The 53,112-nt window shown below is 61.8% G+C and carries 74 protein-coding genes and 1 tRNA gene; 68 read left to right on the top strand and 7 right to left on the bottom strand.

Annotation, left to right across the window (positions count from 1 at the left end; genetic code table 11):
* The 7 genes from WC683_06100 to WC683_06070 form a co-directional block, all read left to right on the top strand.
* On the top strand, positions 1-1,592 hold a 1,592-nt coding region (locus WC683_06100), incomplete at its 5' end, for a hypothetical protein (protein MFA4972165.1).
* Entirely contained in the window at positions 1,589-1,804 is a 216-nt protein-coding gene (locus tag WC683_06095; protein ID MFA4972164.1) for a hypothetical protein, read from the top strand. The genes WC683_06100 and WC683_06095, both read left to right, overlap by 4 nt.
* 66 nt (positions 1,805-1,870) lie before the next feature.
* On the top strand, positions 1,871-2,728 hold the full coding sequence (locus WC683_06090; protein MFA4972163.1) for a hypothetical protein: 858 nt from the start codon (positions 1,871-1,873) through the stop codon (positions 2,726-2,728).
* 36 nt (positions 2,729-2,764) lie between these two features.
* A complete protein-coding gene (locus WC683_06085; GenBank protein ID MFA4972162.1) occupies positions 2,765-3,106 on the top strand; it encodes a hypothetical protein in 342 nt (113 codons plus the stop codon).
* 69 nt (positions 3,107-3,175) lie between these two features.
* Entirely contained in the window at positions 3,176-3,958 is a 783-nt protein-coding gene (locus tag WC683_06080) for a metallophosphoesterase (GenBank protein MFA4972161.1), read from the top strand.
* Positions 3,959-3,967: 9 nt separating this feature from the next.
* Positions 3,968-4,345, top strand: a complete 378-nt coding sequence (locus tag WC683_06075; GenBank protein MFA4972160.1) for a hypothetical protein — start codon at positions 3,968-3,970, stop codon at positions 4,343-4,345.
* 83 nt (positions 4,346-4,428) lie between these two features.
* Positions 4,429-4,701 (top strand): hypothetical protein, encoded by a 273-nt coding sequence (locus WC683_06070; protein MFA4972159.1) that lies wholly within the window; start codon positions 4,429-4,431, stop codon positions 4,699-4,701.
* Between the two features lie 190 nt (positions 4,702-4,891).
* Here the strand turns inward: WC683_06070 and WC683_06065 are convergent, their stop codons facing one another.
* The 3 genes from WC683_06065 to WC683_06055 form a co-directional block, all read right to left on the bottom strand.
* Positions 4,892-5,941, bottom strand: coding sequence for a tyrosine-type recombinase/integrase (locus WC683_06065; GenBank protein ID MFA4972158.1), 1,050 nt, complete (start codon positions 5,939-5,941; stop codon positions 4,892-4,894).
* 279 nt (positions 5,942-6,220) lie between these two features.
* Positions 6,221-6,940 carry a S24 family peptidase gene (locus WC683_06060; protein ID MFA4972157.1) on the bottom strand — a complete coding sequence of 240 codons (720 nt, stop codon included), beginning with the start codon at positions 6,938-6,940 and terminating at the stop codon, positions 6,221-6,223.
* A complete protein-coding gene (locus tag WC683_06055; GenBank protein MFA4972156.1) occupies positions 6,927-7,145 on the bottom strand; it encodes a helix-turn-helix domain-containing protein in 219 nt (72 codons plus the stop codon). Before WC683_06055 ends, WC683_06060 begins: the two co-directional genes overlap by 14 nt.
* Before the next feature lie 161 nt (positions 7,146-7,306).
* On the opposite strand from WC683_06055, the gene WC683_06050 reads away from it, so the two are divergent.
* From WC683_06050 to WC683_05935, 24 genes are all read left to right on the top strand, one after another.
* On the top strand, positions 7,307-8,095 hold the full coding sequence (locus tag WC683_06050) for a hypothetical protein (GenBank protein MFA4972155.1): 789 nt from the start codon (positions 7,307-7,309) through the stop codon (positions 8,093-8,095).
* On the top strand, positions 8,092-8,505 hold the full coding sequence (locus WC683_06045; GenBank protein MFA4972154.1) for a septal ring lytic transglycosylase RlpA family protein: 414 nt from the start codon (positions 8,092-8,094) through the stop codon (positions 8,503-8,505). The genes WC683_06050 and WC683_06045 overlap by 4 nt, the downstream gene beginning before the upstream one ends.
* Complete coding sequence (locus WC683_06040) at positions 8,502-9,035, top strand: hypothetical protein (protein MFA4972153.1); 534 nt, start codon at positions 8,502-8,504, stop codon at positions 9,033-9,035. The genes WC683_06045 and WC683_06040 overlap by 4 nt, the downstream gene beginning before the upstream one ends.
* Positions 9,032-9,220, top strand: coding sequence for a hypothetical protein (locus WC683_06035; protein MFA4972152.1), 189 nt, complete (start codon positions 9,032-9,034; stop codon positions 9,218-9,220). The genes WC683_06040 and WC683_06035 overlap by 4 nt, the downstream gene beginning before the upstream one ends.
* A gap of 187 nt (positions 9,221-9,407) precedes the next feature.
* Positions 9,408-9,611, top strand: a complete 204-nt coding sequence (locus WC683_06030) for a hypothetical protein (protein MFA4972151.1) — start codon at positions 9,408-9,410, stop codon at positions 9,609-9,611.
* Positions 9,612-9,613: 2 nt separating this feature from the next.
* The gene (locus WC683_06025) at positions 9,614-9,886 is read left to right on the top strand and encodes a hypothetical protein (GenBank protein MFA4972150.1); all 273 of its coding nucleotides are present in this window, start codon (positions 9,614-9,616) and stop codon (positions 9,884-9,886) included.
* A gap of 535 nt (positions 9,887-10,421) precedes the next feature.
* Positions 10,422-11,363, top strand: coding sequence for a hypothetical protein (locus WC683_06020; protein ID MFA4972149.1), 942 nt, complete (start codon positions 10,422-10,424; stop codon positions 11,361-11,363).
* The gene (locus WC683_06015; protein MFA4972148.1) at positions 11,356-12,303 is read left to right on the top strand and encodes a hypothetical protein; all 948 of its coding nucleotides are present in this window, start codon (positions 11,356-11,358) and stop codon (positions 12,301-12,303) included. The genes WC683_06020 and WC683_06015 overlap by 8 nt, the downstream gene beginning before the upstream one ends.
* Positions 12,304-12,445: 142 nt before the next feature.
* Positions 12,446-12,643, top strand: a complete 198-nt coding sequence (locus WC683_06010; protein MFA4972147.1) for a hypothetical protein — start codon at positions 12,446-12,448, stop codon at positions 12,641-12,643.
* A 4-nt stretch (positions 12,644-12,647) separates the two neighbouring features.
* Positions 12,648-12,842: a hypothetical protein gene (locus WC683_06005; GenBank protein ID MFA4972146.1), complete on the top strand. Its 195-nt coding sequence runs from the start codon at positions 12,648-12,650 to the stop codon at positions 12,840-12,842.
* A gap of 10 nt (positions 12,843-12,852) precedes the next feature.
* Entirely contained in the window at positions 12,853-13,035 is a 183-nt protein-coding gene (locus WC683_06000; GenBank protein ID MFA4972145.1) for a hypothetical protein, read from the top strand.
* Positions 13,028-13,342 carry a hypothetical protein gene (locus WC683_05995; protein ID MFA4972144.1) on the top strand — a complete coding sequence of 105 codons (315 nt, stop codon included), beginning with the start codon at positions 13,028-13,030 and terminating at the stop codon, positions 13,340-13,342. The genes WC683_06000 and WC683_05995 overlap by 8 nt, the downstream gene beginning before the upstream one ends.
* Positions 13,339-13,800, top strand: a complete 462-nt coding sequence (locus WC683_05990) for a RusA family crossover junction endodeoxyribonuclease (GenBank protein ID MFA4972143.1) — start codon at positions 13,339-13,341, stop codon at positions 13,798-13,800. The genes WC683_05995 and WC683_05990 overlap by 4 nt, the downstream gene beginning before the upstream one ends.
* Positions 13,801-13,978: 178 nt before the next feature.
* On the top strand, positions 13,979-14,224 hold the full coding sequence (locus WC683_05985) for a hypothetical protein (GenBank protein MFA4972142.1): 246 nt from the start codon (positions 13,979-13,981) through the stop codon (positions 14,222-14,224).
* Positions 14,211-14,435: a hypothetical protein gene (locus WC683_05980; GenBank protein ID MFA4972141.1), complete on the top strand. Its 225-nt coding sequence runs from the start codon at positions 14,211-14,213 to the stop codon at positions 14,433-14,435. Before WC683_05985 ends, WC683_05980 begins: the two co-directional genes overlap by 14 nt.
* Positions 14,432-14,704, top strand: coding sequence for a hypothetical protein (locus WC683_05975; protein ID MFA4972140.1), 273 nt, complete (start codon positions 14,432-14,434; stop codon positions 14,702-14,704). The genes WC683_05980 and WC683_05975 overlap by 4 nt, the downstream gene beginning before the upstream one ends.
* Positions 14,701-15,216: a hypothetical protein gene (locus WC683_05970; protein ID MFA4972139.1), complete on the top strand. Its 516-nt coding sequence runs from the start codon at positions 14,701-14,703 to the stop codon at positions 15,214-15,216. The genes WC683_05975 and WC683_05970 overlap by 4 nt, the downstream gene beginning before the upstream one ends.
* Positions 15,217-15,316: 100 nt before the next feature.
* Positions 15,317-16,027: a DUF5131 family protein gene (locus tag WC683_05965; GenBank protein ID MFA4972138.1), complete on the top strand. Its 711-nt coding sequence runs from the start codon at positions 15,317-15,319 to the stop codon at positions 16,025-16,027.
* Positions 16,024-17,067 (top strand): DNA cytosine methyltransferase, encoded by a 1,044-nt coding sequence (locus tag WC683_05960; GenBank protein MFA4972137.1) that lies wholly within the window; start codon positions 16,024-16,026, stop codon positions 17,065-17,067. The genes WC683_05965 and WC683_05960 overlap by 4 nt, the downstream gene beginning before the upstream one ends.
* Positions 17,068-17,114: 47 nt before the next feature.
* Complete coding sequence (locus WC683_05955) at positions 17,115-17,519, top strand: hypothetical protein (GenBank protein ID MFA4972136.1); 405 nt, start codon at positions 17,115-17,117, stop codon at positions 17,517-17,519.
* Positions 17,512-17,757: a hypothetical protein gene (locus WC683_05950; GenBank protein ID MFA4972135.1), complete on the top strand. Its 246-nt coding sequence runs from the start codon at positions 17,512-17,514 to the stop codon at positions 17,755-17,757. Before WC683_05955 ends, WC683_05950 begins: the two co-directional genes overlap by 8 nt.
* The gene (locus WC683_05945) at positions 17,754-17,951 is read left to right on the top strand and encodes a hypothetical protein (protein ID MFA4972134.1); all 198 of its coding nucleotides are present in this window, start codon (positions 17,754-17,756) and stop codon (positions 17,949-17,951) included. Before WC683_05950 ends, WC683_05945 begins: the two co-directional genes overlap by 4 nt.
* A gap of 281 nt (positions 17,952-18,232) precedes the next feature.
* The gene (locus tag WC683_05940) at positions 18,233-18,721 is read left to right on the top strand and encodes a hypothetical protein (protein MFA4972133.1); all 489 of its coding nucleotides are present in this window, start codon (positions 18,233-18,235) and stop codon (positions 18,719-18,721) included.
* Positions 18,718-20,028, top strand: a complete 1,311-nt coding sequence (locus WC683_05935) for a DnaB-like helicase C-terminal domain-containing protein (protein MFA4972132.1) — start codon at positions 18,718-18,720, stop codon at positions 20,026-20,028. The genes WC683_05940 and WC683_05935 overlap by 4 nt, the downstream gene beginning before the upstream one ends.
* Before the next feature lie 332 nt (positions 20,029-20,360).
* Here the strand turns inward: WC683_05935 and WC683_05930 are convergent, their stop codons facing one another.
* Positions 20,361-20,576, bottom strand: a complete 216-nt coding sequence (locus tag WC683_05930) for a hypothetical protein (protein MFA4972131.1) — start codon at positions 20,574-20,576, stop codon at positions 20,361-20,363.
* A 15-nt stretch (positions 20,577-20,591) separates the two neighbouring features.
* Here WC683_05930 and WC683_05925 point away from each other — a divergent pair, with 15 nt between their 5' ends.
* Complete coding sequence (locus WC683_05925) at positions 20,592-21,089, top strand: HNH endonuclease (GenBank protein MFA4972130.1); 498 nt, start codon at positions 20,592-20,594, stop codon at positions 21,087-21,089.
* Here WC683_05925 and WC683_05920 read toward each other — a convergent pair.
* From WC683_05920 to WC683_05910, 3 genes are all read right to left on the bottom strand, one after another.
* Entirely contained in the window at positions 21,086-21,424 is a 339-nt protein-coding gene (locus tag WC683_05920) for a hypothetical protein (GenBank protein MFA4972129.1), read from the bottom strand. The two genes, WC683_05925 and WC683_05920, sit on opposite strands and share 4 nt — an antisense overlap.
* Before the next feature lie 26 nt (positions 21,425-21,450).
* On the bottom strand, positions 21,451-21,621 hold the full coding sequence (locus WC683_05915; GenBank protein MFA4972128.1) for a hypothetical protein: 171 nt from the start codon (positions 21,619-21,621) through the stop codon (positions 21,451-21,453).
* Between the two features lie 504 nt (positions 21,622-22,125).
* The gene (locus WC683_05910; protein MFA4972127.1) at positions 22,126-22,323 is read right to left on the bottom strand and encodes a hypothetical protein; all 198 of its coding nucleotides are present in this window, start codon (positions 22,321-22,323) and stop codon (positions 22,126-22,128) included.
* A gap of 955 nt (positions 22,324-23,278) precedes the next feature.
* Here WC683_05910 and WC683_05905 point away from each other — a divergent pair.
* The 36 genes from WC683_05905 to WC683_05730 form a co-directional block, all read left to right on the top strand.
* The gene (locus tag WC683_05905; GenBank protein ID MFA4972126.1) at positions 23,279-23,587 is read left to right on the top strand and encodes a hypothetical protein; all 309 of its coding nucleotides are present in this window, start codon (positions 23,279-23,281) and stop codon (positions 23,585-23,587) included.
* Positions 23,588-23,642: 55 nt separating this feature from the next.
* Positions 23,643-23,861: a hypothetical protein gene (locus WC683_05900; GenBank protein ID MFA4972125.1), complete on the top strand. Its 219-nt coding sequence runs from the start codon at positions 23,643-23,645 to the stop codon at positions 23,859-23,861.
* A 36-nt stretch (positions 23,862-23,897) separates the two neighbouring features.
* The gene (locus tag WC683_05895) at positions 23,898-24,611 is read left to right on the top strand and encodes a hypothetical protein (GenBank protein MFA4972124.1); all 714 of its coding nucleotides are present in this window, start codon (positions 23,898-23,900) and stop codon (positions 24,609-24,611) included.
* The gene (locus WC683_05890; protein MFA4972123.1) at positions 24,608-24,883 is read left to right on the top strand and encodes a hypothetical protein; all 276 of its coding nucleotides are present in this window, start codon (positions 24,608-24,610) and stop codon (positions 24,881-24,883) included. Before WC683_05895 ends, WC683_05890 begins: the two co-directional genes overlap by 4 nt.
* Entirely contained in the window at positions 24,870-25,175 is a 306-nt protein-coding gene (locus tag WC683_05885; GenBank protein ID MFA4972122.1) for a hypothetical protein, read from the top strand. The genes WC683_05890 and WC683_05885 overlap by 14 nt, the downstream gene beginning before the upstream one ends.
* Positions 25,172-25,636, top strand: a complete 465-nt coding sequence (locus WC683_05880; GenBank protein ID MFA4972121.1) for a hypothetical protein — start codon at positions 25,172-25,174, stop codon at positions 25,634-25,636. The genes WC683_05885 and WC683_05880 overlap by 4 nt, the downstream gene beginning before the upstream one ends.
* Positions 25,637-25,723: 87 nt before the next feature.
* A tRNA-Met gene (locus WC683_05875) sits at positions 25,724-25,795 on the top strand.
* 25 nt (positions 25,796-25,820) lie between these two features.
* Positions 25,821-26,099, top strand: a complete 279-nt coding sequence (locus WC683_05870; GenBank protein MFA4972120.1) for a hypothetical protein — start codon at positions 25,821-25,823, stop codon at positions 26,097-26,099.
* An 18-nt stretch (positions 26,100-26,117) separates the two neighbouring features.
* A complete protein-coding gene (locus WC683_05865) occupies positions 26,118-26,405 on the top strand; it encodes a hypothetical protein (protein MFA4972119.1) in 288 nt (95 codons plus the stop codon).
* A complete protein-coding gene (locus WC683_05860; GenBank protein MFA4972118.1) occupies positions 26,398-26,862 on the top strand; it encodes a hypothetical protein in 465 nt (154 codons plus the stop codon). The genes WC683_05865 and WC683_05860 overlap by 8 nt, the downstream gene beginning before the upstream one ends.
* Positions 26,855-28,510, top strand: a complete 1,656-nt coding sequence (locus tag WC683_05855) for a hypothetical protein (GenBank protein ID MFA4972117.1) — start codon at positions 26,855-26,857, stop codon at positions 28,508-28,510. Before WC683_05860 ends, WC683_05855 begins: the two co-directional genes overlap by 8 nt.
* On the top strand, positions 28,510-28,731 hold the full coding sequence (locus WC683_05850; protein ID MFA4972116.1) for a hypothetical protein: 222 nt from the start codon (positions 28,510-28,512) through the stop codon (positions 28,729-28,731). Before WC683_05855 ends, WC683_05850 begins: the two co-directional genes overlap by 1 nt.
* A complete protein-coding gene (locus WC683_05845) occupies positions 28,731-28,901 on the top strand; it encodes a hypothetical protein (protein MFA4972115.1) in 171 nt (56 codons plus the stop codon). The genes WC683_05850 and WC683_05845 overlap by 1 nt, the downstream gene beginning before the upstream one ends.
* On the top strand, positions 28,901-29,284 hold the full coding sequence (locus tag WC683_05840) for a hypothetical protein (protein MFA4972114.1): 384 nt from the start codon (positions 28,901-28,903) through the stop codon (positions 29,282-29,284). The genes WC683_05845 and WC683_05840 overlap by 1 nt, the downstream gene beginning before the upstream one ends.
* 9 nt (positions 29,285-29,293) lie before the next feature.
* A complete protein-coding gene (locus WC683_05835) occupies positions 29,294-29,584 on the top strand; it encodes a hypothetical protein (GenBank protein ID MFA4972113.1) in 291 nt (96 codons plus the stop codon).
* A 119-nt stretch (positions 29,585-29,703) separates the two neighbouring features.
* Entirely contained in the window at positions 29,704-31,602 is a 1,899-nt protein-coding gene (locus WC683_05830) for a hypothetical protein (protein ID MFA4972112.1), read from the top strand.
* A 2-nt stretch (positions 31,603-31,604) separates the two neighbouring features.
* Positions 31,605-31,802 carry a hypothetical protein gene (locus WC683_05825; protein ID MFA4972111.1) on the top strand — a complete coding sequence of 66 codons (198 nt, stop codon included), beginning with the start codon at positions 31,605-31,607 and terminating at the stop codon, positions 31,800-31,802.
* 156 nt (positions 31,803-31,958) lie between these two features.
* Positions 31,959-32,219 carry a hypothetical protein gene (locus tag WC683_05820; GenBank protein MFA4972110.1) on the top strand — a complete coding sequence of 87 codons (261 nt, stop codon included), beginning with the start codon at positions 31,959-31,961 and terminating at the stop codon, positions 32,217-32,219.
* A 166-nt stretch (positions 32,220-32,385) separates the two neighbouring features.
* A complete protein-coding gene (locus tag WC683_05815; GenBank protein MFA4972109.1) occupies positions 32,386-33,204 on the top strand; it encodes a hypothetical protein in 819 nt (272 codons plus the stop codon).
* A gap of 19 nt (positions 33,205-33,223) precedes the next feature.
* Positions 33,224-34,564 carry a hypothetical protein gene (locus WC683_05810; protein ID MFA4972108.1) on the top strand — a complete coding sequence of 447 codons (1,341 nt, stop codon included), beginning with the start codon at positions 33,224-33,226 and terminating at the stop codon, positions 34,562-34,564.
* A gap of 133 nt (positions 34,565-34,697) precedes the next feature.
* Entirely contained in the window at positions 34,698-37,844 is a 3,147-nt protein-coding gene (locus WC683_05805) for a hypothetical protein (GenBank protein ID MFA4972107.1), read from the top strand.
* 74 nt (positions 37,845-37,918) lie between these two features.
* The gene (locus WC683_05800; protein ID MFA4972106.1) at positions 37,919-38,140 is read left to right on the top strand and encodes a hypothetical protein; all 222 of its coding nucleotides are present in this window, start codon (positions 37,919-37,921) and stop codon (positions 38,138-38,140) included.
* Between the two features lie 96 nt (positions 38,141-38,236).
* The gene (locus WC683_05795) at positions 38,237-38,635 is read left to right on the top strand and encodes a hypothetical protein (GenBank protein MFA4972105.1); all 399 of its coding nucleotides are present in this window, start codon (positions 38,237-38,239) and stop codon (positions 38,633-38,635) included.
* Between the two features lie 2 nt (positions 38,636-38,637).
* A complete protein-coding gene (locus WC683_05790) occupies positions 38,638-39,510 on the top strand; it encodes a hypothetical protein (protein MFA4972104.1) in 873 nt (290 codons plus the stop codon).
* 10 nt (positions 39,511-39,520) lie between these two features.
* Positions 39,521-39,943, top strand: a complete 423-nt coding sequence (locus tag WC683_05785) for a hypothetical protein (protein MFA4972103.1) — start codon at positions 39,521-39,523, stop codon at positions 39,941-39,943.
* 55 nt (positions 39,944-39,998) lie between these two features.
* Positions 39,999-40,595, top strand: coding sequence for a C39 family peptidase (locus WC683_05780; GenBank protein ID MFA4972102.1), 597 nt, complete (start codon positions 39,999-40,001; stop codon positions 40,593-40,595).
* A complete protein-coding gene (locus tag WC683_05775; GenBank protein ID MFA4972101.1) occupies positions 40,592-41,026 on the top strand; it encodes a hypothetical protein in 435 nt (144 codons plus the stop codon). The genes WC683_05780 and WC683_05775 overlap by 4 nt, the downstream gene beginning before the upstream one ends.
* Positions 41,027-41,134: 108 nt before the next feature.
* Complete coding sequence (locus WC683_05770) at positions 41,135-41,776, top strand: hypothetical protein (protein ID MFA4972100.1); 642 nt, start codon at positions 41,135-41,137, stop codon at positions 41,774-41,776.
* Entirely contained in the window at positions 41,773-42,474 is a 702-nt protein-coding gene (locus tag WC683_05765) for a hypothetical protein (protein MFA4972099.1), read from the top strand. Before WC683_05770 ends, WC683_05765 begins: the two co-directional genes overlap by 4 nt.
* Positions 42,474-43,790, top strand: coding sequence for a TIGR03790 family protein (locus WC683_05760; GenBank protein MFA4972098.1), 1,317 nt, complete (start codon positions 42,474-42,476; stop codon positions 43,788-43,790). The genes WC683_05765 and WC683_05760 overlap by 1 nt, the downstream gene beginning before the upstream one ends.
* A gap of 1 nt (position 43,791) precedes the next feature.
* The gene (locus WC683_05755; GenBank protein ID MFA4972097.1) at positions 43,792-43,947 is read left to right on the top strand and encodes a hypothetical protein; all 156 of its coding nucleotides are present in this window, start codon (positions 43,792-43,794) and stop codon (positions 43,945-43,947) included.
* 1 nt (position 43,948) lies between these two features.
* Positions 43,949-44,947, top strand: a complete 999-nt coding sequence (locus tag WC683_05750) for a hypothetical protein (GenBank protein MFA4972096.1) — start codon at positions 43,949-43,951, stop codon at positions 44,945-44,947.
* Positions 44,948-44,949: 2 nt separating this feature from the next.
* Positions 44,950-47,196 (top strand): hypothetical protein, encoded by a 2,247-nt coding sequence (locus tag WC683_05745; protein ID MFA4972095.1) that lies wholly within the window; start codon positions 44,950-44,952, stop codon positions 47,194-47,196.
* 1 nt (position 47,197) lies between these two features.
* Positions 47,198-48,034: a hypothetical protein gene (locus WC683_05740; GenBank protein MFA4972094.1), complete on the top strand. Its 837-nt coding sequence runs from the start codon at positions 47,198-47,200 to the stop codon at positions 48,032-48,034.
* A gap of 3 nt (positions 48,035-48,037) precedes the next feature.
* Positions 48,038-49,081: a hypothetical protein gene (locus WC683_05735; protein ID MFA4972093.1), complete on the top strand. Its 1,044-nt coding sequence runs from the start codon at positions 48,038-48,040 to the stop codon at positions 49,079-49,081.
* A partial coding sequence (locus WC683_05730) for a hypothetical protein (protein MFA4972092.1) occupies positions 49,078-53,112 on the top strand: 4,035 nt, incomplete at its 3' end. The genes WC683_05735 and WC683_05730, both read left to right, overlap by 4 nt.

Genomic DNA, 53,112 nt, shown 5'->3' with positions numbered 1-53,112 from the left:
AGGAGCCTATGGCCCTGTTGCGGGGATGGGCGGAGCACGACCTGAGCGATCAGGGCATCTTCAAGCAACGCAAGGGCGGCAAGACGCCGTTGACGCTCTCGACGGGATGGATGGAGAACCACGTCGAACAAATCGTCCGCATGTCGAGCTACATCGGACAGTACGCCCCCAGTCTGGACGCGGTACGGCTGCTGGACAATGTAGGGTTTCAGGAAGCCATGCGCTCCGCGTTCGGGCGCAGGCGCGGGCGTCAACTGCTGCACGCCCTCAACCGCTACGTCCGGGACTATGCGGGCCTCGACATCACGGCCCCAAGCGACAACCTGAACCGCATCACCAATACCCTCACCCGGCTCGGTACGCGCGGGATCATGGGCCTGAACCCACCCAGCATAGCCATTCAGATATTCGGCACATTAAACCTTCTGCAAGAATCGTCCATAGGTGAAGTGGCGAACGGTTTCAGCCAGTTGGCCCAGGATGACATGAGTTTTAGAGAGTTTGTGGACCAGCATTCCCCGCTGCTCTGGTTGCGTTACCACGGCAGTCCTGCGGGATTGGTGACGCCGGGAACGGGCGGACTGGAAGAAGCGGTAACGGCGGTCTTCGGCTCGTCGGGATGGGACAAGACGCTGGCCCCGATATCCTGGGGCGACCGCGCCGTCGCGAAGGTCGCCTGGGGCACGGCACAGGCCCGCGTGACGGCTGAAGGACAACTGCAACCCGGCTCACCGGAGTACTGGCAGGAGGTCGCGCGGATCACTGAGCAACTGGTCAACGACACGCAGACGCCGCTGCCCGGCGCGGAACACGCATCGGAACTGGAACGCAGCGGCAGCCGCAATCCGATTCTCCGGGGCATGTTCAGCCTGTTTCGGGGCCAGTTGAACACGATGTACAACCACTTCGTACGCGTCGCCGACGACATCAAGCACGATCCCCGCAACATCCGCAACCACGGGCGGATGCTGAAGGCGGTCATCATCTTCGCATTGCAGGGATTGGGCGTGGCGGCGGTGCAAGAGGAGTGGAAACGGCTGAGACGCAAGCTCCCGGCCCTTGTCGGCAAGGAAACGTCTGAGGATCCCGAGGGACGGCTGAAGGCATATACCCTCGGCACGGTTCAGAACCTGGCCCAAATCTTCATCGGCTACGGCCAACTCATCGACAGCTACATCGCGTCCAAGCGTTACAAGACACAAGGCATCGATGTATTTGAACACCCGATTGCCCGCGTTCTGATGGAATCGGGCGGCGGATTGAAACAACTGTTTGGGGGACTGTTTGGGCTTGCCAAAGATGACCGGGTGAAGTCGGGCCGATGGAAGGGCTACCAACGCAGCACGAAGGACTTGGTCGAGGGAAGCTACGGACTCGTCAGGGGAATCGGTACGCTGCTCGGACTGCCCGCCAATGCCGCCATGGGGATCGTCCGCGAGTTCATCATGCCCGCCAAAGGCAAGAAGAAACAGAGCAACACCCTCTCCTATCAGGACATCCAAAAGGCCCTCTACGCCCCCAAAGACACGGGGGGCGGGCAGAAGCTCTCATATGAGGAAATCCAGAAGGCACTCAACGGAGCCACGCCATGAACGATAGCGAACGCGACCAGATTCTTACCAGTATTCAAATCGACGTGGCTCTGATTAAACAGACCGTGAACAATGGAAAGTTCATGACGAAGGAAGACTGCTTGAAGCGGCATGCCGCGCCCTGGGCGAAGCTCTGGTGGCTATTCGTCGGGGCCGCCGTCTCAGGGGGCGTCGGGGCGGGCATCGCCCTGACGATACAGGCAATTCACTAAAAATTCTGCTTGACAAGTCGCCAAAGTAGGTTAATCTTCCCACAGATTGTGCCAAAGGAGGGTCATATGCGCTACGTATGGGTGATGCTGATGCTCGTGCTGTGCCTGGTGGTGGCCGGGTGTGCGAACCGCATCGAGAACAAGGGCGGGGAAGTGGCCGCTCAGTTCAACAAGCAGACGGATACCGCGGAAGAGAAGGTCGGTAAGCGGACGACCCTTACGTTGGTTCCCAAGCCCGCTCCCGTTCTTGCGCCGGTGCCCCCAACGTCGCCCAGCGAGCCGGAAAAGGAGCCGCTCCCGACCAAGATGTGGTTTGGCGGGGGGGAATTCGTCCTCCCGCCCGGGTACGTGCCGCAGGTTGTTGTCGAGGAAGGTCTGGAGTCCAAGTCCGACAAGTCGAAATACGCGGGCGACTATGAGGGTAAGGGACCGACGCAACACGACAACTCCGGTAAGTCGGAGGGGTTCGAGCCGGGCGTGCCCGATGTGAACATCGACGAGAACGGCATCAACAGCGACACGAACAAGAGCAAGCTCCGCGTCAAGTTGCCCGACGGACAGGAAGCGTGGCTGATCGCGGGGGCGGGCATCTTGTGTCTCGTTGCGGCCGGGCTGCTCTACTGGTGGAAGCGCGACATCCTCTTGTCTGCCGTCGTCGGCGGCTCAGGCGTCATTTTGATTGCGTTCGCCTTCTACAACTGGCTTGCGCTCCTGGGCTTCATCGCGATCCTGGCCCTGCTCATCTACTGGGCCAAGAAGACCGGCAAGCTCGAATACATCAACAGCCTGTTTGTCAAGAGCACCGAACAGGTCAAGGTCCAAGACCCGACGGCGGGCACTGCTATCACCAGCACGATAGCTGAGAAGGCCAAGGCGGACGGGACCGAAACGCTCGTCCGGGACTTCGTAGACTCGAAGGTGTGAGCGCACTCATGGGGACCGTGACGCGGGAATACTCCCGTGACCCTGGACGATGCTACGGCGTTCCTGGAACGCCTCTCCGCGACGCGCGGCTACGGACCCATCATCCGCGCCGTGATACCGTGGTTGCCGGTCCTGATCCGCATGCCGGAGCAGAAGTTCTGCCTCTGGCTCGGACAGTTTGAGGAGGGCAACACCGACTATTGCGTCGCGCTGGCAGAGCACTGCGGCAACATGACCGAACGCGAGAAGCGGGATATCTCCCGCAAGGCGCAACACCTGATGAACGCGGCCGTAATGGCGATGGACGACGTAAGGTGGGAGGCCGTTGCGTGGATCCTCCGCGTCGTCAAAACCGTGGTCGATTGTGTGAAGGGGTGAAGGCTAGTCCCTCCCCGTCCGAGTGGGGGAACACCGGGAGGCGGGGAGGGACGATTTCGAGGCCCTATCGTGGCAGACCGCACCATCGCACAGATTCACGCCGTAGAACTGCCTACCGGCCTCACGGCCTGCTACCTCTACCCGATGGCCGACCTCCACGACGGCGACCGTGCCCTGCAACGCGCCAAGCTCAAAGCCTACCTTGACTTCATCGAGAAGACCCCCGACACCTACATCCTCTTGCTGGGCGACCTCTGCAACACCGCGATCATCGATTCCGTGTCCGACACGTACGACGAAGAGTACATCGTCGATAAGCAGAAGGACACCATCGTCGAAACCTTCTGGCCCGTACGTAGCCGCATCCTGGCCATGACCGGGGGGAACCACGAGCATCGGATATCGCGCTCCGTGGGCGTGGATATCACGAAGGAGATCGCCGGGCGACTGGGGGTCTATTACGCTCCGGACGAAATCTACCTGAAGGTGAGTCTGGGTAAATCATCCCGACACGCCAAGCGCGTAGCCTACGGCATCTACGCGACGCACGGGACGGGCGGCGGGCGACTCATGGGGGGCAAGGCCAACAACCTGGCGCGACTCGCGGAGGTGTGCGACGCCGACATCTACATCGCGGCGCACACACACCAGATCGTCGCGTTTCCCTCACTCCTGTACCGCATGGACCTGCAGAACAACATCGTGGTCGAGACCAAGAAGCTGTTTGTCGGCACCGGGGGCTATCTGGGTCGCAGTCGGTATGCCGTGCGGAAGACGTACCCGCCTCAGAAAGTCGGCAGCCCGCGCATCCGTCTGGACGGCAAGAGAAAAGACGCACACGTCAGCGTGTAGGGGAATGACATGAAGAAATCCGCAGCACTTGAGCTCTGGCGCAACGCGGTCATCGAGGCGAAGAACTCGCAACTCCTGAACGCCGAATGGATAGAGGTCGCCGTCCTGCCCAACGCACGGATGAAGAACATATGGGCGAGGGCCGTGCGTTCGCTCAACTGGTCTACTTACATTCTGCAACTGAATCAGAGCGCACCGGACAAGGGGCCGAGCGTCCAGATGCTCGCAGACCACGAGGTCTGCCACTGTGTGCTGTTCAAGCTGGCCGACCAGTGCGACTGCAAGCTCGACGACCTTGAGGCAAAGCACCCGGAGTTCGGGCGGTTTATCGAATCTCTGTGCGACCATATCGCCGCGGTCTGCCGCAACATGCGGGAACGACCGTAACGTCTCCACTCGACTGGTAAAGGCGACATTCCTATCCACAGGCCGTAGTAAAGTCCGCTACGTTTACAGTGAGGGATACTACGATGCCCGGCACGCACGATTGCGACTGGCAGACGTTTGTCGACAAGGGGATTTACGCCGCCGACGCGGACGTTGGCAAGGTGCTGATCGACGTGTGCGTGATCTGCGGGCGCTTGCGGCTCAGAATGTGCGAGGGCAGGCGCGACCCGGACGAGAAGATGAAACTCAAATGGGGCGAAGACCGCGAGTGGTTCTTCGAGCCGCTGCGCGACCTGAAGAGCATCCAGGTCTACTCTGAGCGCGGGGAACCGTCGGAAAACGATGACCACACATGACCCGTACCGAAAAACGATACAACCGCACCCAAAACGGTTACGCCTGCACCCTGAGACGGAAAAACGATGATGCGTGACTGCCGAACCTGTGGCAAGCCTCACATTTTGCACGACGAGTTCGGGCGCAAGACGGTTTCCTGCCCGCACATGAACCACGACGAGCTGCCTCCGGCCTGCCCCTTTTACCGTGCTAACCAGAGTCCCGCGCCGCCTGAGCAGCCCGACCCCGGTCAGCCTCAGCGTATAGTTCTGTCACCGCAGATGACCGCTGACCCAGCACCACCCGCGCCGTCTCAATCCCGTATTCTTTCCTGAGCCGCGTCGCCGCCTTGTGCCTCAACTGGTGGGGCGTCCACGTCTTGACCCCGGCACGCCGACATGCCCGCGCTATCGCAGTCCTGATGACCCCCACGGTGTAATGTGCGGCCGTGCCCCCTTCAGGGACGAAGCAGAACGCCTCTGCGTCCCGAAGCAGATACCGCACTACTATCTGTTGAGCCTGTGGCCCCAGGTAGATGAGCCTGTCGTGCCCGTGGTGTTCCGTCTTGTGATGGGCGGGGCGGTAGGTCCAGGGCGTCTCGGACCTGTCGAGATCCCGCGGGCGCATGATGACGATCTCGCCCGTTCGCGCACCCGTCAGGTCTACGAGCCGGACGATATCCGCGACAACAGGGGAGAGTTCGGGGAGCGTTTTCTGCATGTCTTCTTCAGACACGGGCCGGACAGGTTCACCTTCGGGCGCGTCGCCTTTGCGCATCCCGGTCAGCGCAGCCAGGGTCTGGCAGACGGCCGGCGGAACGAGTTCGTTGCTGGCCCCCCACTTGAAGATGTGCCGGACCCTTGACACCATGCCGTTGATGGTCTTCCGCGTCCACCCCTTGGCGTAGAAACGTTCCCGAACCGCCTTGAGGTCGCTCAGACCGAACGCCCCGACCGCTTTCTTGCCGGCCACGTCCAGGAGCGGGCGGATCGCCGACTGCACCACCTGATACTCGCTGCCGCTGTAGTGTGCCTCAGCCCACTTGTCGAATCGCTCGACCAGTTCTGTCACTGTCACTACCACGACTTTCCCGCCGCGCAGGTCGCCTTGCAGTCTGCGCTTCAGGATTTCGGACTCGTACTTGGAGCGGAGAAGTTCCGCATCGGACCGTGACCTGACCCGGAGCGCATGGCGGAACCGCACCCCCTCAAGCACGTAATCCACATGCCACCATCCCCGCCTCTGATAGAGCCTGACCATGTTCGGACCCTCCAAAACTTTGGCACAATTCCGGCACAGGCCACTTATCTATCCCCTTTATCGTCGTCGCAAGTCCTTGCGGCTTAAGGCTTTAAGAATGGGCGATGAAGGACTTGAACCTTCGGCCTCATGGGTGTGATGCAGACATCGCCGATTCCTGCGAATTACGATTTCAGGGGAAAAATGCCTATAGCCCTTATGTACCCGCCAAGTAGGGCGATTTGAATGAATGGACGGTTCACATATATTGCGGGTGTTTGGCACAAAAAAGGCACAAGGCTACCAGTTCAGAGTGCCCAGTTGCGCCTCGACAATCAGCCCGGCCAGCCGGTACTGTTTGCCGATCTCCAGCACGTCCCCGGTCCCTTCGGGGACTCCCACCCACGTACCATGCGCATCGTGGCGCAGGCGACGCAGGTAGTGTTTGTCCCCGTTGGCGATGACGATGATGTGTCCGTCGCACCTCTCAGGCGTCGCCGTCGGATCGACGAACAAGAGTGCGCCTGACGGAATGAGCCGGGACATGCCGTCGTCTTCACAACGCAACGCAACAACATACTGCGGGCTTGCCGAGCATTTGGTATCGACCACGTCCCACCCCTCGATTTGGCTAACGTCCATGACGCCCATAGGCCCAATGGCCCGTACAGACCGCACGCGCGGTACCCGCGCGGTCCCCTCCGGCAGTTTCCCCAGGTCGCCGCCAGGCGCGTCCAACATATCCCCCTCACCCCTTGCAAGCCATTCCAGGCGCACCCGCATGCGCCCGGCTAGTTTTTGGAGCATCGGCAACGTCGGTTGCGACGGACCGTAGAGCCAATTTCGCAGAGTAGACTCGCCCACTTCCAGTTGCCGCGCGGTTTCGCTGACAGCCCCGTGCCCGATGTGATGGTTTTTGTCCATCCACATCCTGAGCCGTAACCCAAAGTCTGTCAAACCCTTGCGTTCCATGTCCCTGCCCGCCTCGGAAAAAAATCCGTTTTTTTTAGTGGTTTCCATTTGACAAACCGCCGACGATAGTGAATATTGTTGTCATTCCCACCAAAAGTATTTGGGTGCCTCGCCCGCCGATGGAAAACGCGCCGGGCAGTTTCCCCTCGTGAAACAGGCGGATCACCGTGCTTCGAGTCACCCGCCATCGCGCCGCCACCTCGCGGGGCGTGTAAAAATTTGTGCCTTTTCCATTTGACGCGTTCTTTTCCATCGGTTACATTCCTTACGGCTAGTTTAGGGGAAACTGCCCGGCGCGTTTTCCATCGGCGGGCGAGGCACCCAAATCCGCGTTCCCGTCGAGACGGTCGAGCGCATCGAGCAGAACCGGCCCGACCTGAAGCCCGTAGAACCCATACGAATCTAGGGGAGAACATGGACACCATAACTCTGGCGCAACTCAAGGACTGGAATGCGTGCGAAGAGTTCCTGATCTGGCTCGCGGAGAACGTCCCGCACGCGCACGAGGAGTACTGTTATGGGCATAAGGGCTTCGAGCGTGACTTTGGCTTTCTACTGAACGCAAAGGACTGGCTCCGAGTAAACACCCACGCCTACTGGCGCGTGGCCGACGTGCGGGATGCGCTGTGGAAGGCGGACCGTGAGACTGGCGCGGACAGCACGGGCAAGCGGCTGTATGCGGGGTGGGCCCACTGGCTCGCAATGCACATCGGATGCGAGAAACCCAAGGAGAAGAAGATGGACACGTTCAACCCGAAGGACTTGCAGGCGGGGGACCAGTACTGCTTTGATGACGACCTAGGCTTCCGAACCGTCCTCTATGGAGACGACTGTGGCGTCCTATACGAATACGCCGATGGTTTACGCAAGTACTCATCCTTCCACCTTGACTGGCAGCCCATCACCCGCGTCGTCCGCGACGGCAAGCAGATCTTCCCGCCCCCGGAGCCGAAGTGGGAACCGCGGGTGGGGGAAGTGGCGTTGTGGCAAGGCATTCCCGTCACGGTTGGGAATGTTGGACCAGGCTACGTCACCATACGCTTGCCGGATGGCTCGGAATGGAACGTTATCACCAACAGCCTCTCCCCCTACGTCGAGCCGAAGCTCAAACCCGACTGCATCATCGACGGCTGCCGGGACACGCTCTCGGAGCAGAAGATTCACGACCGCTACTACCTCATCCCGAAGGGGGCCGGGAAATGAGGAACGATGAGCGATTCTTTTGGTGGTCGATAGGAGTGCTCACTGGGGCCATCATCATGATCGGCTGCATCCTTTTGGCGGATAAGGCCGCCGACGGCGCAGAAGCTCAGTATGCCTCGTGGTACAGCGTGGCGTCTTGCGAGAAGGAATCGGGTCAGCACATCATGGCGAACGGGCAGCCGCTCGACGATACGAAGTTCACCTGCGCCAGTTGGGATTACCCATTTGGGACCGTCGTGCGGGTCCGGCACGGGGAACGCTCCGTGAATTGTGTCGTCACGGATCGCGGACCGGCACGACGGCTGTACCGGAAGGGCGTCATCATCGACCTGACGCGGGCGGCATTTCTGAGCCTCGCCCCGCTTGAGAAGGGGCGCATAGCGGTGAGCATACAGGAGGTGGAGCAATGACGCTACGGCATAAGGACGTGTGGACAGAGCGGTACAGGGGGATCAGCATCGAGATTGTGCGGTGGACGTTGGAGGGATATCTGGATGTCCCTGACAAGCCCGCGTGGAATTACTACCTGTATCTCAGAGAACAGCAGATTCCCATTGATTTGCTGCCCGCGGTGTTCTGCGGCATCACCGAGCATACCTGGGGCGGCAAGGTCCATCGTTTCTGGGATTACACCAATAGCATCCTGAACAGGGTCTTCTGGCACGGCGGGATTACGCTGTATGAGGTTGATGGAGGTATCGAAGGCGTCCCGCGCGTCATTCGAGTCGGATGCGATTATATGCACCTGCACGACGAAGAACTAGCCCATTGTTACAACGAGGAACGGATAGCCAACGATGCGCGGCGTACGGTGGACGAACTGTGGGACCTTATCCCCAACCTCAAGGTCTGGTGCTCAGATGATGGGGAATACCGGGAGTTGAAGGACACGGAACCGCGCAAGGACGGCTATGTGGCAAAAAACGAGGCCCTGCCATGACCTTCCTCGAACGTGTCAACGCAGCGAAGCCCGACGAGTTGCTGGACCTCGCCCGGAAACTGGCGGCGGCTTGTGACCACCACTTCCACGACGGCGGAATCGCGCCGCTGGATGAGGTCGAGACGGTAGATTGCCGTATCTGCTTGCTGGGTTACGCCCTTGCCGAAGCGCAGGAGACGCCATGAGCAACGTCATGCGGTGTGTGGCCCGAAGCATCGATGACATTCGTCGCGATGCCACACGAATTCAAGACGCCCTCGACTCACTACGCATGGACTTGAGGCGTCTGGAAGTCAAGGTCTATGGCAGTTGCACTCCTGCCGAGGAAGAACCCCGTCAAGGCGCTGCCCCCGTGGAAGGGAAGGACAACTCATGAGCAACATCCTTCAATGCATCCAGCAGACCACGCAGGAGATCATCGACGAGCTGGACCGGATCGACGCCGCGCTGCGGGATGCGCGCCAGCAGTTGCGGAAGCTGAACAGTTCCACGGCTGTTCCGGATAAGCCGCATTGGGACGAAGCGGTGCAGCACTGGGCCACAGACCTGTCACGCTTCGCCGACTGGGGGGACTGAACATGCCCATGCCCGGAGCATACGGGGCCGGAGCGCCCCCGGAAGACGAACGATACGAGTCGCTGGCGGCAGACGTGAGCGACGACGAGATCCTGCACCAGATCCTGTTCGGGCGGTCCGGGGCGTTCATCGCCCAGAAAATTCTCCAGCGCCTGAGCGACGACAGCGGGCCGGGTCCGGTGCTGGTTTCAGAGACGGCAATCCTGAACGCGCTCAAGCAGATCGAGCGCGACACCATCGTGGATGGAATTGTAACTGCGCTGATGGAAAGGTGACGCGGGGGACAAGCGGGACCGTTTCCGCGTGCGCATAGTTGGGCCGGTTCGCCAGTCGGCATAAGTGTCCGCAGTGCCACCGAGCCGCATGTGCCTGACCCCGCGTCACTGCTCTTTGAAAACATGGGATGGTGCGAGCGTGTCCCTTAAACCCCGTTCGGGCAGTGGAAGGCTCGGTCCCCGACGCACCATCCCAACCATTTGCGTCCGTGCGGCGTGGCGACGCTGGGTAAGGCCGGGGATAAGCTCCGCGACGGCGGGACAGGCCCCGGAGGTTGTGGGGAACCGACTCCACGTAAAAAGTCCTGGCGATTGTGCAAGGCGAACCGCGAGCATCGTAGCTACTCGCCAATAGGCTGGCTTGCGGCGTCTACTGTGGCGGCACCAATGGAGCCGGGTGGGGAATCCGGCCACGGACGCATTCAAACTAGCACCCCGTCACCCGGCGACGTAGCCGCGTAACGCCGAATGGCAGATAGCCGTGAGCGGCCTGCTCGTCAGCCGGGGACGGGGAACGATAACCAAAGGAGAAGCGATGACCGAACGCGAACAGTTCCCGATGGTAGACGTTGCACACGAGGTCGCCAAGACGATGAGCGAGGGCGACCCGGACCTGATGCTGCAAGTTCTGGAGAAGAAGGCCGCGAATGCCATGCGCATGCGGCAGTGGGTCGAAACCCTGATGGTCGGCCAGACGTATCCGGGCGACTGGACCATTCAGGGCGACAAGGCGTGCCTGTCTTCTGCCGGCGCCGAACGCATCGGCAGGCACTTCCCCATCCGGTATCACGACGTGCAGCAAACCCGCGAGGACTTCACCGACACGGAGGGCAAGGGATACCGATACGTCTTCAGGGGCTACGCGACCTTCAACGACAGGACCGTCTATGCCGAAGGGAACTATTCCACGCGAGACGAGTTTCTGGGGAAGAAGTCCGGAGCATGGCGTCCGCTTGAGGACATCAACGAGGGCGACATCCGTAGCGCGGCCATGCACATCTTCCAGGGCAACGCGATCAAGCAGCTTCTGGGTCTCCGGGGCATCCCGGCCTCTGAGTACCAGCGCATCATGCAGGGGACCGGACAGCAGGCAACCCGCACAACGACCGTGGAGCGTGGCAAGGGGACGCAGGGAGGGACCGCCCCCGACGACCGCAAGCACCAGACGGAGCTACAGGAAACGTGCCTGGCTATCGTCCACGCCGGGTTCACGGCAGAGAACGACGGGAAGAACTGCAAGCTCGTCCCGCTCGCCGAATCGTCCGACAAGACGGACGTGCAACTGGCCGATGACCTCTGCGTCATCATGAGCGGATTCGTCGGCGACAAGGGGCCGGTGAACGGCCGGACGCCCAACAACCTCAAGGGTAAGTGGCTTGAGAGCACGCGCAAGCGCGCCCTGGGTCTCAAGGGTCAACTCCCCGCATCCCCCACGATGGACTCGTGGGTAGGCGACGGAGACCCGACCCATGCTTGACATCCAGAGCGGAATCCAAGCCGTCCTCGAATCCAGGAAACGGCGATTCCCCCAACACGTTAACCGCATCAGCAGTCTGGACGACCCGTGCGTGCGCCGCCTCTACTACATGCGGGCGGCATGGGACAAGGCGGCAAGCACTCCCACGTCGCTTCAGGGCGTCTTCGAGACGGGCAACATCCTTGAACCCGTCATCGAGCGCATCGTCCTGGAAGTCGGCATGGCCAACACCCCGCCGTGGCGAATCGTCGGGGCGCAGATGCCGACGAACGACCGACTGCTCCGGGCGTACAACATCGCCGGGACGATTGACGGACTGCTACAGGAACAGGTGATGATGGAACACACGCACTTCCCCCAGTGGGATACCTTGGGCGTCGTCGATATCAAGACCATGAGTCCCAACGTCTATGCCCGAATCGAAGAAGCCGACGACCTGAGACGCTACCAGTGGACCGCACGCTATCTCGGTCAGGTGATGCTCTACTCGCTCGCCCACAACCTCGACACCGGCTATCTGCTCCTGGTCAACAAGCAGAACCTTTGGGACATGAAACTGATAGCCGTCCCCGTGGAGATGGAGCACTGCGAACGGCTGCTTCAGAAGGCGCAGGAGGTCAACGAGGCCATCGGTTCGCAGTGTCCGCCCGAAGGCTGCAACAACGTCGATATCTGCCCGACGTGCGCATGGTACTCCTACTGTGTCCCTGACCTGATGGGCAAGGGCAATCTCCAGATCGTGGACTCTGAAGAACTCGCGGTTGTCCTGGACCGACTGGACGAGCTGAAGGGACAGGCCGCAGAGATTTCAGAACTCGAAAGCGACCGGGACCGGCTGTTGGTGAAGGGGCAGGACGTCGTCTGCGGACAGTGGCTCGTGACGTGGAAGCAGACCTCAAACGGCCAGTGGCGCAAGAAGATCGTGAAGATGGTGAAGTGAATCCTCTGCACCCCCGCCGTCTTCGCGCCCCAGGCGGCGGGGAAACTGATACCCCCGTGGAGAGGGCGTGCGTACACCGCTCCCTTAAGGACGGTCGCACCACCCAACCCTCTCCACGGCGGGATTTATGAAAGGAGAAGCCATGAGGCGGCGGACCTGCGAGAGATGTGTGCGGCAGTATGAGTGCCCCTGCGTGGCCGGTTTTACCGCCTTAATTGAGGGGTTTCGCACCTACTGGCGCGACTGTGAGGGCGGCAATATCTGGGCCGCGTGCGCCCGCACAGACAGCGAACTTTCGCGTATCATAGCCCGCGAGTGCAAGCGGTATGAGAAGGAGTAGGGCCATGACCGACGACGAACTGACGGCAATCGAGAAGCGCGGGGACGCATTCAGTATGCCGGGGCGCGTGACGCTCTCCGTCGCCGAGCGCGACGACCTGTGCGCGGAAGTGCGGCGGCTGAAGGCTGAGAACGAGGACCTGCGCGGGCAGGTGGAATCCCTGAACTATCTTACGGAAAAGGACGCGGGCAATGAGTGACTGTTCCGGCATGACAAACGCTGAGCGCATCAGGAAGATCAGAGATGATCTGGCCAACAATGCGACGCGCATCGAAAACATCGGGCTGAAACGGGCGGACACGCGCACGGGCGAATACACAACGCTGGAGGGCATCCTCAACATCGAGCGTGCGCTGTGGTGGCTGTTGAAGGAGGTCAATCCAGATGCCTAACGAGACATGCACGTGCGGGGGCGCGCTGGGGCCGCTGGGCAACACGGGGCGTTTGCAGTGCGTCCGCGACAAGTGTCTCACCGTTTTTGAACAACCCGCTCTCTCCGGCCTGCGCAAGCTCCGCGCAAGGCTGGAGGCGGCAGACAAGGTTATCCAATGCTGGAAGGCGGAAGACAAACTTCGGTGGGAAATGGACGTTGAACGTCCCGACTCCCAAGAAGCCCTCGACGCATGGACAGACGCGAAGATTAATCGCGATGAAGCGGTGGCAGCCTACGAGCGACTCCGCGAGAAGGAGAAGCCATGACCCTCTTCATCCGTGTCTACGATGCCCCTCAGCCGGGCGGCAGCAAGAAGGGCTTCGTGAATCCCAAGACCGGGCGCGTCATCATCCTCGAAGACGCCAAGCGCAACAAACCGTGGCGGCAGTCGGTCAAGGCGGCGGCGCTGGACGCCATTGCCAAGGCGAGCGCATGGAGTATGCCAGACGGATCGGTCAAGCTTACCATCACGTTCTACATGTTGCGTCCGAAGGGCCACTATGGGACCGGGCGCAATGCGGGCATGCTGAAACAGACCGCACCACGATTCCCCACCACCAAGCCCGACCTGACGAAGCTCGTACGCTCCACTGAGGACGCGCTGACTGGCATCGTCTGGCACGACGATGCGCAGATCGTCACGCAGGTGTTGTTCAAACGGTACGCCGACGAAGACAGTCCAGTTGGCGCAGAGATGTGGATAGAGACGGCCCCGACGCGCTGAGGGTGGAAACCATAGGAGGGTAAGGCGATGAAGCGACTGTGGCAATATCCTTTACTGTTGCTGATTATGATAACGGTGCCCATATGGGTGCTTCCCTGCATGGTGTGTTTCGTGCTGGAAGATTGGCGACGCGACCTGTTTGGCGACTAGCTGAGGGTGGAGAACCTGGGAGGGCACGATGACTGACGTGGCGATGGCAGAAAAGCTCTGCGAGAGGTTTCATCGGTGCGGACTTCGCCCGTATGAAACCGAAGCGGCTATTGATTGTCTGGAACTGGCCCTGGCCGAACTCAAGGCGGCGCGGCCTATCGTAGAGGCCATGCACGAACTATTCCCGGTTGGGGACATGTTGCCTGACGCGCCACTGCGCAAGATGCTTGCCGCCTACGACGCGGCCTGTGGGAGGACCGATGACCGAGAATGACATTCCCCTGCTTCACGCCCAAGGCGTCGAGCTGCCGGACAGACCGGCCCCGGCGACAACGGTTTACCTGGTCGCGGCGTGGAAGATCATGGAAGAATACTGGAAGGTGTGGCCCGACCTCTGGCTCTCGCGCTCGGTTGCGGAGGACCGCGCGAAGAAGCTTGCCGGGTGCTGGATACATAGGCGCGTGATCGAGGTGAAATTGAAATGACTGAGCCGAAACCCATACTGCCTCACAAGTTGACCGACCTGTTGGACCGGAACCCGGCACAATGCTACTGCGACTGCATTCCCGAACTGCTGTCCATCCTCGATTACTACCAGCGTCTCGCACGAGCGCGGGCGAGACAAGCCGAAGCACTCCAGAAGATGAACGTCGCCCTGGCAACGGACTTGGATGTCGCGGAGAAGAAACTGGCCGACGCCGAGACCGTCATCGACGCACTGAAAAAAGAACTCGCGGAAAGGGAGAGGACATGACGAGCTACCGTCCCATCACGGACATGATTATCTGCGCACGCTCGAAGGTGAAGTACTACGGCGCGTACCCGAGCGGATTCTTGAGACGTGCCAAGTGGCTGATGCCGGGCGGCATGCTGCACTTATTCGGGGGACACGCGGCGGACGATCCCTTTTTCGGGCCCCAAGACGAAACGGTAGATACAGAGCCAATGACGCGCCCCACCTACCTGAATGATGTTATGAACTTTGGTTCTGGAGTGGTGGGCTACCAAGCGGTCCTCGCCGATCCGCCCTATACCGAGGCAGATGCTGCGCACTACGGCGACCTGCCCTGCCCGAACCCCAACGAGGTCATCAAGGTAGCCTGGGGCCTGACGGTCCCCGGCGGTCGCTGCGGACTGCTGCACTATGTTGTGCCGCGACCCCCGGACAAGAGCGCCATTCTGGTAGCCGTCTGCGGGGTTATGGTAGGTTTTGGTAACCGCATCAGAGTCCTGACGGTCTTTGAGAAACCCAAGGAGACCCCATGAACCTCGCCGACCTGTGCGCAATGGCCGCTGAGTTCGGGCGACGTCTCGGAGAACTGCTCGACTTCGCATGCGCGGCGCTGAGCGTGCTACAGGAGAAGACATGAACCGGACCAAAATAGAGTGGGCCGACTTCACCTGGAACCCAATCGTCGGATGCACGCATGGCTGTCCCTACTGCTATGCTCGGCGCTTCGCCAAGCGGCAGAAGTGCCCCCAGTGTCGCGAGTTCACTCCCCACCTGCACCCGGAACGCTTGGACGAGCCGCTGAGGAAGCGCAAGCCGTCGCGGATCTTCGTGTGCTCAATGGCGGACCTGTTTGACCCGCTGACGGGGGGTGTGGAGTCCGGGCGCGTGATGCACGGGCGGCTGTGGACCCAGGTGTGCGATGTAATGGCTGACGTGCGGGCGCAGCATCACACGTTCATTGTCCTGACGAAACAGCCGGAGATTATGTGGCGACGCCTTGCAACGCGCTACCATCCTATCCCGCGCAACTGGTGGCTTGGCGTCTCCGTGACGAATCAGGAGGACGCCGACGAACGCATCCCGGCACTGCTGTCCATCAAGGCTGCGGTCCGATTCATCAGCCTGGAGCCGCTGCTGGGGCCGGTTGACCTGCACCCGCTCTGGCTCGATGCTCGTAGCCTCTCCTGGGTCATCGTCGGCGCACAGACCGGACCCGGCGCCGTCGCGCCCAAGCCGGAGTGGATCGAGTCCATCATCTGGCAGTGCCGTGTCGCGGGCGTGCCCCTGTTCCTCAAAGACAACCTGAAGTGGCCGAAGGTGATTCGGGAGTTCCCAAAGGCATGAACTACTACAACGACTGCGACCCGTTCGCGGCGGCGTGGCTGCGGGAACTCGTCGCCGCGGGACTGATACCCCAGGGGGACGTGGATGAACGAAGCATCGCCGACGTGCAGCCCGCAGACCTCAAAGGATATACCCAATGCCATTGGTTCGCCGGGATCGCAGGATGGCCCCTCGCCCTCCAGCTCGCCGGCTGGCCCCCAACTCGACCTGTTTGGACGGGGTCTGCACCCTGTCAGCCCTTCAGCGTCGCCGGGAAGCGAAAGGGGCAAGATGACGAGCGGCACCTATGGCCCGCATTCTTCAGGCTCATCCGCGAGTGCAGACCTGACACGGTGTTTGGCGAACAGGTTAGCGGAGCGATTCGGCACGGATGGCTCGATGGAGTATGCGGAGACCTGGAAGCGGAGGGCTACGCCGTCGGGGCGTGTGTACTGGGAGCACACAGCGTCGGCGCGCCGCACATCAGACAGCGGCTGTACTGGGTGGCCGACCGCTCGCGTTCCGAAATACTCGCACGACCTGGCCAAGTTCAAGCGAGATCCGGGGAGGAAGTCTCCTACGGACTTGGAGACGGCCTGCGTAATGGCGGGCTGGCCGACGCCATGCCAACAGGACGGGCCGAACGGGGGGCCGTCGCAGGGGACAGACAGACTCCCGGGAGCGGTAGCGGGGTGGCCGACCGCGAGGGTGCAAGATTCAAAACACGCACAGGCGTCTCCGGCAGAGGCGAAGCGAAACTCATTGACGGCCGCCGTTGCGGGATGGGCGACGCCTCAGAGCCGCGACGTGAAGGGGGTAGACCAGAACTTCCACGACGGGGCGGTCAACAACTCGCTGCCGAATCAGGCCCTTGGTCTGACTTCTCCCTCATCCCCTGTGCCGACGGCAAGTCGCGGCGCGTTAAACCCGGAATTCGTCTCCTGGCTCATGGGGTTCCCAACCGCGTGGGACGGCTTAGGGGCCTTGGCAACGCCATTGTGCCCCAAGTCGCGGCGGCGTTCATCCAAGCGTTCATGAAGGAGGGGGGCGACGCGAAATGACCCATGACGAATTGGTGTCTCGCGCGGGTAAATGGTTGCGCAATACCATGCGATGCAAGTGCGTGATCCTCGAACCAAAACCCTGGTCGTGCGACGAGCATGTGGATGCGATCGGGTGGAATCATTGCGGGGAATCCATCGTCGTCGAGTGCAAGGCATCCAGGGCTGACTGGCAACGAGATTACCGCAAGCAATGGCGACGCCACAACAGCGGCATGGGATTTCGTCGGTACTACATGGTGCCGGAAGAACTAGAGTCAATGGCCTTTGACCACAATGGCGCAGGTGTTTTGATCGTCAAGGGTCGCCAGGTGATCATTCGCACAGAAGCGGCCTGCCGGCAGGACCGGGATTGGTCTAGCGAGATGGCGCTGCTGCTCGCCCGCATCTACTGGGCCGAAGAGTGCGAGGCAAGACGGGAGGACCGCATGAAGGGGGCTGACCATGCCTGATACTGTGGCGACGTTCAAGTTCATGCGCATTGAGAAGCGCAACATCAGCCATTCCAAAGCCGGAGCGGAATACGACATTCGGCAGAGTTTCACCAATCAGTATATGGGCGGAATATTCTGGAGCGAGAGCTGGCAGTGTTGGGTGCTCCAAGGAAGCCTCGCGACAAGCTGGGCGTTGGAACACCTGCGCGACATCGCGGGGTTCATAGAGGGACTAGACCGAAAGGCTGCCCCATGACCAGCGCCGAATTGCGGCGGGCCTACCACCTTCGCGACATTGCCCGGCGCCTGCACGAGGGCAAGGGCAGCCATGAGGACGCGCTGTATCTGTGGCGGCAACTATACCATCGCAGACTGCGCGTGACGCTGGCTGCGGCCGTGAACCTGGACGGGATGGTCAAACTGGACGTGGTAATGGTGGGGGTGAAATGAGCGTGCGCGACCCTGATTACTCCATCGGCGACGACGTCAAGCTCTACACCGGCGGGCCGCTGTTTGAATCTGAGCCGCAACCGGAGAGGATGCTGTTCTGAACAAGGGGGGAGCGTCACGGGGACGCGCGTACCCAATCACGGAGAACGCTGGCTCCTGGCTCGTGCTGAACGTATGCACTGGCTGACGCTGTGCGTCATAGACAGGCTCGCGCTCTTGACCTACCGCATCGTGACGGTCTGGTACCCGGTAATACCCTGGCTGAGAAGGCGCAACCGCCCATGAGCAACGTCGGCCGATTCTGGCTGAAACTCTACTACAAGGACATCCTGTCAGACGAGGCGCTCTCGCTCCTGAGCATGGAAGAGATGGGCTTGTGGGTGCGACTGCTCTGCATTGCCGCACGATCCCCGGTCCAGGGCAAGATTCTCACCACCAAGAAGCGGGGTAAGACCACGAAAAGGGTTCGGCCAACGTGGGATGAATTGGCAACGTTGCTGCGACTAACTTCGGGGGAACTCTGTAGGAACGCTGTGGGAACACTGAGGGAACGCTGTGTCATCTCTTGCAGCCGCGGAGGGGTACTCTATTTTAAAAATTGGCGTAAGTATCAGGGTGGCAGGCACTTAGAACAAACTCCCGTTGTGTCGGATTCCTGCACTACAGAGAAAGAGAAAGAGAAAGAGAAAGAAGGTGCGCGCACAACGCGCCTCGAAGCGGAAGAAGCGGCGCAACAGGCATGGCAGAACCCGTTGGGGGAGAAGGCATGAACAGGGACGTGTTGGGGGTGTTGGTGACGACACCGCCTCAGGCGATTGAGTCCGAGCAGCAAGTCATCGGATGCATGATTCAGGGCTTCGCCGCTGAGGGACTGGCGCTGGTTGCCGACGACAAGATGTTCTGGAGCGATGAGTATCGCGCGATCTTCCGCGCTATCGCGTCGCTCTGTGATCGCGGCGCGCCCGTGGACGCCGTGACGGTGCGCCAGGAGGACAAGGAGTGTGACGCGCTGGCGCTCATGAACTGTGCGGAGGTCATCCCCAGTCGCGCCAACCTCGATTACCACTGCGGCAAGATGCGCGAGGCGCATCAAAGGCGCGTGATGCTGGAGGTGGGATTGTATCTCGCTCAGGAGGCACGAAACGCGGAGAGCCCGGATGAGGCGATTGCAAAGGCCGCTCAGCGTGTGACGGCAATCCCCAGCGCGAAGAGGGGGCCCTCGGACATGCGCGCGCTCTTGGCCGACGTGTTCAAAGGGATCAATGCCAAGTGCGTGCGCGAGACGATTCCGACCGGGTTCTACGGGATCGACGACCTCTTGGGTGGCGGGCTGGCGCGGGGCGAGCTGGTCATCGTCGGCGCGCGCCCGGCGACGGGCAAGACGACCTTCGCCCTCAACGTCGGCGGCAACGTGGCCAAGTCGGGGCAGTCCGTGCTGCTGGTGTCGCTCGAAATGACGCTGGTGCAGTTGGGCCTGAAGATGATGCAGTGGTGCTCAGGGCTGACCGAGCGCGTGATGATGAGTGCGAGTGAGACTGAAATGCAGAGGGTGAGAGACGCGGCCGCGCGAATGAGCGAGTGGGATCTCCGCATTTACGACCCGCCCGGCACGACACTGGCTGAACTCTTGGGGAGCATTCGCCAAGAACACCGTCAGAAACCGCTCGACCTGATCGTCATCGATTATCTCCAGTTGATTGTCTGTCCCCCTCGCGAGCGCCGGGACATCGAGGTGGGGGTACTCAGCCGCAGTCTGAAGCAAGTCGCGCGCGAGTGCAACTGTCCGGTGATGGCCCTGTGTCAACTGAACCGGCAATCCGAGATGCGTGAGGACCGCAAGCCCCGCGTGAACGACCTGAGAGAATCCGGCAATCTGGAGCAGGACGCGGATGTGGTCATCCTGATGCACAAGGACGAGCAGCCCATGGGACAGAACGCGACCGAGAGCGTAGAGTTTCACGTCGCGAAGAACCGCAACGGCGTAACCGGGATCTGTGATTTGGGATTTCTCGGGTACCTGTCGCAGTTTCAGAATCGCGCGACCCGACGGCAGGAACAGGAGGGGGTTGTCCGGTGACTGTGGCGTTCACTTATCACATGGAGCACTGCGATATCTGCGGGGCTGTTGCGGAAGTCTACTGGCACTCAGGTCAATACCGTTTGCGTTGCGCCGATCCGCGTTGTGCCCTGCCGATAGCCGTCCGGACAACGGGGGAAGATTACAACCGCGCTCCCCGCGTGATGCAGGACTCGGTTCGTTGTCACGCATATCATGAGCGGCGCCGGCTGGGGTACACGCACTGGTCTCAGGTGGGGGAATGGGGGCCGTGGCTTGGGCCGAAACGCTACAAGCCGTCTGGACGGCGTAGCGCTCGACCCAAGCCCGTGGCTGTGCCGGTACTCTTGGAGCTAGATGCCTAGCAACTGCCGGATCGCCTGCCGGTACCGATGAGAGGGGTAGACGATACCCTTCCGCCAGCGGTAGACGGCGGTAACGCGGCACGTGCCCCAGGGGACCAGCGCGTTGATCTGGTCGGTCAGGTCTTGGACGGACCAGGAACGGCTGTCCATTGCGGCCGTGAGTTTAGTCGGAAACTCCGGGTCTTTCGCTTTCGTGAGGATCATCGTTGCCCCTTTCTCATGCGAGGGCTTTCTATGAGTCGTCCGAGAACCGAACGCGTTGAAATCGTTTGTGCGGAATGCGGCAACATCTTCTCTGAGCGGGCAAGCCGTCATCGGCGGTACTGTTCTCGCCGGTGTGCTAATGCGGCAACAGCGGGCAGATATGAAGAGGCACAGCACACGAAAATCTGCGCGTGGTGCGGCTGTCTGTTCAGAGTACGGACAGGCCGTCTTGCTGCGAAATACTGTAGTTTCGCCTGTAGACAGGTGGCGATAGCGCGAATGTCTGCGGCGTTGCGCGGTGACCTGTTGCGGGGGCGGGGGGCAGGACGTTCGCCCTATATCAAACGAGACGGTCAACACGAACACCGAGCGGTTATGGAAGCGCATTGTGGCCATACGCTTTCTTCCGATGAAGTTGTACACCACAAGGACGGCAACGGACACAACAACACGATAGAAAACCTGGTCGTTATGTCTCGTTCAGAGCACGCGCGGCTACACGCACGCAGTTAGCTTCCCCCCTCCCCCCTCTCCGCCTTGGCAATGGCGGCGCGAGCGGCTTTCGTGGTCTCGGTTATCGTCCCGAAATTCTGAACGTCGTATGCGGTCAACTGGTTCTCAGCGGCCTTCAGCGCCTCCAGCATGGCGGCGTGGCTGTTGCAGGCGCGGACGATGAAATCGGTATTCGCGGAAATCCCGTCATCATCGACGGCGACGAACGTTCCCCACTCCCAACCGTCATGCATGAGACGGACGCCAGTCCTGTTGGCGAAGTCGCCCTTACGCATGCGGACCTCCACTTGTTCGTCAATGCCCGTGTTCTGAATTGTCCTAAGCTCCGTGCTCATCTTGTTCTCCTTGCCCCGAAGGGCGGTTAGTGGGTTCCCTGTTCAATCTGGGTCTTGAGGTCGCAAATCGCAATCATTGCGTGCTGTAGCTCTTCCGCCAGCACTTGGACCAAGTTGGCGAGCGGCAACGTGTCTGGCGTGACTTCCAGCAACGGGAGTTCATCCCGGACGGCCTGAACGCGGCTTATCAGCATCATGTTCCATCCTCCTTCTAGAGTTTTGCAGGGGTCCGCCCCCGCTTTCACCCTCGCCCCGGAGACCGGAGCGAGAGGGGAGCGGTCAGTCGCGGCCACCGTGGGAGCGCCTGAGAGCTTCAGGCCACGGGACGGCATTTGGATATCGAGCAAGGATGCGATCAAAAAACGCGGCTGTCTCGCGGCGCGTTCGGAAGTGCTTCGAGAACCAGACAGTACCGTCGGTACAGTGGTGCGCGGTGAGCGAAACACCAGGGCGTGGCTCTGCCGATAGGTCGGTTGCTGCAATTAGCACGTGCAAGGGCGCGCGAACCTCGCGGCTAAAACACTGAAAGGCTTGTCCTGCGAGATGATACTCGCGATAACCAGGCGCAACAGCGTGAACAGCAGCAACGGCGGACGCGATGGACGTTTTCATCGTCTTCCCTCCTGTTAGAGTTACCCGGACCGTCCGGGCGATTCCTGAAGCCCCAGGGGACCCCAGGAGCCGCCAGGAGGCGGCTGGAATCAAAAGGCGGTGATCTGGTAGCCCCGGCCCGTCCGCTCTGCGACACCGACAGCGTCGGGGTAGTGCTTGGCCAAGAGACCGGCAGCGTCTACCGTCCTCCAGACGGCGCTTTCGGTATCGCCAACGTCGATGCTGTCAACGGCAGCTTGAAGCAACTGCCTCACAACCTGCGTGTCGGCTTTCAGAGTCGCTATCATCTTCTTCCCTCCGTTAGTGTTTGGGCGACCCCACGCCGCCCGTCAAGCATAGAATATCACGCGATAATCCCGTGTCAAGTAAGAATCGCAGATTTCTGCGAAATATCTTTCAGAACGTAATCCCTTACACAATCACAACTTACACTGAGTTAGTACTGCCTAAAACTGTTAGGCATAGCGAAAATTCAAAAAAAACCGGCTATAGTACAGAGTACAATCACACTTGCGCCTGAGCGGGAAACGAATGAGAAACGAGTGAGAAACGGCAACAGGATGTGAAACTGAACTGGAATGGTACTGGTACTGAGGCAGTGAAGAAGTGGAGCGAGGCAGTACTGAGTAGTACAGAGCACCGTTCTTTGGAATAATGGAGCATCGACGATGTGAAATTCCGCCCGTTACTCTGTACGTCGGGCGCGATCAGTCCATTTCGGCGCAAGTCCAAGCCACGTAAGCGGTTACATCGTTTGCGTGGTTTTCTTCATACTTGGATGTGGCACAATCCCGGCACAAGGGGGATTTGGTATGTCTGACGATTACGTCGTAAGTCCTGACGATTATGCGGTTTAGGACGATTCCGGCACTGCCTGAGCGCATGGCTGTCATCCATGAGGTAGGGTTTGGATAGCACCCCAACGGAGATCGTCGATCCTAGAGCCGTAGAGTGGCCTTGAAGGGGCATCCTGGGACACGCCAAGAGGTGGCAGCCCCCCAGCATCCTGGGTATCGACCAGTCATCGACCGGCAACAGGCATGAAACGACGGGCAAATGAGCTCGCAACGGGCACCACGCAGGGCAGGCAAGGGGCATCGAGCATGGCATGATTGGGCAGCGCGGCAGGCAGGCGACCCCGGCGACCAGGGGGGGGGGGGTGCAAGCCCGACGCTGCGCGGGGGCGCGCTCAATGGTGTATGCACACTAAATTTTTTTTATTCTCGTTTTGAGGGGTTTCCCGTGGTGGAGATTGAAACACATCCTGATGGTATCCGGTTCACCATTGACCAGGACGATTGCGAAAAGCCTGAGGTCAGTTTTGTCCTCTCTTCGGACCGGGTCGCCAAGTTCGCGCGCGCACTGGTAGAACTCGAAGAGGAAGCCGAGCAATTGCGTCCTGAGTGGTTTCGCAGGGTGGCTCAGGCCGAGGCCAAATACGCAGAGTCCGAGCCTGCGTGCCCCGCCTGTGGACGCCGTTCGCCGTTGAGCCCAAACCACCCGCTCTCAAGGGCGCGCGAGTGGCCGTCGAAAGCGCGGACCTTCTTTTAACTGGAGCCTGCTGACGCTTGACAGAACTGACAGAACCATTTTGAGGGGTCTCGCAGTGACAACTGTGGTCAACACGACCGCCAAGCCGACGGTTACAGAGTTGGTGACCCAGCTCCAGTCTCTCGCCGATTCCGGGGTGATAACGCTGCTTTGGCACCCCCCATTTGGTCTTCAGTCAACCCCAGAACACCGCATCGACTACCACTGGGGAGACAGGAGGCTTCTTGTGACCGAGTTGCGAGACGAGAGCCCACAGGACACGCTTCACGTCTGAACTTGCTCATTTTCACCACTTTTTGAGGGGGTTCCCATGTTGACCGTGACTGTTTTTCTTGGTGTGGCGGCGGTTGTCGGTTGGGCGCACGCAATCTGGCAGGGCATCGCGAAAAGGGAGGAGCACGAAAGGTACCTGGTTGAGCAGCACTGTGGCAAATGGTACCTGGCCGACCTGAACCGCGCCTACGAGTGGGCGGATAAACTGCACGGCCATCTGCGGTCTATCCAGAACGCATTAGCCACAGACGCCGCCTTTTCGGAATTAGCAGACTGCGTTCATGCCAAGCTCGAAGGAGCCTATAGCCGCGAGAGCAACGCCATTGACCGGCACCTGGACATGGCGGGCATCTTAAGCGGCATCCTGATTCAGTTTCCGGGCGTACTTTCCGACGGTCTCCCGGAGGCCGTCGCGAAACTGAAGAAGGACCTCGGCGAGCATTCCGATTTGCTGTGCGACATCGCCGAAATCGTCGATTACGACGCCGTCCACGGTTGCCGCTCGCTGCCTGAGCGCGTGCGAGAAAGGCAGGATGAGTGGCGGGCGGCGCAATATGCTGCCGAGTCGCACAAGATTCCCACCTACGACCCGAAGGAGACGTGGGCCTGTCCGAAGTGCGGGAAGAAGAACGACGCGAGCGATCCACAGTCGAACGGACTCATCGCTGAACGCGAGTCTCTGTTCTTGCGTTGTGCTTGCGGTTATTCCATCGAGCGCATCCCGCTTGACGCCAGACCGAGGACGACATGACCTGGGCCGCCTCATTCTGGACGAAGGTGCAGGGCTGGTTTGCTCATTTGCGGTTCCGTTTCCGCAACTGTTTCAACCAGACCACCATTCAGCACCAGACCGTGATCGTCATCGCCCGGTGCATCGAGGAGGCGGGCAAGCGAGAACCGGCCCTGATTGCCGGCCTGAAGGCTGACATTTGCGAGTATGCGACGTTGACGGGTGTTGAGGGCTATCTGAACCAAGTCGTCAAGTCCGACGTGGAGTCGGCGGTTGACGATGAACCGAACTGAGGGGAATGAGAACATGGCAAAGGACAAGTCGCGGTTTCTGGTGGTCGTCAGCACGTGTCCGCTCTGCGGCAACCCGATCTACGGCCTCAAGACCGTCGAGGACAACGGCGAGAACATCGACGCCCCGATCCTGCGCACCTGTCAGTGCCAGGCACTGCAACAGGCCCTCATCGCCAAGCAGCTTGGGATTGGCGGACGTCTGGAAGGGGGCAGATTCACGCCGATGATGCCGCCCGCTCCGGAGCAGCCCGAAACGCCCCCGGAGGAGGCCCCGAAGCTGGTGACGCCATGACCTTCAACACCGAGTTCTTGCGCGAGAGGCACGCGCAACGCAGGGCCGCGCGAGAGAAGACCCTCCAGCCGCCCAGGGGGCCGGATCCGCTCCCAGAACTCATGCTCGACTTGAACGCTTGGCGCTATCACGCGTTTGCGTTTCACGGCGCACACTCCAACCGCTTCAAGCTCGGCCCCCACGTGCTGGAGGCTGTTGAGGACGCGAGCGATGGGTACCGCAGCGCTCTGGAGGGTGTGCAACTGTGTGCTCCAGATACCGACAAGGGCCTCTTCTTCGCCGCTCCCATCGCCACCGTGGAGATATGGCCGATTGAACGCCACAAGGGGTGTTTCGGGGGGTTTGAGTTGCGGGACGTAAACGACCGGCACGTCTGGCTTCGATTTGGGACCGACTACGCCGACCACTGGTATCCGATGTTTGTCTTCGAGTATCACCCGAAGGAGCCCAAGACGCCATGAGCGGACCCGGCAAAGGCTCCAAGCGCAGGCCGTCCAACGTCTCGCAGGACGAGTACGCGAAGAACTGGGAGCGTGCATTTCGAGCGACGCGGGGTAGGCGAGTGGTAAGCCGTCACGCTCATACCGTGAAACACGCGGGTTCGATTCCCGCCCCCGCTATCAGTTTCGACTTGAGGGGATAGCGATGAACGTGGAACGTATCCTGGAACTATGCCTCATTAGCGATATGTTGCCCGACCGGGACGTCAAGATCTGCTGGGGCGAAAACTCCCTGTCGCTGGACGACGCGAAGGACGAGCCGTGCTTGCTCGACAGTGACACGCTGACGCTGGGTGCGGGGCGAACCAAGTTTTACGACGCCGTGGCCAACGCAGTAGTTGCCCGTTTGCTCCCCGTCATCGAAACTCGCATCGACGCGGCCGTTCGCCGTATCCGGCGCGCGTCCAAGGCGAAGACAAAGTAAGCCATTAGGACCGACATCATGAAGTGTGGCTATGCGGGCTGCCGTCGTGACGCGGAGGAACACCAGCGATATTGTCTCGTCCACGAGTCCGTCATCAGGGGGCGGATGAAGCGCGGCGGGTATGCGACAGACGCCCCGCCCGTCATGCCCGGCTGCAACCCCGACACCGACGAGTTTGACCGCGGGCGACCGAAGTTCTGGCGTCATCACGGCGTCTGCTACAGGACCATTCGCGAACGACACGAGCGTTGGGAGTTCCTGGAATCGCTCCGGAAGTCGCCCAAATTCAAGGCTTCCCATGCGTAGAAGCCCGACAGATCCCGGCTACGGGTTCAAGAACGAGGTCCGCAAGGAGACCGACGAGAAGATCAACGAGAAGTTCAGGCAGGAGTACCGCAAGCGGCTTGACCTTCTCCAGAGCGGCAAGCGCGGCCTCACCATCGAAGACCGGGCGCTGGTTCTGGCGCGGCTCACCGAGGCCCTGAACCAGGTCGGCGGGGACGACAAGGACAAGGCGTTTCAGAAAGACGCCATCCGCACCGTGGTGGACCTGCTCAGGAACGAACTGGAGTCGGACGAGTCCGAACGCATCGACCCGCTGGAGCAGGACCTTGACGAACTGGTGGAACTGGTCCATTGCGCGTTTGAAGCAGAGGCACACGGCAGCGACCCGGAGGCCCTGGCCCGGCTCGACCAGATAAGCGCGGCCCATCAGCAGCGTCTCTTGCAGCGCGAACGACAGGAAGGCATCGCCGTTGGCTAAACGCGGTCTGAAACGGCTCACGTTCGACGAAGAACGATGGTGGTTTGACCGCATCGAGAAAACCCGTGACCCGGTGCAGTTGGGTCACTTCATCCGCTACCGCTCTTTGACAAATCTGGTCTTCTTCGCACGCGTTGTGCTCGGGTACGACCTCATCGACGACCCGTGGCATTACTTCATCGCGGACAGGCAGGAGAACCGGCGCAAGCCCTACTGGGTGTGCATGGGGCCGCGCAAGACCTACAAGTCCGTCCTCTGCAACGTCGCCAAGAACATCCAGCGGGTGCTCAGGGCAAGGATGTTCAAGCAGGACATGACCGTCCTGATCATCGGGGCGGACGAGGAGATTTCGCAGGCCCGCATCCGCGAGATCGACGCCCACATGTCGCAGCCCCGGTTCATAGCCTTGTGGGGCGACATGCGCGGCAAGCCCTGGTCCCCGTCCGACTGCATGCTCCAGGTGACGAACATGCGCCCGTCGGCGGACCCGACCTTCAGCGTCGGCTCCCCCGGCAAGGAGCACACGTCTAAGCACCCGAAAGTCGTCACCGTGGACGACCTTGAGGCCGAACGCAACGCCTACAGCGAGGTGGAACGCGAGAAGGTCAAGGACTACTACCGCAACATCTTCGGCCTGGGACCGAAACTGCTGGACGTGCTGAATACCCCGTGGCACTACGCGGGGTTCCTGTTCGACGACCTTCTCAACGCGCAGAAGAAGAAGTACCTCGACTACGATTTCGTCGTGATGCCGGTCGAGACCGACGGGCGTTTCATCATGGAATCGCAGCCGACCGAGGCCCCGCGCTACGAACCCCGGCAACCCTTGATGGGCCGGGACTACCTGGAGTTCCTGACGCGGCAGTGGGGCCACATGGCCGTCATGTGCCAGATGTACCTCTGGCCCGAAGGCGAAGAAGACCAGACGTTCAACATGGAGCTGCTGAACGAGAACACCATCTACGATGCGCCCAAGGAAATGCGCACGTGGGTATTCGTGGACCCGTCGAAGTCGGCCCAGATGGACACCCACGACCCGGCGGGCCTGGTAGTGCTCGGATACGACGCGACCGGCAACGTCAATCTGCTGGACGCGCGGGAGATTCGCAAAGACCCTTACAGCCTGTGCATGGAGGTGTTCGAGGTCGCGAAGCTCTGGAAGGCCGACACGCTGGCGGTTGAAGAGGCCCCCGGCGTCTTCCAGTACAAGAGCCAGTTCGAGACGCTGATGCAGCAGCCGGACTATGCGGGGCCGCTCCCGCTCCGCATCCGCAACGTCAGGACCGACAAGATCAACAAGCACAAGCGCATCGCGTGGCTCAGGATTTTGTGGGAGCGCAAGAGGTTCAAAATCTACTCCGGCATGTGGCCCGCACACAAGCAGTTGTGGCTCAGGCAGATGCAGGCGTACCCGATAGGACATGACGACTTGCTGGACGCGGCGGCCTATGCGAACCCGGACCATTCGCCCAGGTTCAGGCCCCCGCGCGAGAGGCGCGACCTGACCGCGCAGGAACAGACCGACATGGAACACGTGCGCAGGGCGCGGGAGTTTCAGACCGAGGTCATGGCCAATGGGGACGCGGACAAGCTCACGGTCGGCGACGGCGTGTTGCCGAACTCAATGCTGAACTGGAGGGGATACTGATGGCTGATGCAACAATGGGCACGTTAACGATATACCCGCAACACAGCCCTGACGAAGCGATGTTGACCGTTTACGATCAAGACAACAAGCCGGGCATGATTTTCACCTACGGCGGTGACCTGATTCTCAAGGGTCACAAACTGATCGGGCGCAACGACGGGGTGTTGCGGCGATTGTGGCGGCTCTTGACGTGGAAACCTGAACCGGAGGGGAAGGTCTGATGACCCAAGAACAATGGGACAGGATTAACCTGTTGCCGAACCTGTGCATTTGCGCCGGACTGTTTGCGCTGATCGGTTTGGCCTGGTGGTATGACTGGCGACTGGGGTTTAGCGTGACCAGCTTGTATCTCATAGGAACCGGCATCGCAAACAGGAAGGGGAAGGTCTGATGGAACTCGCACTGATATGTATTGTCGTGGTCGCTCTTGCGTTGGCCCTTGCGCTTCTCAACGTCGTGAGCAGGAACGCGGACCTGTCCAACCGCCTGGCCTTTGTCGAGAAGAACGCGCGGGAGGAATTCGACCGCAGGGCCGCCGCGATCCAGAACGGGGCCATAAACCAGGTCTCGGAGATTCACAAGATGCTCCTGACCAAGACCCGGCAGGAGATCGACCGCTTCGCCCAGGAATGCCAGCAGGCCAAGGACATTCACGAGTGGCGGATGAAGAAACTTGAATTCCGGGAATGCAGATTGTCCGAACCCGTGCCCGTGGAGGTTGCGCTGAAGACAGAAGATGAACCCGTGCCCTTCACCGGCACGCACCAGCTCTAGGAGGGGAACATGGAAGCCGTCATCGACAGGACGTTCTACGATACGTTGGTCAGGCTCAGGGCGCGGGAACTCGCGGGCGACCCATCCGCATCGCGCGAGATGACCGAGCACGCCAAACGTGCCTTGCGCATGGAACGGGCCGTTGCGCTCCGGCTCCTGCCGTTTCTGAGGCTCGTTGTGGACAAGGACAACGATCTTCGCCTGGAGTTCACCGCCCTCAAGGTTCTGGTCGATGAACTCGCCATCGAGGTCCGCATCGGCGACAAGCCCAAGAAGGAGAAGGCGAAGAAGGCCGAGTAAACAACACGGGCCGCCCGGCGCTCGAACGCCGAACGGCCCCATCCAAGCAGGCCCCCGTACGGCGGGAAGCCAGACGACGCAAGCATACCCCGCCATGCGGCCCCTGTCAAGGGAAACGCATGGAAATCAACCAGCAGTTCAACTCGGACAACGTGGACGACGCTATTCTGTCAGAGTTCGACGGCAAGAACGCGGCCCACGTCGTTCACGAAAGCGCTACCGAGGTCGAGGAAAAGCGCTCCCGGCTTCAGCAGATTTGGGAGGTCTGCCTCAACTTCCTGGCGGGCAACCAGTGGATACGCTGGAACCCCAAGTCCCGCATCATCGACCGCCTGTCCGACATCCGCGACACCAAGCGGGGCGACATCATCCGCATCGTCGCCAACAAGATGCTCCCCGCGTTCGACCACAAGCTCGGTCGCCTGTCGTCGGTCTGGCACCTGCCCGAATGCATCCCGGCCCCGGACCGCGCCGACATGTTCGAGGCCGCGCAGATACGCACCCAGTACCTCCAGGCATGGGCCGACGCCCGCAACGTCAAGTCGCTCGACCGCGAACTCAAATCGTGGTGCGTCGCGTGCGGCCCCGCGTGGGTCAAGGTCTGGTGGGACTTCGAGAAGGGCACGAACATGCCGGATATCGAAGTCCTGTCCCCGTTCGCCGTCATGCCGTGGCCATGGGGCGTCAGCGACCCCAAGCGCGCCCAGGCCGTCATCGAGACGCGGGCGGTCCCCATCGACCAACTCCGCGACCTCTACCCTGTCGAGATGGACGGCATCAAGCAGGGGGAACTTGAAGAAGAAAACAACATGATCCTCGCCGCGACCGACTCGTTCATCCAGGGCGAGTCCAACACGCGCGAGATCAAACACATGCTCCGTGTGCGCGAGGTCCGGCGCGGCAAGTCCGCAAAGCACCCGAACGGCTACAAGCTCATCGTCACGCGCAACCGCGTGCTCGAAGCCAAGCCCTTGCAGGACGCGGACCTGTTCCCGGAATACTTCCGCTTCGCCTATCGCCGGTTCCCCGGCGCTATGTATTCGCCCGGACTCATTGAGCCGAATATCTCCATGCAGATTGCCCGGAACAAGCTGTTCAGCGACATGCTGGGGGCGATCTGGGGTGAGGGGCCGGGCAGACGCCTGATGATACCCGAATCGCTCAACGTCGGTCCGGAAGACTTCGACAACATCGGAAGCCCCGTGACCTACGAGGACGACGAGAACAAGCCCGACAACGTGCCATGGTATCTGGTGACGCCCCCGATGAGCGTGGACATGTTCCGCGCATCCGAACGCGTGGACCTCACGATGGATGACGGGCTTCAGCTTCACCCCGTCTCTCGCGGCATGAGTCCCGGCAGCATCGAATCGGGCGCGGGACTGGAAGCCCTTCAGGTCAAGGACGACGTATTGCTCGGTCCCCTGATTGAAGACTTCAACGAGACCTGGGCGCGCGTCTACAACCGCGTCGGCGTGCTCACCAGCCGCCACCAGAACGGCCCCATCAATCTCATCGGCATCGACGCGGCTACCGCGCAGCCGTTCGCCGTGCAGGATTTCCTGGCCGATAAGGACGAGCAAAGTTGGCGCATCCGGACGCGCTGCATCAATCGCGGCCCGACCGACAAGATGCTCACCATGCAGTACAACGAGAAACTGCTGCAGTACGGCGCAATGCAGGACCTGCCGCCCCGCGAGATCCGCAAGAACTTCCAGTTGGGCGTGGAGGCGTCCCTGTTTGAGCCGGAGGCCCGCGACCGTGTTCACGCGCGCGAGGAATCCGCGGCCATCATGCGCGGCGAGATGCGCGGCGTCGAGCCGTGGCACAACCACCAGGTCCACCTTGAGGAACATCGGATACCCAAGATGCACTCCCGTTGGCTCACGCTCAACCCGGCTATCAAGCAGCAGTACGCAGACCACGAGCGGGCGCACGAGGAGGCCATCGTCATGGCGATCGAGGGGCAGCTTGCAGCGCAACAGCAGTTGCCAGTGGGACAGCCGCAGGGGGTGTGACCATGCCGATCAGGAGCGAAGCGCAGAGGCGCTACCTCTGGGCCAACCACCCGGAAATAGCAAAGCGTTGGGAAGAGCACACGAACCCGAACGCGCGGCTGCCTGAACACGTGCCGAAGAAGACGAAGCAGCACCGGGCGAAGATGGATCACGTCCGCGTGAGCATGAGGCGCAGCAGAAGGCTGAGACGCAGAAAGTGAATCAACCAATGAGGCCCCCGGCGTCATGAACCGGCGGGCGTCGCGCAAGCGCGAAAGGCCGTCTCCGTGTCACGGCGGGGACGGCCTTTTTTCATTGGTCCTCGGTGTTGGGCCAATAGAGAGGACACGACCATGAGTAAATTGAAATGGCTATTGATGAGACGGGTAATCTGGCCGCTCTTCTGGTTTCACGTGTATCACTACGAACCGCTTCCCAAGGGGTATGGTTTTGTCCGCTACGCCTTTGACCTCGCGGAGGTCACCGAAGGCGGATACTACGCGGTTATGCCATTCAACGTCCTGTTGCGGTTTTGTATCTGGCTCAAGTGGAAAATGAAGATGCCTCGATGGTTTGGCGAGTGGGACCTGGGGATGACACCGCGCGACAAAAGCAAACCCCCGCCAAGTAAACCCTGACAGGCGCAGACACAGGTGAGTCAAGCCCGCATCGGGCGGGCTTCTCTATACACGGCAGTCCGCACGGATTGCTCTGACCAGTCGGCAACGTCGATGAGCACGGGCCAATGCCCTTCGGGGTATGCACCGGCCACCGTCGCACGACCAGACGGGAGTGATTTGGACAATGGGAGAGAACGACAAGGATCAGCAACAGACCGGGAACGACTGGACGCCCACCGTGCAGTTCGATGAGAAGGCGGGCAAGGTGAACGTGGAAGTGGCGAAGGGCGAGGTGCTGCAACTCACGCCCGCAGACCTGGCGAAGCTCGCGGCCAAAGGCCGGGGCTACGACAGGACCGCCCAGGAAAAGGGAGAGCTTGAGCGCAAGTTCAAGGACGCGGACGCCAAGAGGCAGGAGCTTGAAGACCTGTTCGGCCCGTCCTACGAGCGCATCAGCAAGCTCCCCGGCGACAAGGCGGCCGCCATCCTCCAGCGCATCGAAAAGTCGCTCGAAACATCCGACGACGGCAACGACGCCGGCAAGACCGACGACGACGACCCGTTCGCGGACCTCTTTCCGGCAACCAGGCCGGACAAGAAGGACACCGGACTGACTGAGGACAAGGCGCGGCAGGTAGCGCGAGACGAAGTCGTGCGCCTGCAAATCGAGGACCGCATGGAGACCGTTCACGAACGGCTCGGCGTTCCCGAAGACATGCGCGAGGCGTTCACCCGGTCGGTGCTCAAGGACTGTAAGACGGTCAAGGACATCGACAAGGTCGCGGACAAGCTGTGGGGCAAGGTGGATGAAGCGTTCGAGTCCAGGCGGAAGGCTGCTGCGGAGAAGGCTGAAGCGGAGAAGAAGGCCGCAGGCCGGACCGTTACCCGCATGGGCACGGGCGCGACAACTCGCGGCAACGACGACCCCAGACGCAAGTCAGACCACCCCGGCCACAAGGAATACCTTGCGGAACGGCTCGTGGCCCTGAGCGCACGGGGTTAGCCGCAGAAAGACGTAAGTAATGGCTACCGACCAGTATATTTACATCACCGCAGTCAACGAGGTGACGAAGGAGGAAATCTGGCCGAACGTCGTGGACGAATCGACCATTCCCAAGTTCTTCCTCGGAATGATCAACGAGGACTCGTCCGACATCTACGCCGGGCGCGCGAGCGGGACCCCCAAGCAGACGCAGAGCGTCGGCGGGGACAGTTACTACACCCGCATCAAGATCAAGACGCAGAAGGCGGGCGGCATGGGTCCGCGCGGGCACGGACAGGCGCTGCCCACGGCCCGGCTTGCCGCATGGACCGAGACGCAGATCAACCTGGCCCGGCTCTACACCCGTGCCGAGTACGACGGCCCCGTGAACAAGCTGGCCAACCCGGTACAGGTCGTCGATGCCGTGCAGGATGCGGCCAACGACCTGCGCGACAACATCCAGTACATGCGCAACGCGATGTACACCGGCAACAGCAACGACGCCATCGGTTTGCATGACTCCACGGCGGGTTCAGCCGACACCACGACTCTGCACATGCAGCTTGACGAGTGGTGGCCCGGAACCGGGCGTCTGCGTCAGGGCCTGTACATTGACTCCTACAACGGAGTCACCGGGTACGGCACCGGCACGCAGGGCATCAACTCCGCCTACATCAGCGCCATCACTTCTGCCACCGTCTGCACGTCGAGTGCCACCATCGCCAGCGATCGCGGCGACTACATCATGTTCGAGGACGGCAACGGCAGTCTCATCGACTCGGCCGTCCAGGGCATCGGGGCGTTGGTGGACGGCCCTCAGTCGAGCGATGGCACGACCTGGAACACCGGCGGCGGACAGGCCAACACCACCTGTCAGGGCATCGACGGCACCAGCCTTGCCTACTGGCAGAGCACCGTCCACGACAACGGCGGCACCGACCGCTATCTCGACGGCGACCTCATCGAGGACATGGGACAGGCCATCGTCCGCAAGTGCGGCGGCGAGAACCTGTTCGAGAAGGGCGGGTACATCCTGTTCTCCTGCCCGGAACTCCGCACCCGCTTCCGCAAGGACGAGAGCCGCGACGTGTCCTGGGTCAACAAGACCCGCGTCGTCGCGGGCGTGAAGGTTGTGGACCAGTTGGTCAACGGCGTCGAGGTCCCCTGGGTCACCGACATCATGTGCGGCGCCCAGTGCCTCTACTTCCTCCACATCCCGGACTTCGTGGTCAAGGGTCTGCCCATGGAGACGATGGACAACCCGCCCTGGCAGCGCGTGCAGGGGTACGACTACTACCGGATGGAGGTCAAGAAGTACGACCAGCTCGGCATCAGGCGGCGTGACACCCACGGCGTCATTCGCAACCTGACGCAGACCTGAGCCTGACGCAACGGCGGCATGACCAGTGCGTCGGTTCGGCGTCGTCAAGGGCCGGTGCGCTTCAAGATACTCGCGTGTCGGATGGACGCCTTCCGGCACGCATCCGCCCGCAAGGGCATAAAGGAAACTCACAGTGGCTATCGGAAGAAAGCACGCAGTGGACAATCCGCAGGAGAAACGCATCGGCCTGTGGCAACTTGATTGTCTGTTCCCCAGCAACACCAAGCCCACCGTAGCATCCAACCCGGAGACCTACGGACGCATGACCGGGAGCCTTGAGGGTCGATGCGGTATCGACGCCTCGACAGGGCTGTTCTACTACTACTACAACAGTGCATGGCGCACCCTGAGCGGAAGCGGCGGGGGCGGCGTCGGCTCCATCGACCAGGTGCTTGCAGCGGGCGCGACGGCGGACGACATCGGAGCGCCCTTCGCCATCACCGAGGCGACGACCAACACTGCGTTGTTCAACCTCACCAAGACGCAGACCGGCAACGCCGACATGGTGAACTTCGACAACTACGGGACCGGCGACACGCTCGTCACCAAAGACGGCGGGGTCGAGATGATCGCCTTCGAGGACGGCGGCAAGGTCCAGTTCTCCGCGTCGCTGACCGACACCATCGCCATCGACATCCCGGACGGCAAGGAGATCGCGTTCGGTTCCAGCGACGACTTCCTCGTCGAGTACGTCGGCGCGACCGACTTCCTGACCTTCACGCCCCGCGCCGACAGCGTGACCATCGCGTTCGGCGTGGACGGGACCGGCCCGGACTTCAAGGTCTTCGGCGCAACGGCCGGGGCCTACAGCCTGTGGGACGCTTCGGCCGCGCTGCAACTGATGGAAGGCGGGGCGTCCGATATCGCCCACCTGAAGCTCAACGACGCGGACACCATCGAGCTGGGCGACGGGGCCTCCGCGACCGGCGAAGCGGGCGACTTCTCCATCACGTTCGACGGGACCAACCTCCTCATCAACCCCGTGGCCGACGATACCGGGGCCATCTACATCGGGACCGACAGCACGCTCGCTTGCGACTTCAAGTGGTTCTCGAAGACCGCAAGCGATTACGTGTTGCTCGACGCGGGCAACGACGTCATGGCGTTCGAGGACGTGGACATCATTGCCAAGGACGGGACCTACGTCTACTTCGGGGACGGGTCTGCGACCGCGGGCGACGCCGGGATCGTGTGGGACGGGACGGACCTGAAGATTCAGCCCACCACGACCGACACCGGCATCCTGCGTCTGGGCAAGAAGGCGACCGACGACCTGACCTGGGACGTGCGTTGGGACGGCAACACCGACGCCTACCTGTTGCTGGATGCCGGGAACGAGACGGCCCTGTTCAGCGGGTTCGCCAGCGTGGTGGTGGCCGACGACGTGAAGCTGGGCCTGGGCACCAGCGCCGCCGCGCCCGACGCCTATTTTGAATGGGATACGGCGTCAACCGAGCAGTTGCTGCTCACGAACAAGAACGCGAGCAGCCCGTTCAAGATCGGTGCGGACACGACCCACGTCTTCGACCTGATCTGGACGGGCGGGGCCGGTACCCTGAACATCGACGCTTCCGGCGACTTCATGTATCTGGAGGCGTTCGACCTGAAGCTGAACGACAGCGACGTGCTGAACTTAGGCGACGGGGCCAGTGCCACGGCAGTCACCGGGGATGCCCAACTCCAGTACGCGAGCGAGACCCTTGCGCTGACGAAGGGCGCGGGCGGGGCCATGACCACGTTCAACCTGGGCGCGAACGAAGCCGGGTTCGACATGAAGTGGTTCGGGACGACCGACGGTTATTACGTGCTGTTCGACGCCGTACTGAATAACCAACTTGAGATCGGCGTTCCCGTTTGGGTCAAGGATGACTTCGCCCTGAAGTTCGGCAACTCGGACGACGTGACGATGGCGTGGTTGGCTTCGGGCGGATTCTACGTCATCCCGGCGGCGGCCAACACCGAGTGGTATTTCGGCAACGGGGAGGGTCTGGATTACGACGTGATCTTCCCTGGCGTAGGGGCCGGTTCAAGCATGAAGTGGGACACGTCCCTGGCGACTCTGTTTCTGGAGGGCGGCGGGGCTGATACCAGTTACGTCAAGCTGAACGACAACGACAAGCTGGGACTCGGTGACGGTGCATCCGCGACGGCCTCAGTCGGCGACGTGGAAATCTACCACGATGGGACGTACCTCCAGGTCTCCAAGGGCAGCGGCGGCACCCTGACCTCGGTCAAGGTCAACGTGCCCGAAGTCATCACGATGGACGACGGCACGAACACCGGCGTCACGGACCTGTTGCAACTGGTACACAGCACCAGCGGCGCTCCGGGCGCGGGCATCGGCGCGGGCATCAGCGTGATCGTCGAGAACGACACCGATGCGACGACCGAGGTTGCAAGCATCGACTTCGTGAACACGAACGACGGGACGAAGGCCAGTCTCGACACCGATATCGTGTTCTCGACGATGCTCAACGGGGCGGCCACAGAGGTCTTGCGCATCGACGCGGCCAACGAGCAGATCACCGTCGGCAAGAACGCGACTGATGCGGACAACGTGGACAAGATCAAGATATGGCCGCAGACCGCCTCGAAGGGCGCGCTCATCCTCCAGTCCGTCGCGAACACGGACGACGTGACGGTCACGATTCAGAACGCCGCGCACGCAACCGCCGGGCGCGCCTACACCTTCGGCGACGCGGGCGCGAACAAGTACGTCGCCTACACCGCACAGGCAAACGGGACCATCGCCAGGAGTGACCTCACCGAAGAGGCGCTGGCATCGCATCCGGTTCCCGTCTACACCCTGCGGGCCGCTGACGGTGCGGCGTTGGGCCTAGCCGACACCGGGGACTCCGGCGACCATTACCTCACCTACTCGGCGGGCGTCTGGGCGCTGATGGGCAACAGCCCCGACAGCGATACCCAGACCGACGTTTCACTGTTCCAGTTCGCGCTTCCGCCGAACTACGTTGCAGCGGGCGACGTGAAGATTCGCGTCAACTCCCTCTTCACGGCGGATGGCGACACGAAGACCGTTGACCTCAACGTCTACGAGATCAACAAGACGGACGGTACGAAGGGTGCTGACATCTGTGAGACAACCGTCATCACCCTGACAGGCACCGCCGCCGCCCACGACTTCACCGTTACGGCGGCGGACCTCGTAGCCGGAGACCTGCTCTCGGTCATCGTGACGACCGCGTTCCAGGATGCGGACGGCGCGGTGGGTGAGGCGAAGATCAACAGCATCGAGGTGCTGTGCGACGTGAAGGGCTAGACCGCAACCTCACGCAGGGGTCGGGATCGGCCCGGCCCCTGCATCTTCCTTAACCCCGTTCGAGGGGAAAAGTCATGAGTGAAGCACAGGATCCCGTTGTTGCAGACGTGAAGGACGAGAGCATCCCGGAGAAGCTGGCAAAGGTCATCGCAGACCAGCAGGCGCAGTTCGCCCGGCTCAGGCAGCAGGTGGCGCAGGGGCAGCAGGGCCTTGTCGCGCTGGGCGCACAGATCGCGGGCAACATGAAGTTCTACGAAGACATCACCGGCCAGCCGTATCAGGCTGAGGGGAAGTAATCATTCCGGCAACCGGGGTACCCCTCCCTCGATTGCCGACCAGCCCTCCGGGGCTTGGCGGATTGCCGATAACCCCGGAGGGCATTTGAGGAAACCATGGACACCGGCCTCTGGATTCCCGCGCCGACGATTGCGCCGACGGCCTTCATCCGTTGGGTGAAAGAGCGTTACCCCGGCCTCAGTATCGGGTGGAACACGGTGAAGTGCTGCTATGCGCTGATGCGGCAGAACGTCAAGACGAAACAGTGGGAGCCGTTCAAGCTGCTCAAGCGTCCGGACGGGACCAACGTGCCCCTGAACGACGAGGGCCGGAAGTTCATCATCGACTCGGTCTGTCACAGCAGCGAGCGGAATCGCGACGACATGGCCGCGAACGTGCTTGTTAACGAGCACAACCGCAGACAGCAGCGGGCGCAGGACGACCTGATCCGCTACGCGATTCTGTCCAACACGCACTACATCGGGCGCGGCAGCCGCACATTCATGGGGAACTGACGATGTATCCGACCAAAATCATCAGCATGGCGAAGAATCTGCTGGGCGAGAACATCGTCGCGAACCGCTACGACGCGGACCAGTTGATGCAGTTCTTCAACGAGGCGCAGAAGAACCTGGTCGCTGAGGCCCGGAGCATGTTCCCCTTGCTTGGCCGGATATCGACGACCGTCACGCAGACGGCGGGCACAGAGACGACGAGCCTCCCCGACTTCCACGAGTCGCTGCTGCTGCTTCGGGACTCGACGCAGGACGTGTCGGTCGCCGACCACCTTTACCCCGTGCATTGGGCGGACCAGGCGGGCAGCGGCTTTGCCGTAGCGGACAACGAACTGCTGTGGGTCAGGAACGACCAGACGCAGGTGTGGACGCTCTGGTATACCCGCGCCCCGTGGGACTGTCACAAGGGCGTGGCCACGGCGGAAACGGACATCACGAGCACGAGCATCATTCTCGACGACACGGCTTCGGCCCTTGAGGGCGAGTGTTACTACGGAGACATGTTTGACGACTACTACAACGGCGCGAAGGTGGTTGTCACGGACTGTACCACAGCGGCCAAAGAGTTTCAACAGCCGGTCATTACGGATTATGCAGGCACGACGCGGACCGCAACCATCGCGGCGTGGCCTGGCGGGACGCCGGACGGCACGGTGACGTACGAGATTCAGCCGATGCTCGATCCGATGCGTTGGGCCGACCTCATGGCGTGGGAACTCAACCTGCGGATCAACTCGATAGCGAGAGACGACCCCGCCGTCTACTCGAAGCGGCATCCGTACGGGCAGCAGCGAAACCAGTTCCGCAGCCACTGGCGGGGACTCCAGCGGCGCATGAGACCGTCGATACACATGGTCTCTTACGACAGACAATAGGGAGCGAGACATGGCAGCGACCTGCACTGAGGCAATCAAGCGATGGAAACACCCGCAGGGCGGGTACGTCTACGCCCTGGAGTTCTCCTGGACCGCACACACGGACGGGGCAGTGACGAGTGCGGTATCGACGCTGACGCCCACGGGCAACCGGATTCAGGGGCTTGTGCTCGGCATCAAGACGCAGGACAACGGCACGAACCCCGGCAACGGCTACACCGCGACGTTCAGCGACGAAGACGGCTACGCCTTTGCGACCATCACCGGCACGACCGGAACGGTAACGTATTACGGGGCACCGGCAGTCACGGCCCCCGTGCCCGTCATCGACACGGCAAGCATCAGCCTGGCGGTCGCCAGCGCGGGCAGCGGCGGGCAGGGTTTGACGACCCTGTACGTCTGGTCGCACTACGACCTGAAGTTGGCCGCATAATTCTCCTTGACAGGCATCGTTTCGTGTGGTAGATATCCCGCAGGAGGATACGACCATGCGGAAATGCCTGAATGCTTTAATCGTCGCAGTATCGTTCTGTGGCAGCCTGAACGCGGCCCCTATCGTCATCGAAGGCGTCCCGGCCTATCTGTGGTACAAGGGCTGTGCGCCGACTTCGGCGGCGATGCTGGTATCGTACTGGCAACCGGAACGGCAGGGCCAACCGCTGATTTCGGAGCTTGCCCAACGGATGCTGGCGACTCCATCGGGCGGCGTGCAGTGGTATCGCATCGACGACGTGCTACGGACCTATGACCTTGCTGTGACGCCGATTATCTGGTGGCAGGGCGACACCTTCGTGACGACCTACCGGGGCGAGATAGACGCGGGGCATCCGGTGCTCCTGAGCGTGGACGTGACGGCGGACGGAAACGAAGACCACGTTATCCTGGGTGTCGGGTACGACGACGCGCGATATCTGGCATTCAACACGTATTCGATGACGGCGCAATGGTATGACCTGAAGCGCGTTCAGTCGGGAGTATCCTACGGGGTGTCGCGGGCGATGTTTGTAGAACCCATCCCCGAACCGTCCGTTTGGGCCTTGTTTGGGACCGGCTTGCTGCTTCTTGGACTGAGGGGGAAGCGATGATCAGGCAATTCGAGCGGCAGGGGCACGTCAACTGGGTAGACACCAACGACGTGTTTGTCGGATTCGCGACGGAGGAGAAGTGCTGCGAGAGGACGGGTTGGTTCTGTTGCGACACGGAAGAGGCTGTGTTCGAGGAACTGGCGAGCTTGCAGGTCATCGACGCCGGCTATGACGCCCCGCCAGCCCCGGCGCGGGAAAGGCTTTCGGAAGAAGGCGCGGTTTTCGACCCGGATTACTGTGTCGTCATCAGAAGGCTCGACGGGACATCCAATCAGACCCGCGACAAGTGCAACGCGGTCATTCTGCGGGTTCTGAACGGGGACACGAGGTATTTCTGCATTTACAACCTGCACAACGGTTATTACATGCACGGTTTCAAGATGGGGCGCGGTCCCGATGACCGCGACCCGGACGTAGAACTCGAACTCTGATTGGTCTTGTCTGACAACTGAATATCGCTTCAGGGCCTCATGAACCCCGGAGCAATCAGCCCGCTACCGTGACAAACGGCAGCGGGTTTTTTTCTGTACGGAGCGGACATGGCCTACCAGGACCTGACGACCTACACAGCGGTGGACCCGAACGGCGACCTCACCGTCACCTCCGCGCGCGTCGCCGTCGACACGCAGGTACGCAACACCATCGCCTACGTCGCGAAGGACTTCGGCGCCGGCCACTTCGACGACTACGCGCACGAGTTCGAGTTCGCCTGGGACTCGGCCAGCGACATCCAGGGGCAGACGGTCCTGTGGGGCGTCACCGACGCCCCGGGCGGTCTCGTCGGCATGACCAGCGGCTTCGGCGTGACGGCCTACGACAACAACGACGCGCCGTTCGTGCGTCTGTGGGAGTTCGTCGCCGACGTCTACTCGGACCTGATCAACCTCGTCAGCGGCACCACCTACTACGCGCGCGTCGTCAAGAGCGGCACGACGGCCACGATGAGCGTGTTCTCGAACGCGGCGCGCACGACGCAGGTCGGCGTCGATCGGTCGCTGACCGTCCCCGACGATGGACATCGCTATCTCCTCGCGCACGCCTCGTGCGACTCCACGTGGAACGGGACGGCCGTCGCAACCTGCTGGTCGCAGAACTTCGAGCTCTACGAGGACGAGCCGGGCGGCGCAACCCCGTGGCTGTATCTGCCGCAGAATGCCAAGATCATCGGGAGTTTCCAATGAGTTATCCGAGAAACGCGGCGACGCCAAAGGCTGTGTGCATCGGGCGCATCACGCTGATTGCCGATGGGTCTGCCGTCACGTCGGGCGCATCGGTTCGCGTGTCGCTCGACGGCGCGGCCTGGGACGCGGGCGGCGGGACGTTGTCCTACGATGCGACCTCCGAGAGCGCGTCCTACGCCCCGACGCAGGCAGAGACCAACGGCGACGTGCTGCGCATCGCGGTCTACAAGGCGTCCTGCATCGGCTGTTCAGCCACGGTGTTCATGGACCCGGCCGACCTCGCCTCCATTCTGGCCGATACCGACGAACTCCAGGGCAATCAGGGCGATTGGGCCACGGCGACAGGCTTCAGCACTCATTCCGCGGCAGACGTGAAAACAGCGATAGAAGCCGCTGGTTCTTCCATCGCTTCTATCCTGGCCGACACCGGGACGGATGGCGTCGTCGTCGCGGCAGCCAGCAAGACCGGCTACACACTCGCGGCTGCGGGACTGGACTCCGTGGACACGACGGAACCCGCCAACTACGCGAGCATGAACTTCGCCGAACGGCTCGACTTCGTCTTCCGATACCTGACGCAGAAGAAGACGCTGACGGCGACGCAGAAGATTCTGAAGAAGGCGGACGGTACGACGACGGCCCTGACGTGGCCGGTGAGCGACGACGACACGACGGAAACCGAAAACGCGGCGACCTGATGCTGAACGGACTCAGACAATGGATGACCGGAACGTGGTTCGACAACGCCTGGCGTGTCCCTCAGAGCCTGTTGACGCCACGGAAGGCCCTGACGCGCCAGTATGCGACGGACGCGCCAAGCCACAAGCTCGATCTCGAAGTGAAGGGGGGCGGATACTACACAACCTACGAAAAGCGCCCCGATGCGACCGACACCGGCCTGTCGCGGCACAACATTCTCGTGCTGGTGAACAACACAGACATGTCCCGTAGCGTAGCCGACTATTACATGTCGGCGCGGCGCATCCCTGCCGTCAACATGCTGAGCGTGGACGTAGACCAGTACTCGACCGACGACACGGCCTACATGAGCGAGGAGGACGCCGAAGTCCTGTGGGGTCTCATCGAGGCGCACATCGACGACAACGATCTGGACATCCGCTGCCTGTTGCTGATGCCGGATTTCGTCCTGGGCGTCGGGACGCTGCTTGACTCGACCGCCTTGGAACAGTGGTTGTCGAAGCGGTCAGGCGGCGGCTATCTCGGACAGAGCAACCCGTACTTTCTGGCGACGCACGAAGAAACTCCCGTAGCGCCAGTCGAGCAGTTGCAGTTGACCGAAGTCAAGCATTACACCGCCTCACTTCAGGCGACGACCGGGTTGAACGGGTGCAACGGCATGATCTTGGCTTGCAGACTCGACGGTCCCAATGAGACGATCATCAAGGGGCTCATCGACAAGGCGATAGCGGCGGACGGAACGGGATTGCCGGGCACGTGGTATTTCGACTGGTGGGGTGATGACCCGACGAATGAGTTCAACGATGTGTACCGCGTCTGGGACGCGGAGCAATTGGGCAACCTCGGAAACTGGGACCCGCCCGCGACGGTCGGCGAGGACCTCGGTCGGACCGTAGTTCAGCAGACGACCGGCACGACGCGCATGTGGGAGTTTACCGACGGCGACGCGGGATTCTACATCGGGTGGTACACGTGGCCCCCGCCTGCGCCGATACCGACGAGCAGGGCGTGGGCTGACGGGGCCATCGGCATCGAGATCAACAGTTCCGGGATGAAAGCCAAAGACCCCGCCTGGCGATTCGCGATGAAGGACGCCGGAAGCTATGCGGGCAAGATGTTGAGCGAGGGCATCACGGCGACGTGCGGGGCGATAGCCGAGCCGAGCACTGCTGGATTTCCGGAGATGAAGGGCTTTCTGCAAGGACTCCTGGCCGGGCTGACGTTGGTCGAAGCCTATTCGATGACCACAATTCACATCGCCAGTTGGAGAGTGGTCTGGATCGGCGACCCGCTTTACAGGCCGTTTGGGGTGTGACATGAAGCTTAACGGGCTGAGACAATGGATGACGGGCAGCATCTTCACCGGCGACTGGCGCGTCCCCCAATCCATGCTCGTGCCGCGATTCCCGTACCGAAGCAAGCGGACGCCGTACCGCAAAGAGTCGCGCATCCTCTACGGAACAAAGGTCTGACATGGGACACCTGTTCCCCAAACACGACCGCAACAGCGACACATTTGTCGCGAAGGTCAACGGCGAACCCGCGGTCATCGACCTGTCGGGCGTGCCGGTAGACGACAACAACCTGATCGGCACGAGGCTTGACCGGCTTGAGCGCGTCGCGTGGTTTCTGGGCTGCATCGACTCGCAGATCGGCGACGGCCTGTGGTACTGGGTCAGGATGCACGACGCGAACAACAAGTTCAAGAAGTCGCTCGTGCGCGGGTACTGGCTCAGGGAATCGGACACCGATCCGGCGTTGACCGAAGGGGACCGCGTCATCGCCACTCGCGACCGCCACGGGAGGTGGGCGTTCGTGACTTTTTTTAGCAAGTACGAGGTCTTCGCCGACGCCGGGACGAACTACACCAGCATCAGCCAGGACACCGGCAACGGCACGCCGGGGACGTTCAGCCTCTACGAGAGCAACGGCGGGGCCGATGAAGTGCGCGTGCTGGTACATAGCGATTTCGTCTACGGGGCAACCCGCAAGATCGAGCGCGTGGTCTTTGACATCGTGCATCAGGCGTCGGACTGGCAGCGGCAGGAGAGCGTGGACGACGACATGGATGCCGGGGCTACGACGGCGGCGTTTGACGCGGGCCTGTATGTCGGCATCAAGCCGATACTGGAGGACTTCGACCCCGCGACCATCGACTGGGCGGGCGGCACGGCGTTGAGCGTGGGGAACGAAGCGCTCTACAACGTCGCACTCATGCAGGAGGGCGTTCTGTCCTGCACGCTGGACGGCACCGATCCGGCTGACATGGCCAACGCGACCTGCACCTTGAGCGGCGAGTGGCCCCTGTTGATGACCGTCAGACGCGAACTCACGAACGCGCTCGACTGGAACGACCAGGTCGCGATCTACGGGTTCCAGATACGGGTCGCGTGTGACGGCGCTTCGGACTTCTGCTCGTGGACAGGCACCCCGGACGCAGACGTTTCTCAGGCATACGTAATCAGGGCGTGAACATGCCAAGCCTCGTGCGCTCACAGACCTTCGGCGGCGGCGTGGCCCGGATGAACGACTCCGCGAACCCGGCCATGCTCGACCACACCGTGTTCCCCGTGCTGCGCAACGTGGACCCGTTCTACGTCGGCGACATCCGCAAGCGCAACGGGCGCAAGCGCCTCTCCACGTCCAAGCTCCATCCCTCAGACGTGGCATCCGGCAGCATCGGGCAGATCACCAGCGTCATCCCCTACGACATCTATTCGGGCGGCACGAGATATGCGGGGATCCTGCTCAGCGACGGCAAGTATATCTGGAGCATGACCGGCAGCAGCGGCAGCCCGGTTCAGTCGGCGGCCCTGCACTCGACCGGCACATTGGCCAGCACGTGGCGCGGCATCGGGCACGGCGCGTTCATCTATCTGGTGAACGGGACCGACAAGAACCTCATGGCCTATATCAGTGCGGGGGCGCTCGTCATCATCCAGTCCGGCATCGAGCCGCCCGCAACGACGTGGACCGTCGCGGAATCCAACGGCACCGCACGCTACGCTACCGACGACGTGGTTTACATCCGCTGCGCGTGGAGCAACCCGACGACGGGCGTGGAGTCCAACCCCTCCCCCGTGACCGCCGGGGCCGACAACATCGGCACCTACAAGGTCACCATCACGGCGGGCAACGACGACATCGACATCACCATTCCGGCCGGCACGCAGACCGGAGTCACGACGGCCATCATCTACGCATCCCGCGCGAACTCTGCTGCGGGCGAAGACCCGGACCTCTGGTATGACGGCGAGAAGGCCGAGAGCACGACCTATTCCCTTGCCGACGACGGGCTAGGCAGCGACACCGCGTTCACCGAGATCATCTGGACGGACCTCGACAACGCCCGCGTGGAACGCGACCTGCCGCCGATTTCCCCCTGCATCGCGTCCTACGCGCTCCGGGCGTGGTATGGCGGGGCGGGGGCCGATAACGCGCCCTACGAGGGCTGCCCGGCCAACTGGATTCTGTTCTCAGACGTGGACCGTCCCGAATACGTCGCGTTCACGGACCAGCAGACGGACCATTACGACGGCACGATGATACCGCAGACGAGTGGCGACGTTCAGAACTTCGCGCTTGCCGGTGATCGACTCGTAGTGTTCACGCCCGAAGATACGTGGACCGTCATAGGCGATGCCCCGCGCTTCCTGCTCTCGCACACGGGCAGGGGCGCGGGAGCTATCGCACGCGACGGCGTGTGCTCAGGCGACAGGTTCGCCTACTTCCTCGCACGCGATGGGGTCTACGTCCACTCCGGCACGGACCAGGCATCGCTCACCCACCAGATACTCGACACCACCTATGCGAGCCTGGCCGCGACCTACCTCTCGAGCGGACTGGCCGTCTGGTATCCCACCAAGCAACAGGCTTGGTTCTTCGTGCCGTCGGCGTCCTCGACTGTCAACGACACCGTGCTGGTCTACCAGGTGTCCCGCGACGGCAAGGGAGGCGCATGGGCCATCTACGACGGGTACGTGGTCAAGGCCGCGTGCTGCGCCAAGCGGGTTCACGAGAACACCTACGTGCCGTACATCTACGTCGTAGACAACCAGAACATCATCTATCTGTGCGACAGCGGGACCACGGACGGGGCGGTCGATGTAGGCGGCACCATGAGTGCAAGCACGCGGAGCGGGACGGTCACCTCCGGCGGGGCAACTACCTGTACCGATTCCACTGCGAGCTTCTATGCAACGAATGACGACCTCATCGGCTGCCCCGTCTGGGTCACGGACGCAACCGGCGGCAACGCGCAACTGCGCTGGGTCACGGCCAACACCGGCACGCAACTGACCGTCGGCGCGGCATGGGACAGCAACCCCGCCGCGGGATGGAAGTACTACGTCGGCGGCATCGGGTTCCGCGTGGTGTCAGCAGGGGTCCAGATGGCCGGCGAGGGGTTCCACTACGTCACCCCCACGGGCGTAGCGTTCCACATAGACCGGAACTCCTACAGCGGCACGGACTCGATGTACTGCTACATCCTGACCGACGGGGCGACGAGCATCTACAGCGGGGACACGAAGAAGACCGTCGCGCTGGGGGACAGCAGCAAACTGCTCGACTGGCCGTCCGTGGCGTTCAGCGCCAACGATCACGTGGAGGGCGGGCAGATTCAGGTATGCCTCGAAAACTATCAGACCGACCGCGCAATCCGGGTCAAGCGTTTCGTGCTGAACTACCGCGTTGACCCGACCCGACTCGGAGGTGTGTGACATGGCAGGATTCAGGAACTCGTTTCAGCCCGACATGGCGTCGCTGTGGAGATACTTCCAGGGCAGGCCCACCGGACCCATCGGGATGCGGCAGTCGCGACAGAACAACGACCTGATGCGCATCTATCTTCAGTCCGAGACGGACCCGCAGATCAGGGCCGCGCTTGAACGCGCGATCAACGCGGGCAGTTTCGAGTCGGCCCCCACCAACATGCTTGCGCTTGCCGGACTGAGCAAGGCGGAGCAGGACCGGGCCACGTCCCGCACCGAGCAGTCGCAGCAGGACGCGCTCCGGTTGCTGGCTGCCGACATCGGGGAACTGCCCCCGGATATCGCGGAACGTTTCGGGGTAGACGCACAGGGCAACAACCGCATGGACAAGCTCCAGGCCGACGTGATGCGGGACATCGGGCTTCGCCGGAGCGGGTTCGAGCAGCAGGCCAGACGCGAGGCGATGACGACGCGGGCGCGTGGCGGGTTCACCGGGGAGTCGGCACAGGACGTGTCGGCTATCGCGAACCGGGGCGCAACCATCTTCGGGCGGCAGGCCGGGACGGAGCTTGGCGGACTCAGGCGCGAGTTTGAGGGACGCCGGGAACGCGGACTGGGGAACATGGCCAACATCCTGGCCAACACGACCTACAGCCCCAGCAACTACGGGAGCCTTGCGGAGCTTGGACAGTATGGCGGCGGGGGCGGGACGATAGGGCGCAAGACCTCAATCGGCGGCAACCGTTTCGGCGTCGGACTCAGGGGCGGGACCGCACGGACCGGCGGCTACACCGTCAGCCCGCGACCGGCCAAGAAGAAGACCTTTGCTGAACAGATGGGATGGTAATCCATGCCGAACATCCAACAGGGCGGCTACGGTTCCTTCGGAACGGTCATGCAGGGCGCGTATCGCAGGCTCTACATGAACCGGATGCGCCGCGCCCAGGCCGACGCCGAGGCCCAGCAGCAGGCAATGGAGCAGGAACAGGCCATGGCCCAGCAGCAGGCCGAGATGCAGAAGGAACTGGCCGAACGCGAGATGAAGATGCAGGAACGGCGGGAACAGAGGGAATGGGACCTGAAACTGGCCCAACTGAAGGACGCGACGGATACCGAACGCGCAGAGAAGGAGCGGGAGTTCCAGGCGTCACAAAAGCAGTTGGACCGTGAGGCGAAGGCGGAAGCGGACCGGGAGGACAACCAGCGGCGACTGTCGCAGGAATTGAGCGACCTCACACACAAGGCCAACATGCTGACGCTCACGGGCGAACGGGACCGGGCGCGTGATCAACTGGAACACGAGAAGTGGCTGACGCAGGAACAGAGACTCAACCGGGCCATCGACGTACGCGAGAAGGATATAGACGCAGACAACGCAATGGCCACCGAGAACCTCTCGCTTCGCACGCGCATCGAGGGACGACACGTCAACGAGAGCGAGCGCGACTACCAACTCAGGGTCCAGAAGGCGATGGCTGACGAGCAGGGGGCCAGGTCGAAGCTCCGCATGAACAACGCCGCAGCGATGGACAAGGCCAACAAGGTGAAAGACCCAGCCAAGCGGCTCAAGTATCTCCAGGGCGAGCCGATCCCGGAGCACGAGATTTGGGAGCCGAAGTGGAAGTATCCCGAACGCATGGTGCCGACGATTCCCGAAGACGTGACGGCCGATACCGTCATGGGCAACAAGGCCGTGCTCGGATGGCTGCAACTCTACGCGCCGCAGATAGTGATGGAGGGGATGAAGCGCGACGCGGCGATGGAGGAAATCATCGCGGCCCTGGAGAAGTCGGCAGAGACGATCCTGTCGGATGAGGACAGCGTGGCGCTGGCGCAGAACGTCGCACGCGCGAGCATTCCGGGATGGATGAAGGCCATACAGGACGAGCGATGAGCCTCTACGAACAATACTACCGCGAAACGCTCGACACGCCAGAAGAACGCAAGCGCAAGCGGCGCGAGTGGGCCGTCATGCGGTCGCGCGAGCAAGCGTTCGAAACGGGCGATCCGAAACGCGCCGAGCCGTTGCCGAAGGAGCCGCTGCCGTACGTTCTCCCCGAAGGTGGCATGCCTGAAGAACTCGCGGGCGTATTGAAGAATCTGGCAGACCCGGTACTCGGGGGCAAGCCGCCCGACATGAAGGCGTTGCGGCGGAAATATTCCGACAACCCCAAGGTCTGGGCCGACTTCATGCAGGGCTTCCGCAGTCTGCGAGCGGCACGACAGGGCTACGACGGCAACAGGGAGCAGGAATACGTCCGCGCCCTTGCGGGAGAGGAACGCTACGGAAAACCCGAAGACACCCACGAAGGCCGGGGATGGTTTGCGACGCAGGGGGCGGCATTGACGCGGGGCACCGTGTCCCTTGCCCGTCAGCCGAAGGCGGTCATGAATCTGGGCGTGATGATCGGCTCGATGATCGGCAGGACGAACGCATGGCTTTCGCACGCCAGCGGGGGCATCGACGACAAGACCTACAATGCGTGGCTGAGCGAAATCGGCGACGCGAACAAGATGATCAGGTGGTATGACGAACGGGGCAAGTCGGGGGATCTCGTCCGCGCGGCCAATGACTGGCTTCAGAAGCATCCCGGCATGAAGCGGTCCATCAACCCCGGCATGATTGAGAACGCGGCAGAGGCGTTGCCCTACGTCGCGGAACTGGCACTGCTGGGCGGACCGGCTGCACCCATCAAGTTCCTGCTGTCCTTTGCGACGGCCGCAGACCGGCTCTACGAGGACGCGATAGCGCGAGGGGTTTCACCTGAGAAGGCCGAGCAAATCGCGTTGGCGGGCGGACTCGGTACGAGCGTGCTCGAATACGCGGAGATCGGGAAGCTCACGAAGGCGAGCAAGCGCGGCATCATGGTCACGGCCCTTGAGGAAATGGGAATCGAGGGGGGGCAGAATCTTGGCGAGTGGCTTGCCCGGTATGAGGTGGCGGGAATCAAGCCCACCAGCGAGGACGGCAAGGCCGCGTGGGATGATATGAAGGCGGCGGCGGTGTTGTCGGGGGTGTTCGGCGGGCCGGGCAAGATTCTTCAGCACGGGCCGGATGCACTGGAAGCGATCCGCAACGCACGCGCTGAAGCACACAGGGGCATGCCGTCCCGACGCAAGACCGAGGGCGGGTTCGCCTACATACCCGGCAAAGATGCTGAATCCCAGCCCCCCGCCAAGCAGCCGTGGGAGATGACGGCGAAAGAGCTAGACCCACTTATTGCCCGTGGCGATGTCAAGGCGTGGCAGATTACGCTCGGCCAAACGCAAGAGCACATGCAGCGACAGGACAAGGCCGACATATATAAGATACCGGGCGGTACGTCGAAATCTACCATTGCCCGAGCGCATCGGGCCTCCGTTGAACAAGCTCTTTCCCAAGCCAAGTCCGTTCCCCCCGAAGTCCTCGCCGACTATCCCGACCTCGCGGAGAAGTACGGGACGCAGTCCGACTTCCCCGAAGCCGAGGAACCCGCGAAGGCGGAAGTTGCACCTGAAGTGACGGCAGCCCAGCCCCCCGTTCAGCCCCCCCAGGCTCCCCCCGAAACCCCGGCAGCGCCGGAACCGGAACCGGAAGGGGAGGGCATAGACCGGGGCGGGATTCAGCGGGCCGTCGAGCAGGCGGCAGAGGCGGAACACCGGGGGCAGTACGAGAAGCCGGAAGCCGTATCCATGACGCAGAGCGCGGCGCTGGCGCAAGCCCAGGAACGGTTCGAGGCGGGCAAGGCCGAGGCCGCTCGTGAACTCGCCGAGGACATGGACGTGGAGCCGGAGCCGGGCGAAGGCGACCCGCACTTCGTGGCCGCGATCCGCAAGAACATCAAGGCCCGCATCCGGGCCGTCACCCAGTCGGGTTCGCGCGAACTCACTGTGCGCGAGACAGACCTGTTGCGCAACGCGTTGGAACACGAGGAGCGAGGGGCGCGGCGCGAATGGTTGCGGGGCGAACGCAAGGCGGCGGCCGCTGAACGGCAAGGCGAACGCAAGGGGCAACTGGAACTCCAACAGGTGCAACTGGACAACCTTGAACTCATTGAAGCGGAACTGCCGCCTGAGAAACGCGGCAGGCTGTTCCGTGCCGTCTTGCGCGGTCGCACGCCGACTCAACAGCAGGCGACGCTGACCCGAATCTGGCAGGTCATCAACCAGCACCGCGATTCCGTTGCCACGGCGGAACTCAAAGATGCGCTTGCCAACCTCGATAAGCGGCACCTGAGAGCAGAGTATCAGGATCGGGCAGAAGCCGTATTGGGCGGCTTCCGCATGAAGAAGACGTCGCAGGAAGTCCTCCACCAGATGCGCAACGTCCTGGAGTATGTGGAGCGCGAAGGGGAGGAGAACGTAGCCGTTCCGCTAAGCCTGTTGCGTCAGGCAGAACAGATCATCGCGGACCATGACGCGGGCAAGAAAGCCCTGAGCGAACTATCGCCCGATGAGAAGCGGACCATCGCCTACGCCCTGAACGCCATCCGGCACGAGAACGACGTAAAGAACGAATGGCTTGCGGGGAGGGAGAAGCGGCGGGTCGATGACGACCTGAAGGCCGCTCCGCAGGAGATCAAAGACTACGGCGGAGAGAAGTATCGTACGCCCGCGGGGCGCACCTTTGCGCGTGAGCCGGGCCTTGCCGGGCGTCTGGCAGACTGGTTCACCGGCCTGATACACCGCGACGCGCAGCGCCCCAAGACCATCATCAATAAGATCGTCGGCAAGACCGGCGAAGTCGTCCGCCGCGTCCTGTGGGATAACATGCACGAGGGGAACCGCCAGAAGTTCGCCCTTACCGTCGAGGGCCTGAAGGACACGCAGCGGCTTCTCGAAGACAGCGGCCTGACGCGGGAGCATTTCGCTCCGGGTGGAGACTTCAACCTCACGCAGTGGGTTCAGCCGAAACAGGGGACCGTCACCGATCTGGAGGGGAAACCGCTTCAGGGTGTGGAACTCACGCTCAACCAGCAGATGCGGCTCTACGAGATGTGGCTCGATCTCGATAACCGCGACGTAATGATCAAGTCGGGCTTCACCGTCGGCGAGGAGCAGTTGAAGGGCTTCAGGTTCGACCGCGAGGCGTTGCTGGACATCTTCCAGGACATGCCGGAGGACGCGCGAAACGCCGTCGAGCGGGGCGCGATGTACCGCACGGCACGTCTGGGGCCGCTGGTGAACGAGGCATGGCAACGGCTTTTTGGTGTGCCGCTGTTTGCGAAGCAAGAGGGCCTGCACGCCAACCGCCAGCGCGACGCGCGGTATCTCGCACAGCAGAAGGAGCCTATGGCCCTGTTGCGGGGATGGGCGGAGCACGACCTGAGCGATCAGGGCATCTTCAAGCAACGCAAGGGCGGCAAGACGCCGTTGACGCTCTCGACGGGATGGATGGAGAACCACGTCGAGCAGATCGTCCGCATGTCGAGCTACATCGGGCAGTACGCCCCCAGCCTGGACGCGGTACGGCTGCTGGACAACGTGGGGTTTCAAGAGGCTGTGCGCTCCGCGTTCGGGCGCAGGCGCGGGCGTCAACTGCTGCACGCCCTTAACCGCTACGTCCGGGACTATGCGGGCCTCGACATCACAGCCCCAAGCGACAACCTGAACCGCATCACCAATACCCTCACCCGGCTCGGTACGCGCGGGATCATGGGCCTGAACCCGCCCAGCATAGCCATTCAGATATTCGGCACATTGAACCTTCTGCAAGAATCGTCCATCGGCGAAGTGGCGAACGGTTTCAGCCAGTTGGCCCAGGATGACATGAGTTTTAAAGAGTTTGTGGACCAGCATTCCCCGCTGCTCTGGTTGCGTTACCACGGCAGCCCTGCGGGATTGGTGACGCCGGGAACGGGCGGACTGGAAGAGGCGGTCACGGCGGTCTTCGGCTCGTCGGGATGGGACAAGACGCTGGCCCCGATATCCTGGGGCGACCGCGCC

The organism is bacterium (assembly GCA_041648665.1).
Lineage (GTDB): Bacteria > UBA10199 > UBA10199 > 2-02-FULL-44-16 > JAAZCA01 > JAFGMW01.
Note: the sequence above shows the minus strand (reverse complement) of the source record. Positions and strands in the feature narration are given on the sequence as shown.

Excerpts from the sequence above, each read along its gene's own strand:
- WC683_06095 (MFA4972164.1), top strand. The coding sequence starts at position 1,589 with ATGAACGATAGCGAACGCGACCAGATTCTTACCAGTATTCAAATCGAC.
- WC683_06090 (MFA4972163.1), top strand. The coding sequence starts at position 1,871 with ATGCGCTACGTATGGGTGATGCTGATGCTCGTGCTGTGCCTGGTGGTG.
- WC683_06075 (MFA4972160.1), top strand. The coding sequence starts at position 3,968 with ATGAAGAAATCCGCAGCACTTGAGCTCTGGCGCAACGCGGTCATCGAG.
- WC683_06070 (MFA4972159.1), top strand. The coding sequence starts at position 4,429 with ATGCCCGGCACGCACGATTGCGACTGGCAGACGTTTGTCGACAAGGGG.
- WC683_06065 (MFA4972158.1), bottom strand. The coding sequence starts at position 5,941 with ATGGTCAGGCTCTATCAGAGGCGGGGATGGTGGCATGTGGATTACGTG.
- WC683_06060 (MFA4972157.1), bottom strand. The coding sequence starts at position 6,940 with ATGGAAACCACTAAAAAAAACGGATTTTTTTCCGAGGCGGGCAGGGAC.
- WC683_06055 (MFA4972156.1), bottom strand. The coding sequence starts at position 7,145 with ATGGAAAAGAACGCGTCAAATGGAAAAGGCACAAATTTTTACACGCCC.
- WC683_06050 (MFA4972155.1), top strand. The coding sequence starts at position 7,307 with ATGGACACCATAACTCTGGCGCAACTCAAGGACTGGAATGCGTGCGAA.
- WC683_06045 (MFA4972154.1), top strand. The coding sequence starts at position 8,092 with ATGAGGAACGATGAGCGATTCTTTTGGTGGTCGATAGGAGTGCTCACT.
- WC683_06040 (MFA4972153.1), top strand. The coding sequence starts at position 8,502 with ATGACGCTACGGCATAAGGACGTGTGGACAGAGCGGTACAGGGGGATC.
- WC683_06035 (MFA4972152.1), top strand. The coding sequence starts at position 9,032 with ATGACCTTCCTCGAACGTGTCAACGCAGCGAAGCCCGACGAGTTGCTG.
- WC683_06030 (MFA4972151.1), top strand. The coding sequence starts at position 9,408 with ATGAGCAACATCCTTCAATGCATCCAGCAGACCACGCAGGAGATCATC.
- WC683_06025 (MFA4972150.1), top strand. The coding sequence starts at position 9,614 with ATGCCCATGCCCGGAGCATACGGGGCCGGAGCGCCCCCGGAAGACGAA.
- WC683_06020 (MFA4972149.1), top strand. The coding sequence starts at position 10,422 with ATGACCGAACGCGAACAGTTCCCGATGGTAGACGTTGCACACGAGGTC.
- WC683_06015 (MFA4972148.1), top strand. The coding sequence starts at position 11,356 with ATGCTTGACATCCAGAGCGGAATCCAAGCCGTCCTCGAATCCAGGAAA.
- WC683_06010 (MFA4972147.1), top strand. The coding sequence starts at position 12,446 with ATGAGGCGGCGGACCTGCGAGAGATGTGTGCGGCAGTATGAGTGCCCC.
- WC683_06005 (MFA4972146.1), top strand. The coding sequence starts at position 12,648 with ATGACCGACGACGAACTGACGGCAATCGAGAAGCGCGGGGACGCATTC.
- WC683_06000 (MFA4972145.1), top strand. The coding sequence starts at position 12,853 with ATGACAAACGCTGAGCGCATCAGGAAGATCAGAGATGATCTGGCCAAC.
- WC683_05995 (MFA4972144.1), top strand. The coding sequence starts at position 13,028 with ATGCCTAACGAGACATGCACGTGCGGGGGCGCGCTGGGGCCGCTGGGC.
- WC683_05990 (MFA4972143.1), top strand. The coding sequence starts at position 13,339 with ATGACCCTCTTCATCCGTGTCTACGATGCCCCTCAGCCGGGCGGCAGC.
- WC683_05985 (MFA4972142.1), top strand. The coding sequence starts at position 13,979 with ATGACTGACGTGGCGATGGCAGAAAAGCTCTGCGAGAGGTTTCATCGG.
- WC683_05980 (MFA4972141.1), top strand. The coding sequence starts at position 14,211 with ATGACCGAGAATGACATTCCCCTGCTTCACGCCCAAGGCGTCGAGCTG.
- WC683_05975 (MFA4972140.1), top strand. The coding sequence starts at position 14,432 with ATGACTGAGCCGAAACCCATACTGCCTCACAAGTTGACCGACCTGTTG.
- WC683_05970 (MFA4972139.1), top strand. The coding sequence starts at position 14,701 with ATGACGAGCTACCGTCCCATCACGGACATGATTATCTGCGCACGCTCG.
- WC683_05965 (MFA4972138.1), top strand. The coding sequence starts at position 15,317 with ATGAACCGGACCAAAATAGAGTGGGCCGACTTCACCTGGAACCCAATC.
- WC683_05960 (MFA4972137.1), top strand. The coding sequence starts at position 16,024 with ATGAACTACTACAACGACTGCGACCCGTTCGCGGCGGCGTGGCTGCGG.
- WC683_05955 (MFA4972136.1), top strand. The coding sequence starts at position 17,115 with ATGCGATGCAAGTGCGTGATCCTCGAACCAAAACCCTGGTCGTGCGAC.
- WC683_05950 (MFA4972135.1), top strand. The coding sequence starts at position 17,512 with ATGCCTGATACTGTGGCGACGTTCAAGTTCATGCGCATTGAGAAGCGC.
- WC683_05945 (MFA4972134.1), top strand. The coding sequence starts at position 17,754 with ATGACCAGCGCCGAATTGCGGCGGGCCTACCACCTTCGCGACATTGCC.
- WC683_05940 (MFA4972133.1), top strand. The coding sequence starts at position 18,233 with ATGAGCAACGTCGGCCGATTCTGGCTGAAACTCTACTACAAGGACATC.
- WC683_05935 (MFA4972132.1), top strand. The coding sequence starts at position 18,718 with ATGAACAGGGACGTGTTGGGGGTGTTGGTGACGACACCGCCTCAGGCG.
- WC683_05930 (MFA4972131.1), bottom strand. The coding sequence starts at position 20,576 with ATGATCCTCACGAAAGCGAAAGACCCGGAGTTTCCGACTAAACTCACG.
- WC683_05925 (MFA4972130.1), top strand. The coding sequence starts at position 20,592 with ATGCGAGGGCTTTCTATGAGTCGTCCGAGAACCGAACGCGTTGAAATC.
- WC683_05920 (MFA4972129.1), bottom strand. The coding sequence starts at position 21,424 with ATGAGCACGGAGCTTAGGACAATTCAGAACACGGGCATTGACGAACAA.
- WC683_05915 (MFA4972128.1), bottom strand. The coding sequence starts at position 21,621 with ATGATGCTGATAAGCCGCGTTCAGGCCGTCCGGGATGAACTCCCGTTG.
- WC683_05910 (MFA4972127.1), bottom strand. The coding sequence starts at position 22,323 with ATGATAGCGACTCTGAAAGCCGACACGCAGGTTGTGAGGCAGTTGCTT.
- WC683_05895 (MFA4972124.1), top strand. The coding sequence starts at position 23,898 with ATGTTGACCGTGACTGTTTTTCTTGGTGTGGCGGCGGTTGTCGGTTGG.
- WC683_05890 (MFA4972123.1), top strand. The coding sequence starts at position 24,608 with ATGACCTGGGCCGCCTCATTCTGGACGAAGGTGCAGGGCTGGTTTGCT.
- WC683_05885 (MFA4972122.1), top strand. The coding sequence starts at position 24,870 with ATGAACCGAACTGAGGGGAATGAGAACATGGCAAAGGACAAGTCGCGG.
- WC683_05880 (MFA4972121.1), top strand. The coding sequence starts at position 25,172 with ATGACCTTCAACACCGAGTTCTTGCGCGAGAGGCACGCGCAACGCAGG.
- WC683_05870 (MFA4972120.1), top strand. The coding sequence starts at position 25,821 with ATGAACGTGGAACGTATCCTGGAACTATGCCTCATTAGCGATATGTTG.
- WC683_05865 (MFA4972119.1), top strand. The coding sequence starts at position 26,118 with ATGAAGTGTGGCTATGCGGGCTGCCGTCGTGACGCGGAGGAACACCAG.
- WC683_05860 (MFA4972118.1), top strand. The coding sequence starts at position 26,398 with ATGCGTAGAAGCCCGACAGATCCCGGCTACGGGTTCAAGAACGAGGTC.
- WC683_05850 (MFA4972116.1), top strand. The coding sequence starts at position 28,510 with ATGGCTGATGCAACAATGGGCACGTTAACGATATACCCGCAACACAGC.
- WC683_05845 (MFA4972115.1), top strand. The coding sequence starts at position 28,731 with ATGACCCAAGAACAATGGGACAGGATTAACCTGTTGCCGAACCTGTGC.
- WC683_05840 (MFA4972114.1), top strand. The coding sequence starts at position 28,901 with ATGGAACTCGCACTGATATGTATTGTCGTGGTCGCTCTTGCGTTGGCC.
- WC683_05835 (MFA4972113.1), top strand. The coding sequence starts at position 29,294 with ATGGAAGCCGTCATCGACAGGACGTTCTACGATACGTTGGTCAGGCTC.
- WC683_05830 (MFA4972112.1), top strand. The coding sequence starts at position 29,704 with ATGGAAATCAACCAGCAGTTCAACTCGGACAACGTGGACGACGCTATT.
- WC683_05825 (MFA4972111.1), top strand. The coding sequence starts at position 31,605 with ATGCCGATCAGGAGCGAAGCGCAGAGGCGCTACCTCTGGGCCAACCAC.
- WC683_05820 (MFA4972110.1), top strand. The coding sequence starts at position 31,959 with ATGAGACGGGTAATCTGGCCGCTCTTCTGGTTTCACGTGTATCACTAC.
- WC683_05815 (MFA4972109.1), top strand. The coding sequence starts at position 32,386 with ATGGGAGAGAACGACAAGGATCAGCAACAGACCGGGAACGACTGGACG.
- WC683_05810 (MFA4972108.1), top strand. The coding sequence starts at position 33,224 with ATGGCTACCGACCAGTATATTTACATCACCGCAGTCAACGAGGTGACG.
- WC683_05800 (MFA4972106.1), top strand. The coding sequence starts at position 37,919 with ATGAGTGAAGCACAGGATCCCGTTGTTGCAGACGTGAAGGACGAGAGC.
- WC683_05795 (MFA4972105.1), top strand. The coding sequence starts at position 38,237 with ATGGACACCGGCCTCTGGATTCCCGCGCCGACGATTGCGCCGACGGCC.
- WC683_05790 (MFA4972104.1), top strand. The coding sequence starts at position 38,638 with ATGTATCCGACCAAAATCATCAGCATGGCGAAGAATCTGCTGGGCGAG.
- WC683_05785 (MFA4972103.1), top strand. The coding sequence starts at position 39,521 with ATGGCAGCGACCTGCACTGAGGCAATCAAGCGATGGAAACACCCGCAG.
- WC683_05780 (MFA4972102.1), top strand. The coding sequence starts at position 39,999 with ATGCGGAAATGCCTGAATGCTTTAATCGTCGCAGTATCGTTCTGTGGC.
- WC683_05775 (MFA4972101.1), top strand. The coding sequence starts at position 40,592 with ATGATCAGGCAATTCGAGCGGCAGGGGCACGTCAACTGGGTAGACACC.
- WC683_05770 (MFA4972100.1), top strand. The coding sequence starts at position 41,135 with ATGGCCTACCAGGACCTGACGACCTACACAGCGGTGGACCCGAACGGC.
- WC683_05765 (MFA4972099.1), top strand. The coding sequence starts at position 41,773 with ATGAGTTATCCGAGAAACGCGGCGACGCCAAAGGCTGTGTGCATCGGG.
- WC683_05760 (MFA4972098.1), top strand. The coding sequence starts at position 42,474 with ATGCTGAACGGACTCAGACAATGGATGACCGGAACGTGGTTCGACAAC.
- WC683_05755 (MFA4972097.1), top strand. The coding sequence starts at position 43,792 with ATGAAGCTTAACGGGCTGAGACAATGGATGACGGGCAGCATCTTCACC.
- WC683_05750 (MFA4972096.1), top strand. The coding sequence starts at position 43,949 with ATGGGACACCTGTTCCCCAAACACGACCGCAACAGCGACACATTTGTC.
- WC683_05745 (MFA4972095.1), top strand. The coding sequence starts at position 44,950 with ATGCCAAGCCTCGTGCGCTCACAGACCTTCGGCGGCGGCGTGGCCCGG.
- WC683_05740 (MFA4972094.1), top strand. The coding sequence starts at position 47,198 with ATGGCAGGATTCAGGAACTCGTTTCAGCCCGACATGGCGTCGCTGTGG.
- WC683_05735 (MFA4972093.1), top strand. The coding sequence starts at position 48,038 with ATGCCGAACATCCAACAGGGCGGCTACGGTTCCTTCGGAACGGTCATG.